Here is a 57,671-nt window from a genome sequence, read left to right on the forward strand (position 1 = left end):
GGCGATGTACTCGCTCATCTCGCCCATGAACGCCATGGTACTCGCGGTGACGCGGGCGACTCATGCGCAACTCGTACGAGAGGAGAACGTGGGTTGGCCTGCGGCGCGTGTGATCACCATCACACCCGGGGCGCCTTCAACCGATCCGGAACGTCTCATCAATACAGGATCCATTGCATGAGCGGGTGGACCAAGTACCGCAACGAGTACGCCTCCCACACCGCTCCGATCACGAGCAGAACGAGCGCAGGAAGGGCAAGTACTCCGATACGTTGCAGCCCGCGCAGGTACCCGCGGCGGCGGCTCGGTGCTCCGACGGTGCGGGGATACAGCCAAGCCCGGCCGAGCAGCCATACACCGAGGAGCAAGAGCACGTACGCTTGCAACTCGATGAGAACTGTCAGCGAGTGCGGGATGAACAGCACCCACTTCTCCGCGGTCACGGGAGCGAGCGTGATCCCGGTCTGCACCGCCCAGTAGCCGAACGTGGCGAGACCTGCGAACGGGATGACGAATGAGGGCAGCAGAATCGTCAAGAAGCTGAGACGCCAGACATTGACCCCGAAGATCACCAGCGCGAACAGCGGCGGGATTCCCACCAGGCCCCGGACGGTATCGCCGGTGCCGTCGTGCTCCAGAGCGTCCCCCTGCGCGGTATTGAGCTCGGGGAAGATGAAACCGACCACGAACCCGACGGCAACGAGCCCGTACGCGGCGATGTTGAGCCAGAGGTAGGCGCGCCTGTTCTCGCCCACGAGGCGAAACGGGCGCTGCCAGAACGGCACCCGCGCGGGATCATCCAGGACGGTCGATGCTGAGGTCATGCATCCACTCAACCGTGTCGGTGCGAGCTTTCGTAGTGACAACACATCACCAGACAAGGTGACACAGCGTCACTGTCGTGAGCGTGTCACATCGGTGAAGGTAGGGCACTATGAAGATTCTCGACCTGACGCTGAACGCGGTCATCGCCCTCACGGCAGCCGTATTTCTCGCCTACATCGGCCTGTTTTACTGGGACTATGGCATCTTCGTCACCCTTCCGGCCGAGATCACCGACTTCTTCGTCCGCAACGGGTTTCTGCAATACGTGATGCTGGCGCTGTTCCTCGCAGCCATGATCGCGAAGATCCCCGTTGGACGGGCGATCAAACAGCACGAGCGAACGAATCGGAACTGACTATCGACGCCTCCACCACCCCCACGACGTACGATGAGCGGCGGGTACGCCGTCTGGCGATGATCACCGCGGTAGCGGCCATCGGACCGCTCAGCGTCGTCGGTGTGGCCATCACGGCCCCGTCATGGTGGGAAGGCGTCATCGCCGCGACGGGATACCTGCTGACTCTCGGGATTCTCCGAGAATGGAGCCTGGAGGGATACCCCCGCCGCGCGATGTTCGCGCTGACGTTCACTGGTGTCGTGTGGGCGTGCGGAGCCCTTACCCTCACCAGCCCAGTCAGCTTCGTGCCCTTCTCGCTCGTCGGCGCGGTGCTGCTGGCTCGAACACGAGCGCGCAAGCGCTGGCTCATCGCCTTCGCCCTCGGGGTGGCTGCCATCGGCGTATGCGCGCTGATCTTCCACCCTGTGACCTGGAAGCTCGCGTTCGTATGGGTGCTGGTCCCTGCCCTCGGAACGATCTTCATTGCGGGGGTGATTCTCCTCAGCGAGAACATCTGGCTCCTCGTCCGGCGCCTCGAGCGCGCCCGCGAAACCGAAGCGGAACTCGCCGTCGCCAACGAGCGCATCCGCTTCGCCGGCGATCTGCACGACATCCAGGGCCACACTCTGCACGTCATAAAGCTGAAGGCCGCCGTCGCCGAAAAACTGCTGCGCACCGAGCCGGCGCGGTCGGAGGCCGAGCTCGCTGAGATCCGGCGGCTGACCGATGAGACGATCACGGCGACCAAAGATCTCGTCTACGCCCATCACCAACTGAACCTGCTCGCAGAAGTGGAGAATGCGAAGCGGCTCTGTGAAGCCGCCGGGATCACCGTCCGCGCACAGATCGAGGTCGGCAGCACCGCCAGCAACCCCTTGCTCGCTCACACTCTGCGAGAGGCGACGACCAACCTCCTCCGGCATGCCCGCCCCAGTTTCGTGTCGATTCGAGCGACACCCACGACAGTTTCCGTCACGAACGACGGCGTCGACACCGATCCTCGATCCCTCAGCGGGCTCGCCCGCCTTCGCGAACGACTCGAGCACACCGGCGGACTGCTCACCATCGAGAGCTCGCCACCGACGTTCACGATCCAGGCCCGCACTGACCTCGACCTGCCCGCCCGCCCGCCCGCCTGCCCGCCTGAGGATGCGCAATGACTTCGGCTGGCCGCGTCCGGATCATCCTCGTCGACGACGAGCATCTGCTGCGAACGGCCCTCGCCACCCTTCTCCCCCTCGACGGCACCGTGGAAGTCATAGCGCAAGCCGACGACGGCGCGGACGCCGTCACCGCCGTCCTCGCCCACCGCCCAGACGTGCTCGTCATCGACCTCGAGATGCCCGGCGTCGACGGGCTCGAAGCCACGGCAACCATTCTCGATCGACATCCCGGCCAGCGCGTACTCATGCTGACCCGACACGCACGACCCGGTGTCCTGCGCCGCGCCCTCAAGCTCGGAGTCCTCGGATTCATCAGCAAGTCCTCCGACCCCGATGACATCGTCCACGCCATCCACCAGGTCCACGCCGGCAAGAGATGGATAGCCCACGACGTCCTCGAAGCATCGATGACCGACGACTCTCCACTCACCGAACGCGAGGCCGATGCACTCCGAGAAACCCGCAACGGCTACGCCGTCAAAGACATCGCCCGTCGCCTGTACCTCTCATCCGGCACCGTCCGCAACTACCTCTCCAACGCCATGAGAAAGACCAACACCAATACCCGCCACGACGCCGCACGCGTAGCCAACGACCGCGGCTGGCTCTGAAACTCACGGTCTTCATACACACTCCGGAAGTACAACCCTCGACGCCCACGAGGCTGCCCAGCCGCACAAAAGCTAGGCTCGTTGCACCGGATCGTCGACCGAGTGGAGGGTTGCTGTGGAACTCCCCCGTGTTGCGGCAGCGCGCCGCGAGGCCCATCTCGCGGCGGTCGCGGCGGCCGATACGCTCACGCCCGCCGACCGCTATCAAGAGCTCTTCGTCGCCGTGCAGATGGAACGTGTCTTCGACGACGGCAAGACCTTCGTGGATGCCGTACCTCGCGGCCGCCCGCTCGACATCCTCGAGCAGTACCGTGCCGACGTCCGACGCGAGGGGTTCGACCTCGGGGCGTTCGTCGCGAAGCACTTCGCCCCTCCTGCCGCTGCGTCGAGCGAGTACATCGCCGCGCCCGGGAGGTCGCTCGCGGAACATATCGACGATCTCTGGCCGGTGCTCACGAGGGAGCCGACGTCGCATCCGCCGGCGAGTTCGGTGCTGGCACTGCCCGAGCCGTACGTCGTGCCCGGCGGCCGGTTCCGCGAGATCTACTACTGGGACTCGTACTTCACCATGCTCGGGCTCGCCGAGAGCGGCCGCTTCGACCTCGTGCGTTCGATGGTGGAGGACTTCGCGTTCCTGATCGACACCTACGGTCACGTGCCGAACGGCAACCGAACGTACTACCTCGGCCGCTCCCAACCGCCGGTGTTCGTGCTGATGGTCGAACTCCTCGCCGAGCACGGCATCGGCGAGACGGCGGAGTTCCTTCCGCAGCTGATGCTCGAACACCGCTGGTGGACCGAGGGCTCCGACCGGCTTCGACCCGGCGAGGTGCGCAACCACTGCGTGCGCCTCGAAGACGGCAGCCTGCTCAACCGGTACTGGGATCGCAGCGACGCCCCGCGTGAGGAGATGTACCTGGCCGACGTGCTCACAGCGCAGGGGTCGAGACGGCCGAGCCACGAGGTCTACCGAGAACTTCGCGCCTGTGCAGCCTCGGGCTGGGACTTCTCCTCGCGCTGGTGCGCCGACCCGAGCGACCTCTCGAGCATCCGCACCACGAAGATCGTGCCGGTCGATCTCAACGGCCTGCTGCTGCAGCTCGAGGCCGTGATCGCACGGCAGAGCGACGCGGCGGGCGATCATGGCACGGCGCAGCACTACCGCACGCTCGCCGAGCACCGTCGCACGGCGATCGACCGCTGGTTGTGGAATGACGACGCGGGCGCCTATCTCGACTTCGACTGGGAGCTGGCCGCCCCGCGTGAGCCGCTGACGACGGCCACGGTCATGCCGCTCTTCGTGGGTGCGGCAAGCCCCATGCAGGCCGATCGCGTCGCCGTTGCGCTGCGCGATCGCCTGCTCCGCCCGGGCGGCATCGGCACCAGCGAACACGAGAGCGGCGAGCAGTGGGACAAGCCGAACGGATGGGCCCCGTTGCAGTGCCTCGCGATCGCGGGCCTGCGACGATACGGGCACACCGACTTCGCGAACGAGATCACCGAGCGATGGCTGCAGACGGTGGGCGCGCTCTACCGCCGCGAGACGAAGCTCGTCGAGAAGTACACGCTCGTGCCCGACCCCGACCAGACCTTCGGCGGCGGCGGCGGCGAGTACCCGCTGCAAGACGGCTTCGGCTGGACCAACGGCGTGACGCGCCATCTGCTGCGCGGTCGTACGGTAGACGGATGATCCGCAGACGCGTGCTCGTGCACGGCATCGTGCAGGGCGTGGGGTTCCGCTTCTCCGCGCGCCGCGAGGCCGAACGACTCGGCGTCGCCGGGTGGGTGCGCAATCGACGGGGCGGCGTGGTCGAGGCCGAGGTCGAGGGCGAAGAGGCATCCGTCGCCGCGATGCTCGACTGGCTCGCGACCGGCCCGCCCGGCGCGATCGTCGAGCGCACGGATGTCTCGGCGCGCGAGCCGAGCGGTGAGCGCGGGTTCCGCATCGCCGAGTGAGCCCCCAGCAGTTCTGCACGCACTCGCCACCGAAACGGGTCGAACTCACCGAAATGGGTCGAAGTGGGGAGTTCTCCCGATGCGCCGCCGAGCGGTCGTTGATAGGTTTCGGATATGGATCGACCCATCACCCCACGGCCCAGCGGCGGTCAGCCGAGCGGCTGATGTCCGAGCGCGTGCTCGTAGTCGGCGGCGGCGTCGCCGGGTTCGGCGCGGCCCGAGCACTGTCGCTGCGCGGCGTGCCGTACACGCTGGTCGAACGTCTGGAGACGCCGCCGCCGACATCCGTTCTCGGCATCAACCTGCCGGGCAATGCGGTTCGGGCGCTCGACGCGCTCGGGGTGGGTGACGAAGCCGTGCGATCCGGTCGGCCGATCGTACGGCGGGAGTACCGAACGTCGTCCGGCCGGCTCCTGTTCGATGTCGACGAGCGTGACTTCTGGAAGGGCGTCGCCTCGTCCGTCTGCCTCCGCCGCTCGACGTTGCTCGATCTTCTTCGGGCCGGAACGGACCCGGCGACGGTGCGCTGGGGCAACCCTCTTGTCCGTGCTGAATCCGCCGGTGCCACCGTCCGAGTCCGGCTCGGCAACGGCGCGGCCGAAGCGTTCGGGTTCGTCGTCGGCGCTGACGGCGTGCACTCGACGACGCGAGGGGCGGTGACCGGCGAGGCGGGCCTGCAACCGTCCCGCATGTCGTCCGCGAGCTGGCGATTCCAAGCACCGAACCCGGGGGTGGCCTGCTGGACGGCCTGGACAGGCCGAGACGGAACATTCCTCTTGATTCCGATCGACGACAAGCATGTCTACGGCTACGCCTCGACCACTCGGCGCGGCGCCGCGATTGACAACCCCGACTGGTTGGCGAACACGTCACGGGCCTTCCCCGCTCCGGTCCGCGATGCGGTCGATGCAGCCCTGACTCATCCGGGCCGGCCCTATCATTCGCCCGTCGAGGTGGTGCGCGCGGAGCGTTGGAGCCTCGGTCGCATCGCGCTGATCGGCGACGCCGCCCACTCCATGGGGCCGGTCTGGGCGCAGGGCGCCGGCCTTGCGCTCGAGGACGCCCTGGTGCTCGCCGGGCTGCTCGCCGAGCGTTCCGATTGGACGGTCGTCGGCGCCGAGTTCGAGCGGCTCCGCCGCCCTCGCGTCGAACTCGTCGAGGCGGCGACCGAGAGATTGTCCCGTCTCGCCGGCCTTCCGATCTGGCTTCGCAACCTGGTCGGGCCCGTGCTCGGTCCGCGCACGTACCAGGAGGCCTACGGCCCCCTGCGCGCACCGCTCTCGTCGACCGTCTGAGACGCTGACGGCACGCCGGCACGCGGAGCCCCGCACCTCCGCGACATCCGAAAGACACAGAACGGGCCCGCCGCGAATGCGACGGACCCGTTCACGAGAGCGTGGCTCAGATGGCGTTGACGTCCAGCGGGATACCGGGGCCGAACGTGGTCGACACGGCGCCCTTCTGGATGTAGCGGCCCTTCGAGCTCGACGGCTTCAGACGCAGCACCTCTTCGAGGGCGGCGTTGGCGTTCTCCTCGAGCTGCTCCTTCGTGAAGGAGGCCTTGCCGACGACGAAGTGCACGTTGGCGTGCTTGTCGACGCGGAACTCGATCTTGCCGCCCTTGATGTCGGAGACGGCCTGGCCGACGTTGGGGGTCACGGTGCCGGTCTTCGGGTTCGGCATGAGACCGCGGGGGCCGAGCACCTTGCCGAGACGGCCGACCTGGCCCATGAGCTCGGGGGTCGAGACCGCCGAGTCGAACGCGGTGTAGCCACCGGCGACCTTCTCGATGAGCTCGGCGCCGCCGACCTCGTCGGCGCCCGCCGCGATCGCGGCCTCGGCCGCAGGGCCGGTCGCGAACACGATGACGCGGGCGGTCTTGCCGGTGCCGTGCGGGAGGATGACGGTGCCGCGCACCATCTGGTCTGCCTTGCGGGGGTCGACGCCGAGCTTCAGGGCGACCTCGATGGTCGAGTCGAACTTCGCCGAGCCGGTCTCCTTCGCGATGCCGACGGCCTCGCTCGGGGTGTAGAACTTGCCGTCTTCGATCTTCTCGGCCGCGGCGCGGTAGGCCTTGGACTTCTGTGCCATGTTGTTTCTCCTTGAGAGAGTGTGGTCATCTGCGCCTGGCGGGCGCTGCCACTGATGCTGAGTGTCTGGTGAGCGGATGCCGCGTGGCATCCGTCGGGCCTATTCGACCGTGATGCCCATCGAGCGAGCGGTGCCCGCGATGATCTTCGACGCTGCGTCGAGGTCGTTCGCGTTCAGGTCGACCATCTTCGACTCGGCGATCTCGCGCACCTGTGCCTGGGTCAGCTTGCCGACCTTGGTGGTGTGCGGCACGCCGGAACCCTTGGCGACGCCGGCAGCCTTCTTGATGAGCTCGGCGGCGGGCGGGGTCTTCAGGATGAAGGTGAACGAACGGTCTTCGTAGACCGTGATCTCAACGGGGATGACGTTGCCGCGCTGGGCTTCGGTCGCCGCGTTGTAGGCCTTGCAGAACTCCATGATGTTCACGCCGTGCTGACCCAGGGCCGGGCCGATGGGCGGGGCCGGGTTCGCGGCGCCGGCCTTGATCTGAAGCTTGATCAGACCGGTGACCTTCTTCTTCGGTGCCATGATTTCTCTCTTTCTGTTCGAACGCCCCGGTTGCCGGGGCACTCTCCCGCACCCCCGGCCGTTCCGGGAGGCGGTGATCTGGTGTCTTGCGTCGGAAACGCCTGAACAAGCACGTGCCTGACGCAGCACAACCCTCCGAGTGTACCGGAGGGCCGCTGCGTGCTGTCTGGGTGGTGCCTAGAGCTTGGTGACCTGGTCGAAGCTGAGCTCGACCGGGGTCTCGCGCTCGAAGAGCGAGACGAGCACGATGAGCTTGCCGCTCTCGGGCTTGATCTCGCTGATCGTGCCTGGCAGGCCCGCGAACGAGCCGTCCTTGATGGTGATCGTCTCGCCGACCTCGAAGTCGACCTCGGCGGGGATCGCACGGGCTGCGCCGGTGGCGGCGCCCGCCTTCGCGCCCTTCACTGGGGCGACATCCTTGATCTCGACGAGGCTCTTCAGCATGCCGAAGGCCTCTTCGAAGCGAAGGGGGGTCGGGTTGTGCGCGTTGCCGACGAAGCCGGTCACGCCCGGGGTGTGGCGGATGACCGACCACGAGTCCTCGTTGAGGTCCATGCGCACGAGCACGTAGCCGGGGATGCGGACGCGCGTGACCATCTTGCGCTGGCCGTTCTTGATCTCGACGACGTCTTCCATCGGCACTTCGACCTGGTAGACGTAGTCGGCCATGGCCATCGACTCACGGCGCTGTTCGATGTTCGCCTTCACGCGGCGCTCGAAGCCCGCGTAGGAGTGGATGACGTACCACTTGCCGGGGAGGAAACGAAGCTCGGCGCGGAACTCCGCGTACGGGTCGGTCTCTTCTTCGTCTTCTTCGATGACGGCTTCGGCAGCGGCCTCGGCCTCGTCGGCCGAGTCGATGTCGAGAGCGTCGTCGACCACGGCGTCGGCCTCGGGGTCGTTCGACTCGGCGATCGCGTCGAGCACCGCATCGAGATCGACCTCTTCGCCGTCGTCGACGACGTGCACGGCACGGTGCTCGGCCGCTTCGACCGCGTGCTCGTCGTGCTCGAGCACCTTGCCCGTCTGCGCCTCGTCGTCTTCGGCCGACTGCTCGGCAGCCGTGGCCCAGTCGACGTCGTCGCGCTCAGTCCTTGACACTTCTTCTCAATTCCTTTTCTCCGGTGCGCCAGCGGCGAACCGGATCCGTCGAACCCGAAGGCCCGATCAGACCCCCGGTGTTCCGAAGACGTACAGCACTGCCACGCTGAACACCTGGTCGAACACCCACACGATCGCCATCATGATGATGACGAACACGAGCACGACAGTCGTGAAACTGATGAGCTCTTTGCGGGTCGGCGTGACGACCTTCTTCAGTTCGGCGATGACCTGCCGGATGAACAGGGCGACGCGCGAAAAGGGGTTCCGACGCGATGCGCGTTCGCGCTTCGCGTTGGCGACGACGTCTTCACTCGGTTCGTCGATTACTTTGCGTGCCACCTCGTACACCTTTCATGGGCCGGCAATCGCTGCCGGCTCGCAGGGCGGACAGGACTCGAACCTGCAACCTGCGGTTTTGGAGACCGCTGCTCTACCAATTGAGCCACCGCCCTATGGATCGCCCCGGGCGACCGGGACTCTTCCACCGGTTGCCGAGCGCCACGATTCTTCACGTTTCTCACCAGGTGATGGCCCGAAAATAGGCGCAGAGAATCTTGGCTGACTTCAGCAACCTCACCAAGTGTATGCGACGCCGAAGGCAGAGTAAAGCCGAGCGGATGCCCCGGCGCGCGGCGGCAGTCCGACACATCCGTGCACCCTTCCTCCACGGCCCGATCGGCATAGATTGGGCGTATGACCATCGACCGCGCGTCGCGCCTCGTCCCCGAGCCGCGCAGCAGCGCGGACGTCACCGGGGAGCATTCGCAGTTCCGCCTCGACCTCGAGCGCATCAGGTTCTCGCCGTACTTCTCGCGCCTCTCCGCCGTCACCCAGGTGATCGCACAGCCGGGGGCCGGCCCCCTCATCCACAACCGGCTCACGCACTCGATCAAGGTCACCGCGGTCGCGCGGGCGATCGCGGTGAAGCTGTCGGATGCCGCGTCGCCGGCCCGTGACTTCGCACTCGAGCACGGCTGCGATGCCGTCGTCGTGCAGGCCGCCGCGAGCGCCCACGACCTCGGGCACCCGCCCTTCGGCCACCTCGGCGAGCGCGTGCTCGACCGCCTCTCACGCGAGACCCTCGGGCTCGTCGACGGCTTCGAGGGCAATGCGCAGAGCTACCGGATCCTCACGGCCCTCGACGTGAGCGCGGCCGCGCCGCTCGGGCTCAACCTCACGGCCGCCGTGCGTACGGCCGTCGCGAAGTATCCGTGGACGCGATACGTCGACGCGGCGTCGCTGGGCACCGGGCCGCTGCCGCGCGGGCTGCGGCGCACCGAGCAGGGCATCGAGGTCGTGAAGTACTCGGCCTACGGCATCGATGCCCTCGATCTCGAGCAGGCGCGATCCGGGCTTCCGCCCATGCAGCAGTCGCTCGAGTGCTCGATCATGGACATCGCCGACGACGTCGCCTACTCGATCCACGATGTCGACGACTTCTACCGCGCCGGCGTGCTCAGCCAGGGCGCCGTCGCGCGGGAGTTCCGCGGCTGGGCGATGACCGGGTCGAAGCTCCGCGCGCTCGACGGCGCGGCCCTCACCGCGCGCACGGCCCCGCCCGGCAGCGCCCTCGAGTCGCTGCGCCGCAAGTTCGCTCGCGACGACCCGTGGGTCGCCGACGACGACGCCTTCGCCGAGGCCGTCGCCGTCGTGGCCGACGACCTCGTCGACGGACTGCTCGCGACGCCCTTCGACGGATCGATCGCCTCGGAGCGGGCGCTCTCGTCGTTCACGAATCGCTGGATCAGCCACCTGCAGTCGTCAGTCGTGCCTGCGCCGCACGACGTCGCGCGCTCGGGCCTCGTGACCCTCGACCGCCGCGCCTGGCACGAGGTCGAGATCCTGAAGTTCGTGCACCGGCACTTCATCCTCGACCGGGCCGACATCGTCATGTACCAGCGCGGGCTCAGCCGGGTGCTCGCGCGCGCCGTCAAGGGGCTCACCGCGTGGGCGACCGACGAGCACGATCGCGACCGCGTGCCGCAGCGGCTGAAGGAACTCGTGGAGATCGCGACCGACGGATACGCGTCGCTCCGCGACGGTCGCCCCGACGGCGTCCCGATCCCCGCGGCCGGCGATGTGCGCCGTCTCGGAGTCGGCCGCGGGGTGATCGACTACGTCGCCTCGCTCTCCGACGATCAGGCCCTCGCGGTGTCGGAGGCGCTCGACGGCCGCCCCGACCGGCTCTGGGACATCGGCCAGAACCTCTGAACGAAACGGGGCCGTGCGGATGCCGCGTGGCATCTGCACGGCCCCGAAGCCGTTACTCGGTGTCAGGCCGAAGCGCCTGCGCGACGACGGTAGACGAGCACCGCACCGGCTGCGAGCAGCAGTGCACCGCCGACGAGCGGCAGGGTCGCGTCGAAGCCGGTCTCGGCGAGGGCGGGCCCGGCCGCGCCGGCACCCGTGGCGGGCGCTGCGAGGACGTTGATCTTCACGATCGCGTCGGCGTAGTTCTGCGCCTCCTCGCTGCTGCCGATCGCGTAGGTCACCGTGACCAGGTGCTCGCCGGGCGTGAGCGCGGCGAGCGTCTCAACCGACAGCGGCACGGTGAGGAGCCCGGTGTTGTCGGTCTGGTACACGCCGACGGGAACGGGAGTCGAGTACGCGTACACGTTGAAGAAGGTGAACGCCGCCCATGCGCCGGCGCCTTCCCATGCCTCGCCCATGTCGACGGAGAGCTGACCGGCAGTGCCCTGCGTGAACGTGCCGCCGTCATAGATCGTGCCCTGGTACTCGTTCTCGATGTACTCGGCGAGCGCGGTGGAGTCGGCGAAGGGAGCTGCGCCGAGCTCCGGTGCGGCCTCGGGCTGACCGAAGAGGGTCAGCTGCGAGCCCCACTTGATGCTGTACAGGTTGCCGGTCGCACCGCTATTGACGAAGACGCCGTAGCCGAGCAGCGTGATGTCGTCGGCGGCGGGGTTCGCACCCTCGATCGCGGCGAGCAGGTTCTCGAGGGTGTCGGTGGCGTTCGCGGCGTATGCGGTTCCGGCGATCGCCTTGCTCGTCGTCCACTGCTGGCCGAGGTCGGCATAGCTCTGGACCGGATCCGCCGGACGTAGGGTCGTGTACTGCTGTGCGCCGGCAGCGTCGTCGTAGAAGAGCGGGATCTGGAAGTAGGCGTTGCTCGCGCTCCACTGGATGCCGCCGGCGATCAGGTCGCGCAGGTCGCCGTTGTCGGCGTCCTCGTCGAAGCCGTTGAGGACCTGCACCTTGCCGGCGAGGTCGAGTCCCCAATCGCCGTCGGTGGCGTCGGCGAACGAACCCCCCGCTGCGGCGCCGTCGTGCCAGCCGACGTACGTCGATTCATCGGGGCGGATGTCGGCGGCCGCGACGTACTCGGCCACCTCAGGGGAATCGAAGGCCTGCGCCGGCGCGGCGCCGACGAGTGCCAGGCCACCGCCCATCGCGATGGCGGCGCCGATGGCGGCGAATCTGGTCGTACGTCGTTCGAGGGCCATGAATGGGTCCTGTTCTGTGTGGGTCTTCGCTGAGGGCACGTGAAGTGCATGCAGACATGGATCGAGCCGCGCACACGGCGCAGCTCGATTCGGATGCATATGTTCACGATGAGACTATGCGGAGGACTCTCTCCGGAAACACCCCCCGTTCGGGCGACACGGGCTCGATCCATCGCGCCGAAGGGTCGGCGATGCCCCGGGCGCGCGTGCGGCGCGGGCCCGGGGCATCCGTCGGATCACCGACTGCGACTCAGCCGCAGGAGCGTGCGTCGTAGGCCGCGGTGAGGGTCGAGGTGACCGCAGCCCCGTTGAGCGTCGCGCTCACCTCGACGGTGGCCGTTCCCGCCGGCACGCTCGCCAGGCGCGTCGTGAACGAGTGCACCGCGTTCTTGCCCGCCGCCACGCTCGCGAACGACTTCTCACCGTGCGCGGTGGTCATCTCGAGCGAGACCGGCTCGTCTTCGCGGTTCGTCGCCTTGACGGTGACGTATGCCTTCGAGCCGACGCATCGCGTCTCGGCCACGACATCGACCTGTACCTCCGGCACGACCACCGCAGGCCCCGCAACGGCGAGCTCGCCGACGGTCGCCCACGGGTTCCCGTTCACCTCGCTCGTCGCGACGAGCTTGACGTATCGCGCCGTCGTCGGTCCGAAGGGAGCGAGCTGCGCGTCCGCGTTGTCGACGAAGGTGCCGCTCACCACCGGCTCGCCCCACGCGCCGTCGACAGTCGCGACCGTCGACGAGGTGTAGACCTCGTAGTTCGCGATACGACCGTTGGCCCCGCCGGTGCCGGTGCTCGACCGGCCCGTGTACCAGACGCCGCACACCGACTGTTCGGCGCCGAGGTCGACGACGATCGAGTGAGGGTACTGCGCCTCGGTCGGCGACCACTGCGAGTGCCAGTAGGTGGCGGGGTTGCCGTCGATCGCGGCGGCCGCCGGACCGTTCGGGGCGGGCTCGCCCGACGTCTGCTGGCTCGAGACCGCGGCGATCGCGCTCGGAGTGAGCTGCTCGGTGGTGCAGATCGCGTTCGTCGCCGCCGTCGCCCGCGCCACGACCGCTCCCGCGTCGTCGACGAGTTCGAAGACGAACTCGCCCGATCCCGTCGCCGCGGATGCGTTGTGCAGGGTGAACGCCGCCTCGACGCTCGCGCCCTGCGCGAGGTCGCCGACCTCGATCGAGCCGGGCTCGGCCGACCAGCCGGCCGGCGTCGCCGCGACGCGCACCGTGGCACCGGTGACATCCGCATCGGACGTGTTCGTCGCTGTCACGGTGACGGCGGTCTCGTCGCCCGGCGCCGCCGTGATCGCGGCCGGGGTGGCGTGCATCGCGACATCGCCCGTGATCTTCCACACCGTCTTGCCCCAGTCACCGGGTGTCTGCACGACGAGCCCGTCGGCGACCGTCTTCGGCGCCGCGTGCGAGACGGGCACGTCGACCAGGCCGGCCGAGACCGAGACGAACTGCTGGCTCGCGGCGTTCGCCACGGTGTAGCCGCCGTCGACCGCGCGCAGCTGCCACTTCTGCAGCGTCGTGTTCGCGCACGCGGCGAACTGGGCGCCGATGCCGATCTCGACCGGCACGCCGAGACGCATGGTGCCGTCGCGTGAGAGGTCGAGACAGCGCCCGTCGGGCGCGGTGACGGTGTAGTACCCGTCTGCGGTGGGCGCGAACGACAACTGCGCGGCGTCGTCGCCGAGGGCGAGCGCACCGGCAGCGTCGATGACCAGTGATCCCTCGCCGTCGGCGCCGGCCACCGTGAAGGCGCCGCCGGGAAGCGGCTGACGCTCGGCGCTCTCCCACAGCGGGGTGTGCCCGATGGTGTCCATCGCCGCTCGGAACGCGTCGAACGTCGCCCACGGGCGAGTGCCCGACCACGTCGACTGCGCGACGAAGCGCAGCGGTTCGAACATGCGCGCCTCGGTGGTGTTCTCGGCCTCGGCGGGGGTTCCGGCATCCGGCCAGATGCTCATGCGTGCGCCGCGAATCTGCTCGGTGCCGCTCGTGACCGTCTGACCGTAGAAGACCTCGGGGGTCCACGCCGAGTTGTAGAGGCCGCGGCTGTTCACGCCGTAGCCGCCGCGCACCATGTAGAGCGAGTTCGAGTTGTTGACGACCTCGTGTCCCCAGTCGAGGAACTGCTGCGGCCGCACCGAGGAGCCGGCCTGGTTCCAGTGCTCGACCACGATGTCGGGGTCGACCTGCTCGAACTGGTTCGTCGTCATGACGCCGTCGTTCCAGATGCGCAGCTCCTTGCCCGTCGACTTCACGTACTCGTCGATGCGGTTGATGTACCACGCGACGACGTCGTCTTCGGTCGCCCCGGCACCGAACTTCGCCTCGGCGAACTCGCGGATCTGCGGGTAGTTGGCGTAGCCCGAGCCGAGCATGTACTCGTCGGCGCCCATGTGCCAGCTGTCGGCGGTGAAGACCTCGGCGTACTCGTCGATGAGGTCGGTGTAGAACTCGAACGACTCGTCCTTGGTGATGTCCATGCGGACTTCGTCTTTCGCCCCGGTCGTGGGATTGGTCAACTGGAGCTCGGGCAGGTTCTCGAGCCAGATCTCCATGTGGCCGGGCGAGTTGATCTCGGGGATCACCTCGATGCCGTACGCCGCCGCCTTCTCGACGAGGGTGCGGATGTCGTCTTTCGTGTAGTACGACCAGGTGTTCGTCTCGGGGTACCCGTCGACCTTGACCTTGAGTTCGAGCATCAGGGTGTTGAGCTTGAGGAACGACATCTCCTCGATCAGCCGGTCGATGAACTCGGGCGAGATGTTGATGACGCACGCGCACACCGTGACGCCGCGCTCCTCGTACTCGGGCACGTCGATGAGCGATCCGCCGGGCAGTTCGCTCTGCTGGCCGAGCATCTGCAGCACGGTCCGGGTGCCGTAGAGCACGCCTGCGGGTTCGGCTGCGGTGACGGTGATCGTGTCGTCGACCACGAGTTCGTAGCCTTCGGTGCCGAGGTCGTCGCGCGACGCATCGAGCTGCAACTCGATGTCTCCGGATGCCGCAGCGCCCGAGCCGAGCGTCGTGCCCGGGTGGTCGACCGCGAGCTCGTCACGGAACAGTTCGGCGAGCTCGTCGATGCGCTCGCTCGTGCCATCGGTGACGACCGCGGGGTCGGCGTCGACCGTGAACACGCCCTCGGCCGGGGTCCAGCCCTCGATGGAGGGGATGACGTCGGGCAGCTCGACGGCCGCCGATGCCGGTGAGGCGTTCGTCAGGGTGCCTGCGAGGAGCAGGATGGTGAGCCCCGACGCGGCCAGCGCACCGAGCGCACCGCGTCGTCTGCCATGCAATGTGGTGTCCAAGATGGACCCTTCGTTCCGGCAACGAGGTCCAATCAACGACATCGTTGTGCGAGCAATTGTTTACGCAAACATAGAGAGGTCGCGGCGTATCCGTCAACCATATGACGGGGAAATCTCGGAACAGAGCGCACGAACCGTCGCTCGACGCGAAGTCGCGCTTGATATCGAGAACATGTCGGGCGGCAACCACAACCCGTGACACATGGCGGTGAAGTCATGGCACGGGGCATCCGCTCGCTCTAGGCTGATGGGGTGACCGAGAAGCCGCGCCTGTCCGCCCGTATCGCCGCCATCGCCGAGTCTGCGACCCTCAAGGTCGATGCGAAGGCGAAGGCCCTCCAGGCCGAGGGGCGCCCGGTCATCTCGTACGCGGCGGGCGAGCCCGACTTCGCCACGCCCGAGTACATCGTCGAGGCGGCGCTCGCGGCGACGCACGACCCGAAGAACTACCGCTACACCCCGGCGGCGGGCCTTCCCGATCTGCGCGAGGCCGTCGCCGCGAAGACGCTTCGCGACTCGGGCCTCGAGGTCTCGCCCGGTCAGGTCGTCGTGACCAACGGTGGCAAGCAGGCGGTCTACCAGGCGTTCCAGGCGCTCCTCGACCCGGGCGACGAGGTGCTCGTGCCTGCGCCGTACTGGACCACCTACCCCGAGGCGATCAAGCTCGCCGGCGGTCGCCAGGTCGACGTGTTCGCGGGCGCCGACCAGGGCTACCTCGTCACGGTCGAACAGCTCGAGGCCGCCCGCACCGACCGCACGAAGGTGCTGCTCTTCGTCTCACCGTCGAACCCGACGGGCGCGGTGTACTCACCCGAGCAGACCCGTGCGATCGGCGAGTGGGCGCTCGAGCACGGCCTCTGGGTCGTCTCCGACGAGATCTACCAGAACCTGACGTACGGGCCGATCGACGGCGATGCGGATGCCCCTGCGCCGCGCGCCGCCTCCATCGTCGAAGCCGTGCCCGAGCTCGCCAACCAGACGATCCTCGTCAACGGCGTCGCGAAGACCTATGCGATGACCGGCTGGCGGCTCGGCTGGATGGTGGGGCCCGCCGACATCATCAAGGGCGCCGCGAACCTGCAGTCGCATCTCTCGTCGAACGTGTCGAACATCTCGCAGCGCGCGGCGATCGCAGCGCTGAACGGCCCCCAAGACGCCGTGGAGGAGATGCGCCGGGCCTTCGACCGTCGCCGCCGCACGATCGTCGCCGAGCTCTCGAAGATCGACGGGCTCACGGTGCCGGTGCCCGAGGGAGCGTTCTACGTCTACCCCGACGTCACGGGCCTGCTCGGCCGAACCTGGGGCGGGGTCACGCCCACGACCTCGCTCGAACTCGCCGACCTGATCCTCGACCAGGCCGAGGTGGCTGCGGTGCCCGGCGAGGCATTCGGCCCCTCGGGCTACCTGCGTCTCAGCTACGCGCTCGGCGACGCCCCGCTGCTCGAGGGTGTGCAGCGCCTGCAGCGACTCTTCGCGTAGTCCGGCCCGGCCTCACGGGTTCGCGAGCGCGGTGCGCGCCTCGACCGCCAGTTCGTCGGCGACGGCGGTCAGCAGAGCCGAGCGCAGGTTCCACTGCTGCCAGAAGAGCGGCACGTCGATCGGCGTGCCGCCGATGCGCACGAGGGCGCCGCGTTCGAGCTCGTCGGCCGCCTGGATCCCGGGCAGCATGCCCCAGCCGAGCCCGAGCTTGACCGCCGACGCGAAATCGCTCGACGCCGGCACGAAGTGCCGCGGCGGCCCGTCGGGGTCGACGCCGCATGCCGACAGGTGTGCGCGTTGCAGGTCGTCGCGTCGGTCGAAATCGACGAGCGGCGCCTCGGCGAGCGCAGCGTGCGCAGCGTGCGCAGCGGCATGTGACATGAGGCTCCAGCGCTCCGCGAACGCGGGCGTGGCCACGGCCTCGTAGCGCATCACGCCGAGGGGGCGCACGAGGCATCCGGCCACCGGGGCGGACTGCGAGGTCACCGCACCCAGCACCGTGCCCGACTCGAGCAGCCCCGCGGTGAAGTCCTGATCGTCGCGGTGCAGGTCGAACACGACGGAGCGGCGCTCCCCCACGCGGGCCAGCGCCGGAAGGAACCACGTCGCGAGCGAGTCGGCATTGACCGCGAGGGCGAGCGAGATCGGCCGAGCGGATGCCTCGTCGAGCCCGAACTCGGCGAGGGCGTCGTGTTCGAGCAGCGCGACCTGGCGCGCGAGTCGCACGATGGGTGCACCGGCCTCGGTGGCCCGGGCCGGCTTCGAGCGCACGACGAGCACGCGCCCGAGCTGCTGCTCGAGTGCCTTGACGCGCTGGGAGACCGCCGACGGCGTGATGCGCAACCGCCGTGCCGCCGCGTCGAAGGTGCCCTCGTCGATGACGACGGCGAGGGTGCGGGCGAGGTCGAACGGAATCTCCATCTGAAGCCATGCTAATGCCAATGAAGAATCTTGAGCTGGCATGAAGCCACCGCGCCGCCTACGGTCATTCTCGTGCCCCTCTCCTCCGCGCTCGCCGGCTTCGGCCTCGGCCTCTCGCTCATCGTCGCGATCGGCGCGCAGAACGTCTTCGTGATGCGCCAGGGCATCCGGCGCGAGCACGTCTTCGCGGTGACGGCCATCTGCGCGCTGAGCGACCTCGCGCTGATCATGGTCGGCGTCTCGGGCGTCGGCGTCGTGCTCGCGGCCGTGCCGTGGCTCGTCGACGTCATCCGGTGGGCGGGTGCGGCGTTCCTCGTCGCGTACGGAGTGCTCGCCGCGCGCCGCGCGCTTCGCCCGAACGGGCAGGCACTCGACGCGACCGCGCCGGAGCCCCGGCACGGCACCGACTCGGGCGCGACGACGACGCTCACCCGGCGGCACACCGGCACCGGGCTCGCGGCTGCGGTGCTGACCTGCCTCGCCCTCACCTGGCTGAACCCGCACGTCTACCTCGACACGGTGTTCCTGCTCGGCTCGGTCGCCAACACGCACGGAGACGGCCGCTGGGCCTTCGCCGCGGGAGCCGGTGTCGCGAGCCTCGTCTGGTTCTTCGGCCTCGCCTACGGCGCGCGGCTGCTCGGCGGCGTGCTCGCGAGCCCGCGCGCATGGCGGGTGCTCGATGCGGTCATCGCGGTCGTCATGGTCGGGCTCGGCGTCATGCTCGTGCTGCCGCGCTGACTCGAGGGGCCGGCCCCCCACCGACCCTCGCCCCACCGACGCTCGCCCCACCGACGCTCGCCCCACCGACCCTCGCCCCACCGACCCTCGCCCCACCGACCCTCGCCCCACCGGCTCTCGCCCAGCGACTCCCGCCCAGCGACGCTCGCGGGCCGACCATCACCCGCAGACTCTCCTGTTGATGCACGGGACGCATCAACAGGAGAGTCTGCGCATCCCCCGACCGGTGGATGGTCGAAATCGGTCCGTCGGGGGCTGCCGGCCGCGGCCGCCGCGCGGCATGCTCGGAGCATGGACAACACACACACGGATGCCGCGGTGCGGATCCGCGGGCTCCGCAAGGTCTACGGCGAGGTGACCGCCGTCGACGATCTCGATCTCGACATCGCCCACGGCGAGACGTTCGCCCTGCTCGGCCCGAACGGCGCCGGCAAGTCGACCACGGTCGAGATCCTCGAGGGCTACCGCCTCCGAACCTCGGGCGAGGTGAGCGTGCTCGGCGTCGACCCGGCGCGCGGCGGTCTCGACTGGAAGTCGCGCATCGGCATCGTGCTGCAGACGAGCGGCGAGACCGGGCTCCTCACCGTCACCGAGCTGCTGCGGCACTTCGCCTCCCTCTACCCGCACCCGCGCGACATCGACGAGGTCATCGCCGCGGTCGGGCTCGAGGCGAAGGCGAAGACCCGCATCGCCAAACTCTCGGGCGGCCAGCAGCGCCGCGTCGACGTCGCGCTCGGCATCGTCGGGCGGCCCGAACTGCTCTTCCTCGACGAACCGACGACGGGCTTCGACCCCGAGGCGCGGCGGCAGTTCTGGGGGCTCATCCGCTCGCTGAAGGCCGAGGGCACGACGATCCTGCTCACCACGCACTACCTCGACGAGGCCGCACAGCTCGCCGATCGCGCCGGCGTCATCGCCGGCGGGCGGCTCGTCGACCTCGGCTCGATCGACGAGATCGGCGGCGCGGCCGCGCGCACTCCCCTCGTGCGCTGGCGGGATGCCACAGGAGCCACGCACGAAGTGCGCACCGACGAGCCGGGGCTGCGCGTGGCATCCGTCGTCGCCGAACTCGGCCGCGAACCCGACGGCCTCGAAGTGATCCGGCCGACGCTCGAAGACATCTACCTGGGGCTCGTGCAGAGCGTGGAGCCCGAGACGACTGAAGAGGAGACGCTCGCATGAGCACCAACCTGATGACCCAGGGCACGTCGCGCATCGGCGTCGAGACGAAGACCTACTTCCGAGCCGCCGACACGCTCTTCTTCACCTTCCTCTTCCCGTTCGTGATGCTCGCGATCTTCTCGGCCGCGTTCAGCGCGCAGGGCGAGATCGGCCCCCCTGGGGCTGAGATCTCGATCGCGGCCCTGTACCTGCCGGCGATGATCTCTGCCGGCATCTTCCTGTCGGGCGTGCAGAACCTCGCCGTCGATATCGCCCTGGAGAAGTCGAACGGCACGCTGAAGCGGTTGGGCGGCACGCCCCTCTCACCCGTCGGGTACTTCGCCGGAAAGATCGGCCAGGTCTTCGTCACCGGCACGCTGCAGGCCGGGCTGCTGATCCTCGCCGGCTGGCTCGTGCTCGGCATCGCGCTGCCGACCGAGCCCGAGAAATGGCTCACCTTCGCGTGGGTGTTCGTGCTCGGCCTCACGACGTGCGCCCTGCTCGGCATCGCCCTCTCGGCGCTGCCTCGCTCGGGCAAGAGCGCCGCCGCGGTCGTGATCCCGATCGGACTGATCCTGCAGTTCATCTCGGGCGTGTACCTGCAGTGGAACATGCTGCCCGAATGGCTGCAGAACTTCGCGAGCCTGTTCCCCCTCAAGTGGATCGCCCAGGGTATGCGCTCCGTGTTCCTGCCTGAGGGCTGGGAGGCGCTCGAGCAGAACGGCTCGTGGAACCTCGCAGGTGTCGCGATCGCGCTCGGCATCTGGCTCGTCGTCGGCTTCGTGCTGTCGCGCCTCACCTTCCGGTGGATCCGGCGCGACGCGTGACCCACGTGCGAAACTCGCAGCATGCTGAACAGACGATGGTGGGATGTCGCGGCGATCGCCGTGGCATCCGTCATCGTGGCCTTCACCCTGTTCGACCCGCCGCCCTACGGACCGAACGACTGGGGCGTCTGGGCGACGACGGCCGCGTTCCTCGTCTTCTACTTCGCCTACGCGCGCACCCGACTCGGAGCCGATCGCCTCGCACCCCACATCGTCGTCTCGATCGCGTTCGCCGTGCTCGTGGGCGTCGGTGCCGCGTTCGAACCGTCGTTCGCGATCGTGCAGGTGTTCGTCTACCCGTTCATCTGGACGACCGCTCCCTCGATCCGCAGCGCGATCGTGTCGAACCTGCTCATCGCCACTGCGCTCGCGTCGGGGTACGTCGTGCATTTCGGCGCCGCCGGCGTCATCGCGGGGCTCATCAGCGCGGCGATCTCGGGCGGCTTCAGCATCGCCCTCGGGCTCTGGATCACGCGCATCGCCAGTTACGGCGAAGAGCGGGGCCGCCTGCTCGACGAACTGCAGTCGGCCCAGGGCCAGCTCGCCGCGATGCACCGCGACGCAGGAGTGACCGATGAGCGGGCGCGGCTCGCGCGCGAGATCCACGACACGATCGCGCAGAGCCTCACCGGGCTCGTCATGGTGGCCCAGCGCACGGGCACACGGCTCGAGGGCGTCGCCGGCGAGGCCGCGGCATCCGCTCGCGCCGACGTCGAGCTCATGGAGCAGATGGCGCGTGAGGCACTCACCGAGGCCCGCGGCCTCGTCGCCTCGCTCGCGCCGGTCGAGCCTGGGGCCGGGCTCGGCGACGCGCTCGCCCGGCTCGCGGCGAGCTTCGAGCGTGAGACCGGCGTCGTCGTGACGGTGTCGGCGAGCGCGACCGGTCTCAGCCGCGAGCACGAGGTCGTGCTGCTGCGTTCGGCGCAGGAGGGGCTCGCGAACGTGCGCAAGCACGCCGGGGCCCGCCATTCCGCCGTGACCGTGGAGTCCGTCGACGGCGAGGTCGTGCTCACGGTCTCCGACGACGGCGTCGGGCCGGGGGCTGCGGCGCCCGGCACCTCGGGATTCGGGCTCGCCGGCATACGAGATCGCTCCGCCCTCGTCGGCGGCTCGTTCGCGATCGAAGCAGGCGACGACGGCGGCACGGTGCTGCGCGTCGGCATTCCCCGAGCGGATGCCGGCCCGGCCCCGACCGACCCCGCACAGGAAGGCCGCACATGAGCATCCGCATCGTCGTCGCCGACGACCACCCGATCGTGCGCGCCGGCATCGTGGGCCTGCTCGAGTCCGAGCAGGGTCTCGAGGTCGTCGGCGAGGCCGCCGACGGCGCCGACGCGGTGGCGGTCGCGGCATCCGAACGCCCCGACCTCGTGCTCATGGACCTTCGGATGCCGCAACTCGACGGCGCCGCCGCGACCGCGCGCATTCTCGCCGAGGTGCCGGGCACCCGCGTGCTCGTGCTCACGACGTACGAGACCGACGACCACATCCTCGCCGCGATCGAGGCCGGTGCGAGCGGGTACCTGCTGAAGGCGGCACCGCAGGCCGAGATCGTCGCGGGCATTCGGGCCGTCGCCGCGGGCGAGACCGTGCTCGCTCCGACGATCGCCGCCAAGCTCGTCTCCCGGGTGCGGGCCGGCACGGCGGCTGCGGCATCCGCTTCGCCGACGCTCTCGCCACGCGAGGTGCAGGTGCTGCGGCTCGTCGCCGATGGGCGTTCGAATCCCGAGATCGCGCGCGAGCTCTTCATCGGCGAGGCGACCGTGAAGACGCACCTGCTGCACGTCTTCGAGAAGCTCGAGGTCGGCGACCGAACCCGCGCGGTGACCCGGGCGATGGAGCTCGGACTGCTCTGAGTTCGTCTCGACCGGCGGCTGCGGGAATCGACTGAGCGACGCACCCCCAAACCGGGGGTCAGAGGGCAAATTCAGAGCAAATCGTCAGTTTCGAGGCACCGAATCTGCGGAATCGGTTGCGCATCCTCGAACGGGGGGACTCTGAACTGTTGAGAAATCCTCGCCGCGAGTGCTTGACTGCCCCCGACATCACCCACAGTCGGGCACGACGCGTCGGTATTCGCAGTCGGCTCGACGCATTCGGCCGAACTCGACGGCCGGGGCAGGAACCCGAGATGCGCGCTCAACGACGACCCGCAAACCACAAGGCTCTCGACGAGGGGCCGCGCCACGCATCGCAAGTGCCGCGGCGCGAACGGGTCCAGCGGCGATTGCGGGTGCTCGTGACCGCTGTCGCGGCCACAGCTCTGCTCTTCGCCGGAGCACCGACGATCGCACTCGCCCAGGTCGACAACGGAATCTCGAATGCCGGGATCGTCTCGGCCGGCGAGGGCGACGGCACGCTCGCCACCGATCCGCCCGCCGCGACGGAACCGCCGGCCACAACGGAGCCGCCCGCCGAAACGGAGCCGCCCGCGAAGACGGAACCCCCGGCCACGACCGAGCCGCCCGCCGAGACCGAACCGCCCGCGAAGACCGAACCCCCGGCCACGACCGAGCCGCCCGCCGAGCAGAAGCAGACCGAGACTCCCCCGCCGACGGAGAGCCTCGTCGCGCCGCTGGCCGTCGACCCGAACGGCCCACCTGTCCCGAACGGCGCGAAGTTCGTCGTGAAGAAAGGTGGATTCAGGAACGCCGACGGGACTGTCTCGGGTCTCGCGGGGGCCACGTTCGCACTCTTCCAGGCGGCGAATACGAACACGAACACGAACGATCGTTGGAACACGACCGGGCCGGCGATCGATACGTGTGTGACCGATGCGAACGGCCTGTGCGGTCTGCTCACGGCTGCGCTCCCTTCGGGCGGGTCGAACACCCAGCGCACGTTCATCGTGCTCGAGCAGTCGGCTCCGGCCGGCGGCGACTGGACCGCAGTCACCTCGTGGGGCAACGGAATCCCGCAGGAGTACAAGTTCAAATTCGTTAACGTGAACCGCGACGGCACTCCGGCGAACCGCACCTACTACGCCCCCAACACGAGTACGAACAACACCAACCAGAACCGCACGTGGCCCGACGTCTACAAGAACCCCGATCTTCCCCCGCAGTGCGGGCTCGACATCGCCCTCGTGATGGACGTCTCCGGCTCGATCGGGAACAACATCCAGACGTACCGAGACGCGGCCAAGAACTTCGTTGACGCGCTCGCCGGCACCCCGTCGCAGATGGCACTGTTCACCTTCGCGAGCCAGTCGCCGGCGGCGAACACCAGCGGCACGAACAACGCGAACGTGCCGTTGCAGTCGTTGAACCCCGCCAACGGCGCTGGGCGCACGTTGCTCGACACACGGATTCAGGGCTTCGCCATTCCTGGGCAGAACGTGTTCTACACGAACTGGGATGCCGCCTTCCGTAACGTGATGTCGACCGGTGACGACTACGACGCCGTGCTGTTCCTGACCGACGGAGACCCGACCACCTACGGCAACGGATCAGTCACGGATACCGACTTCATGCTCCGCAACGTCGAGGAGGCCATCCACTCCGCCAACGGGGTGAAAGCCGACGAGACGCACGTCATGGCCATCGGCATCGGCGGTAGCGTCGCTACGCCTGGCGGCCAGCACCGACTCGCTCAGATCTCAGGGCCCGACGACTACTACACGACCGACTTCGACGAACTGGGCGACCTCCTTCGAGGAATCGCCGAAGAGGCATGCGCCGGAAACCTCATCGTGGCGAAGCAGTTCGTCGACTCCAATGGCGTCATAACTGAGGACGCCGTCGAGAACTGGTCCTTCACGTCGGGGGGCGAAACAAAGCAGACGAACGCCACCGGCGCTGTGAGCTTCCCGATCGACTTCGCCGGAAACCCGAACGCGCAGGCCGTGAGCGTGGTCGAGGAGGATCGCGCGGGATACTCGCTGCGCCCACAGAACGGGAACAACGCCAACTGTATGGTGCAATCCGGCCCAGGCACGGTGACCGGATACACCGACGTGGGGCAGCCGCTCGGCTTCACCGTCAATGTGGCGCCGAACCAGACGATCCTGTGCGTGGTCCAGAACACCCCATCGGCGGCGACGGTCGAGGTCGACAAGAAGTGGGTCGTCAACGGGCAAGCGTATGACCTCAACGTGATGCCGCCAGGTGTCTCCACAGGCCTCACGCTGGATCCTGCCCCGAAGAACCCGCCGGCGCAGTTCGGCGAGGTGCACACCGGCTACACCGCTGGTGGCGATGTGACAGTCGGCGAATCGACGGTACAGAAGCCGGCAGGCTGCGGCCCGGTGACGGCGGCCTTCTCGAAGGTCGCGGGCGGTGCGACGATCGACTCGACCACAGGTGAGGTCACCGGCCTCACGGCCGGCGCGAACGGATTCCTCATCACGAACACGATGACCTGTGAGGCGAACCTGACGCTGAGCAAGACCGCGGCGGGCGTTCCCACCGGCGTGGCGTGGTCGTTCGACTTCACACTCACCCCGGGCATCGGCGGCGCCGATCCGACGCCGTTCACCGTGAACGGCAGCGGCCCGTCGACCGTGCCCTTCCCCGTGGGCGCACTCACCCCCGGGCAGGCGTACACGCTCGCTGAAGCCGACGAGCCGGGCTGGGCCGAGGGCACGATCACGTGCCAGCCCGGGAACACGATCGGCGGATTCACCGCTCAACTGGGTGTCGATGTCACATGTTCGGTGACGAACACGGCTGCCGCCCCGAGCCTGAAGCTGTCGAAGACGGTGACGGGTGTCGCTGACGGCTACGGGTGGTCGTTCACGTTCGTGGTCGACCCGGCGAGCGGTCCGCCGACGCAGCACATCGTCGCCGGCACAGGCCCCGGCACTGCGAACCTCGACGTTGCCGGCATCGTGATCGGCGAAACCTACACGGTCACCGAGCTCCCCAAGGAGGGCTGGACCGAAGGCGCCGTGACCTGTGCGCCGCCAGGCACGAACAATACCTTCACCGCCGCTCCCGGCGTCGCGGTCACTTGCTCCGCCACCAACACCGCAGACCCTGCTGATCTCTCGCTGACGAAGTCGGCGACCGGCATCGCCGACGGCACCCAGTGGTCGTTCGAGTTCACCCTGACCGGCCCGGGCGGTTCGGCACAGAACGTGACGAACTCCGACCCCACGGTGACCTGGAACGGTCTGACGCCAGGTGCGGCCTACACCCTCGTCGAGACCGACAAGCCGGGCTGGGTCGAGGGCACGATCGAGTGCAACATCCCTGATGCGCAGCCCGGCACGCCCGGGTTCCAGTTCACGGCGCTGCCCGGCATGTCGCTCGACTGCACCGCGTCGAACTCCGCGAACCAGCCCGGTCTGACGCTCTCGAAGACCGTCACCGGGGTGCCCGACGACTACGCATGGAGCTTCGAGTTCACGGTCGACCCGGAAGTCGGCGGCGAAGACGAGTTCATGGTCCAAGGCGTCGGCAACACCACCGTGCCGGTGCCGGCCGGCGCGCTCGTGCCCGGAACCGTCTACACCGTGACCGAGACCGGCCAAGACGGTTGGACCGAGGGATCGGTCATCTGCACCCCGGGCGGCAACGGCAACAACTTCACCGCGCAGCCCGGCGTCGATGTCACGTGCGCGGTCACGAACACGGCGGATGCCCCGAAGTTCACGCTCTCGAAGACCGTCGAGGGAGTGCCCGACGACTACCCGTGGGCGTTCCACTTCACCGTCAGCCCTGAGATCGACGGTGAGAGCGACTTCGTGGTCGACGGCAGCGGCCCCGGCACCGTGAACCTGCCGGTTGTCGGCGCGGTGATCGGTGAGACCTACACGGTCACCGAGGTCGACCAACCCGGCTGGACCGAGGGACCGGTGACCTGTGTGCCGGGTACCGCCAACACCTTCGAAGCCGCACCGGGTTCCGACGTGACGTGCTCGGCGACCAACACCGTCGACCCGGCGAGCGTGAAGCTGACGAAGTCCGCGACCGGAATCGCCGACGGCACTCCGTGGTCGTTCGAGTTCACCCTGACCGGCCCGGGAGGTTCAGCGAAGAACGTGACCGACGCCGCACCGTCTGCGACGTGGTCGAACCTCACGCTGGGTGAGTTGTACACGCTGACCGAGACGGATGCCGATGGCTGGACCGAGGGCACGATCGTGTGCACCGGCCTCGACGACGGCAACGATAACCTGCCCGGATTCCAGTTCACGGCCACGCCGGGTCTCGCGCTCGACTGCACGGCGACGAACGCGGCCGATCAGCCCGACCTCACCTTGAAGAAGACCGCGAGCGGCGTGGCCGTCGGCGTCGACTGGACCTTCGTCTTCACCGTCGACCCCTCGATCGGTGGCGCGTCGCAATTCGAGGTGAGCGGCACCGGCCCGGCAACGAATGAGGCCGAGGTCGTCGGCCTCGTGCCGGGCACCGAGTACACCGTGACCGAGGACCCCCAAGACGGTTGGACCGAAGGCGAGGTGAGCTGCGAGCCGGGCGACGGCAACACCTTCACGGCCGCTCCCGGCGTCGACGTGGTCTGCTCCGTCACGAACCGCGCGACTCCGCCGGTCATCACGCACGACAAGACCGTCGTCTCGTCGACCGCGCAGCCCGACGGCACGTGGGATGTCGTCTACTCGGTCGTCGTGACGAACCCGAGTGCGATCGCAGCGGGCGACTACGACCTCAGCGACGCACTCCAGATTCCTGCGAGCGTGACGCCGAGCGACCAGAGCGCCCAGTGGCGGGTGCTGCCGGCCGGAGCTCTCAACCCGATCGCCGGCTGGACCGGCGCCGCGCCGAACACCACCCTGGCGACCGATCGCGCGATCGATCCATCCGCCCAGCATGAATACCTGCTTGCGGTGACCTACACGATCGCCGACGGCACCTCGTTCGCACCGGGCGGCCCGCTCGACTGCGACGCGACCTCCGCGAACCGGGCGTTCCTGAACAAGGCCACGCTGAACAGCGAGACCGACAGGTACGCCTGTGCCGAACCTGCGAAGCCGACCTTCTCGAAGGTGGCCGACGGGGCGACCCCGGTCGTCGGCAACGACGGGCAATGGGATGTCTCGTACCAGCTGACGGTGAGCAACCCGTCGAGTTCGCAGCTCTACTACGACCTGAACGATACGCCGGTCATGCCGCCGAACGTCACGCTCGTCTCGGGCCCGACGATCACCGCGTGGTCAACGCCGCCGGGCGAGACGGCGCTGCCGATCGAAAACATGGCGATCGCCCCGAACTCCGCACATGAGTTCACCGTGACGGTGCGCGTCGAGGTCTCTCCGGCCGCGACATCCGGCGACCTCACCTGTGACGGCGAACCCGGATCGGGCATCGTCAACGGCGCCGTCGTGACCTCGAGTGGTCAGACGATCCCCGATGAGGACTGCGTGAGCATTCCCCTGCCGAACATCAAGCACACCAAGACCGTGTCGAGTGTGAGCCAGAACCCCGACGGCACCTGGAACATCGAGTACACGATCACGGTGAATGACCCGGGCACCGTGCCCGGTCTGTACACGCTTCGTGACGCGACCGCGTTCGGCCCCGGCATCACCTACGACCCGGCCGACGCGAGCGTGACCGGCCCGGGCGACGTGAATGCGAACTGGAACGGCACGACCGACACACTCATCGTCGAGAACAACCCCATGGAACCGCCCTTGACGCACTACTTCACCGTGACGATCGAGAACATCTCGGTCGCCGAGGGCGTCATCGGCACGTCGCCTGCCGGCACCTGCCCGGCACCGGGCAGTGACGACGACCGCGCGTTCAACAACGTGGCGGGCCTGCTCGCGGGTGGCGTGACGACGAACGCCACGGCGTGCGAGTTCCCGACCATCCCGACACCCACGAAGTCGGGAGCGACCTCGCAGCAGCAGCCCGACAGCACGTGGAACGTGAGCTACACGATCACGGTCGACAACAGCGACGGCAAGGCGGGCTACTACGCGCTGACCGACGCGCCGCTGTGGGATGACGCGACGGTCACGATCAACTCCTGGACGGTGACGAGCGACCAGCTCGATCCCGACATCAGCGGGCCGTTCACCGACGGCGTGATCGTGCCGACGAGTGCCCAGATGCCGATCGCTGCGGGCGCGACGCACACTTACGCGGTCGTGTTCAACGTGAGCCTGCCCGGTGTGGTGCCACCCTCGGTGAAGGAGTGCGCGACCGACTTCGCACCCGGCAAGGGCTTCGTCAACGAGGTGCAGCTCTTCAGCGGCAACGACACGCGCGACGACCGCGACTGCGTTCCGATGACGGATGCCGGTGTGCCGACCGTCGTGAAGGGCGATCCCGAGACCACCCAGGGCGCCGACGGAGTCTGGACCATGAAGTACACCGTCACGGTCACGGGCAACCCGACGTACGTGACGAAGTACTCGCTCAGCGACGACCTGCAGTTCGGCGGCGCGATCGACATTCAGACGGCCGCATGGAAGCGCACGGCACCGCCGGGAGCATCGGGATCGTGGACCGACGGACAGTTCGGCACCCCGCAGACGCTCGCCACCGATCGCACGATCGACGCCGGAGCGGTGGAGACGTACGTCGTCACCGTGACGGCGCTCGTCGACCCCGCCGCGTTCGACGACCCGTCGACGAACACGTGCCAGCCGAGCGACCAGACGCCGAACGTCGGCTTCCTGAACGCGGCGACGCTGACCTCGAGCGGCATGCCGCAGACCGACACGGGCTGTGCCACTCCGGCCGAGCCGGACTTCACCAAGGTCGCGAACCAGGCGCTCACGAAGGTGGGCGACAACTGGAAGGTCACGTACACGCTGACCGCCGAGAACACGCACCCGACCCAGTCGCTCGTGTACGACCTGACCGACACGCCCGCCTTCTCGAGCGGCGTCACCGTCGTCAGCCGCACGGTGACGAGCGCGGATGCCCCGGTGAACCCCGCCTGGAACACGCTGCCGCCGACGACCCCCGTCGTGGCGAGCGACGTGGTGCTGCCGGGCGGCGACACTGACGTGTTCACGGTCGAGGTGGTCTTCTCGGTGAACGTCACCGAGGACACGAGCACCTTCAACTGCTCGGCCGAAGGAGGCGGTGATGGCCTCTTCAACACGGCCACGCTGATCTCCGGCGGCGACTACCCCGGCGACGACTGCGTCGACATCCCCGTCAAGGTCATCGTCGACAAGTACTGGGTGATCAACGGCGGTGAGCCGATCCCCGAGGGTCAGCAGCCGGAAGGCCTCGTGGCCGAACTCGAACTCACCCCGTTGCCCGACGGCAGCGCGCCCGAATGGGGCGAGGCCGAAGACGGGTATGAGGCCGGCGGCCACGTCGACATCGGCGAATCGCTGCAGGTGACCATCGACGGTTGCGAGTTCGCGCGCTCTGCCGGCCTCGGCGAGCACGCGCTGCCCGCATCGGTCAATGAGTTCGACGTGACCAACTACGTCGACTGCGCCCAGACGCTGAACCTCGAGAAGGTCGTGCACAACAACCACGGCGGCAACGGTGAAGCAGTCGACTGGACCCTCACCGCGACCGCGGAGGGTGCCGACGACCCGACCGTCAGCGGTGAAGGCACGGCGACGGGTGACGTGGACCTCGATGTGACGTACACCCTCGACGAGACCAGCACCGTCTGGAACAGCGACCAGTACAAGGTCGCCGCGACGTGGAGCTGCACCAGCCCGCAGGGCGAGGATGCGTTCACGCTCAACGCGCCGGGGGGCAAGACCGCCGAGCTCACGATCGACGAGCTCGGTGCGACCGTGGACTGCGAGATCGTGAACGAGGACATCGCGCCGACGCTCACGCTCGAGAAGTTCGTGGAGCCCGAGAACGTGCTGGCCGATCCCGAGGATTGGAACCTCTTCGCGACCGATCCCGAAGCCGAGCGCGTCGTCGAGGGCCTCGGCGGTGCGACCGGTGAGATCGAGGCCGGTGTCGTCTACACCCTCGGCGAGGAGGCAGCACCCGACTTCCCCTACGCCGAGCTGTTCTCGACGATCGGGTGGTACTGCTCCGTCGATGACGGGCCGAGCGAGGCGTCGAGCTTCGTGAACGCCGGACCGGGCGACGACGTCTACTGCTCCATCACGAACACGGCGATCCCCGTCGACCCGCTGGTCACGAAGACGCTCACGTCGATCGAGCAGGCGCCCGACGGCACATGGGATCTGGAGTACCGCGTGACGGTGCAGAACCCGAGCGAGGTTCTCCCGATCGAGTACGACCTCGACGACACGCTGTACTTCGGTGAAGGCATCGTCGTCAACGATGCCGCAGCGTCCGGCCCCGGAAACGACGACGACGCCTGGAACGGCGAGACCGAAACCGACCTCGCCATCGACCAGGTGGTCGTGCCCGAGAGCACCGACGTCTACACGATCGCCGTCAACGCGACGGTGACGGCGACGGCGTGGTCGGAAGACGGCGTCTCGTGCGACGAGAACTGGTTCACCGACGGCGGCTTCCGCAACACGGCGACGCTCTCGTGGGGCAGCGACGGCGACGTCACGGTGCTGGCCGACGGAAGCGGTTCCACCTCGGCGAGCGTCTGTGCCGAGCCGGGTCGTGCCGACGTCGTCAAGACGAGCCTCGGCACGGCGACGAAGAACAGTGACGGCACGTACACCGTGTCGTACGAGATCGTCGTCAGCAACCCGAGCGAGCACGATCTGTACTACGACCTGCGCGACGACCCGTGGTTCGCGCCGGGCACCTCGATCGTGAACCAGTCGGCGACGTTCAACGGAACGCCGATCGGCGGTTGGACGTCGGCCCAGCCGCTCGCCGAAGATCGTGTGATCGACGCGGCCGACGGGTCGCCCACGCAGCATGTCTACGTGGTGACCTTCAGGGTCGACGTCAGGAACGCGACGAACGGCATGCTCGCGAAGTGCGCGCACCCCGGCACGGGGCTGTACAACACGGCGGTGCTCGTGAACGGCACGCTCGACTCCACCTCGAGCGCGTGCGAGCCGTTCACGCCGATCGTGAAGCCGACGCCGCCGGCGCCCTCGAGCATCGCCTCGACCGGCTTCGGCAACGGTTCGCTCATCTGGATCGTCGCCGGGCTCCTCGGCATCGGGGCGCTCCTGCTGCTCCTGGCCCGGCGCCGCAGGGCCAGGTAGGGGGCGCGGCCCACACGACGAAGCTCCCCTCCGCGACATCCGAAAGATGCCTCGGCGGGGAGCTTCGTCGTGGGGCTCAGCTGACCTTGCGGCGGTAGATGACGATCGCCCAGGCGTAGGCCACCCCGAGGATTCCGACGAGCCAGGCGAGGGCGATCCAGATGTCGCTGCCGACCGGTTCGCCGGCGAACAGCGCGCGCATGCTGTTCACGATCGAGGTCGCAGGCTGGTTCTCGGCGAACCAGGCGACCGGCGCCGGCATCGTGTCGGTCGGCACGAACGCCGAGCTGATGAACGGCAGGAAGATCAGCGGGTAGCTGAACGCGCTCGCGCCGTCGACCGTCTTCGCCGAGAGCCCGGCGATCACGGCGAGCCAGGTCAGCGCGAGGGTGAACAGCGTCAGGATGCCGGCGACGGCGAGCCAGGCGCCGACGGATGCCCCGGTGCGGAACCCCATGATCAGTGCGACGCCGATCACGATGGCGATCGAGACCAGGTTCGAGACGAGGGAGGTGAGCACGTGTGCCCAGAGCACGCTCGACCTCGCGACCGGCATCGACTGGAATCGCTCGAAGATGCCGCCCTGCAGGTCGAGGAAGAGCCGGTAGGCGGTGTAGGCCACACCCGATGCGATCGTGATGAGCAGGATGCCGGGGAGCATGTAGTCGATGTACGACTCGCTGGATCCGGTGTTGATCGCGCCGCCCAGCACGTAGGTGAACAGCAGCATCATCGCGATCGGCATGACCGCGGTGGTGATGATCGTGTCGGGGCTGCGCAGGATGTGGGTCAGAGATCGGCCGGTGAGCGCTCGGGTGTCGGCCAGAACGTGGGTGGTCATGATGCCTCTTTCAGTTCGTCGCCGGTCTGCCCGACGACGGCGAGGAAGACCTCTTCGAGCGTCGGCTGCTTCTCGACGTATTCGACCGTCGCGGCCGGAAGGAGTTGCTTGAGTTCGGCGAGGGTGCCGTTCTGGATGATGGTGCCCTCGTGCAGGATCGCGATGCGATCGGCGAGCTGTTCGGCCTCGTCGAGGTACTGGGTGGTGAGCAGCACGGTCGTGCCGAGGTCAGCGAGCCTCCTGATGGTCTGCCACACCTCGATGCGCGCCTGCGGGTCGAGGCCGGTCGTCGGCTCGTCGAGGAAGATGACCGGCGGCTTGCCGATCAGGCTCATCGCGATGTCGAGCCGGCGGCGCATGCCGCCCGAGTAGGTCGCCGCCTTGCGGCCCCCGGCCTCGGTGAGCGAGAAGCCCGCGAGCAGCTCGTCGGCGATGCCGCCCGGGTTCTTCAGGTGGCGCAGCTTCGCGATGAGCACGAGGTTCTCGCGCCCGGTGAGCACTTCATCGACGGCGGCGAACTGGCCGGTCAGGCTGATCGACTCCCGCACCTCGCCGGGTTCGGCGGCGACGTCGAGGCCGGCGACCGTCGCCGTGCCCGCGTCGGCCTTCGCGAGCGTCGAGAGGATGCGGACGAGCGTCGTCTTGCCCGCGCCGTTCGAGCCGAGCAGGGCGAAGATGCTGCCCGGCGCGACCTCGAAGTCGACGCCCCGGAGCACATGCAGGTCGTCGAACGACTTCTCGATGCCCTGCACGCGGATCGCCGGCTCGCGGCTATGGGTGGATGTTGCTGTCGTGGAGTTCATTGGTGTCGATCCCTTCGTATTCGTGGTGCCCGAGCTCAGCGGGCACGCGTGATGTCGATGTCGCCCGACCGGGTGCGGGCGCGCACGGCCACGTTCCGGCCGTTCGCGTCGGGAGCGGCGTCGCCGTCGAGCTCGTTGTGTACGCGCCCGTCTTTCGAGGCCAGGTCGAGCCAGGCTGGCACGCCCGGCCGGATACCGACGTCGATCTGGCCGAAGCCGCTCTCGACCTCGATCGAGCCGCTCGAGACCTCGCGGAGTCTGATGGCGCCGTATGCGGTCTTGGCCGCCACGGAGCCCTGCGCCGTCGTGATCTCGAGGTCGCCGTAGGAGAGCCTGGCGTCGAGGTCGCCCGCGGACTCCCCGACCGTGACGGCGCCGTACGACGCCTTGAGCGTCGCGTCTCCGCCGACCGACCCGATGCGGATCTGTCCGTGGTCGGTCGTGACCTCGACGTCGCCCTCGGCCGCGCCGAGGTTCACGCTGCCGTGGCCGGCCCGCACCCACAGGTCGCCCGTGGTCTCGAGGTCGACCGCACCGGTCGATGACTTGATGCGGGTGGCCCCGAGGCGGCCGACCGCGTGCACCGCGCCGACGGCGATCTCGGCGGTGAGGCGCGACTCGGCCGGCAGTTCGACCAGCACGTCGACCGAGTCGGTCGGGCCGGGTCCGATCCAGCTGAGCCTCGGTCGCGGGCCGATGACGGTGACTCGCTTGCCGTCGAAGTCGACCTTCGTCTCGTCGACACCGCGGTGGTCGATCGCACTCGCCCGGTTGCTCGGCGAGACGGTCACGACGGTGTCGGCGCGGTCGCCGGCGACGACGTCGATGCGGCCGACCTGCAGATTGATCGCGAGGTCGATCGGGTTCGGGGTGGAGTAGGTGGGCATGCTGGCGCCTCCCTTTCTGGGTGGGGTTCTGATCGGTCTGGTTGCTGCGCGGTGGTCTGGTGTGTTGCCGGCTATCGCGCCCAGCCGGCGAAGTCGTTGCCGGTGCGCAGCGAGCGCTGCGCGGATCGTCGTTGCTTGGGTTGGAGGGCCGCCGCGACGGCGCGGACGAGCCAGGTGTTGACCGACAGCCCGTCGGCCGCCGCCGCCTCGTCGACCCTCGCCTTGAGGGCATCCGGCAGGCGGAGTGTGGTGCGTGACGTGCTCGCGTCATCGAAGTCGGCCGGAGCGGCCGGCCGCTCGTCGGTGTCGGACTCCGATGCCGACTGGGTCACGACGAACTCGACCTCTCGGCCGCGAAGCCGCAGGTCGACCGAGCCGGGGGCGAGCTCACGCGTGATCTCACCTGCGGCGGCCGACAGTGCGTCGAGCAGCACGAGCCGGGTCGCAGCGTCGAGTCCGCCGGCGATGCGCTCGGCCACGGCGCGGGCTTCGTCGGTGCTGTTCTCTGCTGCGTCGACGAGCTGCCGCTGCAGTTCGGTCACGTACTGTCCGAGTTCCATGACACCATGGTGACACCACTGTGACGTCGTGTCAAGCGATCTGACACCATTTTGGTGTCGTGGCGGGCGGTCCATTCCAGCGACTCTGGCGTTGATGCTGCTGACGCATCAGCATGCGAGTCATGGGCGGGGGCTGAGGTGCCGCGCTCCAGTCACAGCAGACGACGCGCGTTCGCCCATACCGTGAGCTCGTGCCGGCTCGAGAGCTGGAGCTTGCGAAGCGAGAGCGCGAGAAAGCGCGTTGCGGGCACGGATGCCGCGGCGCGCCGGATCACTTCGGCGGCGGGCACGGCAGAGCCGGTGCTACAACTCGACACCCACGAGCACGGGCTCGGGCCGCAGCACGATGCCGAACTCGGCCTGCACCCGGCTCTGCACGTACCTCGCGAGCGACGCGATCTCGTCGGCCGTCGCGCCGCCGCGGTTCGTGAGCGCGAGCGTGTGCTTCGACGAGATCGCCGCACGCGAGCCCGGCAGTGCGAACCCGCGACGGATGCCCGAGCGCTCGATGAGCCACGCGGCCGAGAGCTTCACGAGCGGCTCGGCGTCGACGTCTCCGAGCACTGAGACGTCATCGCCGAACGCCTCGACTTCGGCCTGATGCGCGAGGAACGCATCGAGCGGCGACTCCGACGCGAGCGAGGCGAGCGGCGTCACCTCGTCGGGCGCCTCCGGCGCGACGTACCAGCGGGGCGCCGCGGCGGGCAGCGAGCGGGCGACGTGCTCGCCCACGATCGGGTTCGTGAAGAACGATCCGGCGCTCACCGAGTCGGCGTCGTCCGGGTCGAGCACCATTCCCTTCGAGGCACGCAGCGCGAGCACGCTCTCGCGTACCGCGGCGATGGCGACTCGGTCGCCCTGCTGCACCTCGAGCGCGTCGGCGAGCTGCCCATACGCGATCGGCTGACCGAGCGACTCGCCGAGCACCGCGCGTTCGGCCGCGGTGTCGTGCAGCTCGAGTTCGACCGTCACGACGATGCCGGCGAGGCCCTGCTTCAGCACCGAGGTGCGGTAGCCGAGCTCGAGCTCGTCGGCGGTCATGCGGCGCGGCGCTTCGGCGCCCTCGTCGAGGAACTCGATCGCGACGAGGGTCGTCGAAAGTTCCTGCCCGTAGGCGCCGATGTTCTGCACGGGCGCGGCCCCTACAGATCCCGGGATGCCCGAGAGCGCCTCGATGCCCGAATATCCGTGTTCGACGGTCCACTCGACGAGGTCGTCCCACGTCTCGCCGGCCTGCACGCGCAGTCGAACGGATGCGCCGGCGTCCGCCTGCGCGGGCAACACCTCGATGCCGCGGGTGGCGACCCGGATCACGGTGCCCGCGAAGCCCTCGTCGCCCACGAGCAGGTTCGAGCCGCCGCCGAGGGCGAGCCACGCGTCATCCGTCGCCCAGGTCTCGGTTGCGAGGTCGACGAGGTCGCGCTGAGTCGTCGCGGTGACGAGCCGGCCGATCGGGCCGCCGACCTGCAGCGTCGTGAGATCGGCGAAACGGATGTCGCTGCTCATGTCAGCCGAGCGCGACGCGCACTTGCGCCTTGCCGAGCACCGTGTCGTCGCCGACCTTGACCGTGAGGTCGATGCGGGCGACGGATGCGGCCTCGTCGAGCTGGCCGACCTTGGCGACGACCGTGACGAGCGCGCCGCCCTGCGGGTCGACGATCACGGGGCGCGTGAAGCGCACCTGGTAGTCGGCGACGCGGCCGGGGTCGCCGGCCCAGTCGACGACGGGCTGCACGGCGAGGCCCATGGTGAGCATGCCGTGCGCGAGCACGCCGGGCAGGCCGACCTCTGCTGCGACATCGTCACGGTAGTGGATGGGGTTGAAGTCACCCGAGGCGCCCGCGTACCGCACGAGCGAGTCGCGGGTGAGCGGGAACGAGCGCTCGGCGACGAGGTCGCCGACGGCGAGGGCGGAGAAGTCGGGGGCGGGCATCATTCGTCACCTCGCACGACGAGGGTGGAGACCGCCGTGACGACGTGGGCGCCGTCGGCACCCGTGATGGCCGACTCTGCCGTGACCATCGAATGCGCGCCGAGGCTCTTCACGCTCGCGACCGTGAGGGTCGCGGTGAGGAGGTCGCCGGCCACGATCGGCCGGGTCGAGGTGAAGCGCTGATCGCCGTGCACGACACGCGAGAAGTCGATGCCGGCGTCGGGATCGGCCAGCAGCTGGGCGAGCGTCTGCTCTTGCACGACCACCGCGAACGTCGGCGGCGCAACGACATCGGCGTAGCCGGCGGCACGCGCGGCACCCGGGTCGAGGTTGATCGGATTCGTCGCGAACACGGCGCGGGCGAACTCCCGCACCTTCTCACGACCGACGAGATAAGGCTCGGTAGGCGGGAAGGTCCGCCCCTGAAGCTCGGGGTTCACTGGCACCCCGCCAGTCTATGCGGGGTGCATTCCCGCCCGTCGAAGCAGGACCACGCAGCAGACTCGGGCGAGCGGCGGCATCATCGTCACGAACCAACCGAAACGACATATGCCAGTTCCCCCTCATCGGTGATGACTTCACACTCATCAATGAGGCGGAACTGGCATGTCACCAGGCGGCGTCGCCGAGGCGAAGGCGGTGCGCGCTGGCCCCGCCGCCGAGGCCGTGGTTCAGCAAGAGCGCGGAATCAGCGCTTGCATGATGAAGAAGGCGTTTCGCACCGAACGCAACCAGACCGAGCGGAATCAGCTCGCGCCGAGGATCTCGGCGGCGACCTCGCGGCCGACGCGGATCGCGCCGTCGACGTGCTGGTAGCCCTTGCCGGCCATGTCGGAGCACGAGAAGTGGATCGGCCCGACGGGGGTGCGGAGGTCTGCGCCGTAGCGCGCGAGGCCGCCCATGTCGAAGCTCGCCGCGTATGCGCCGCGGGTCCACTCCTCGGAGCCCCAGTCGCTCTCGTAGTAGACGACCGGGTTCAGCGCTTCGGGTCCGTAGTAGTGCGACAACGACTCGAGGATCTTCGCCGTGCGCTCCTCGGCCGGGATGGTGAAGACGCCGTCGGCCTCCTCGTCGGAGACGAAGCCGACGAGCGTGCCGCGCGAGTCGCCGTGGTTCGTATTGTCGTACGCCTCGTGCACGAGTTCATAGGGGCTGAACGCAGTGCCGCTGAGGCCGGCGTCGCGCCAGAACGGCGTCTCGTAGACCGCGTGCACCTTGATCACGAAGCCCATCGAGAGGTGCTGGTGCATCTGGTGCTGGCGCCGCGGCAGCGGCGGGTCGTATGAGATGCGGCTGATGAGCACGGGCGGCAACGCCAGCACGAGGTGCTTCGCGTGCACCTCGAGCGAGTCGGTCACGGCGACGACGCCCGCGCCAGGGGCATCCGGGGTCCAGCGGATGGTGCGCACCGGCTGACCGGTGCGCACCGCGTCGCCCAGGCGCTCGGCGAGCCGCAGCGGCACCTGCTGGAGACCGCCGACGACGCGCTCGTCGAGGATGAAGTCGGCGTCGACGAGGTTCGAGAACGAACCGGCGGATGCCGCCATGAGCAGCGCCTGCAGCGCCGAGAACGCATGCGCGGGCTTCGTGAGCATGGCCCCGGCGATGAACATGCCGATGTTCAGCCGCGCCTCTTCGTCGTCGGTCTGCGTCTCGAGCCAGTGCGCGAACGAGATCTCGTCGAGGTCCTTCGCCCGTGGGTGCGCCCAGGGCGCCTCGGGGTCGATCTCGGCGACGAGGGCGTCGAGCTTCTCGATCAGCCCGACGATCTCGTTCTCGGTCTTCGCCGGCACCGGGAAGATGTCGCCCTCGAAGAGCCGCCGCTCGCCGTTCGCATCGATGTAGACGTTCTCGCCGTCGCGGTAGCGGGAGTACGTCTCGAGGCCGAGGTCGCCCAGGGTCTCGATGAGGGCGTCCTGGTCGGGCGAGACCCACTGGCCGCCGATCTCGAGCATCGCGCCGTCGACGTCATCGGTCCAGAGACGACCCCCGACGCGGTCGCGTGCCTCGAGCACGACGACGGACCTGCCGGCATCCTTGAGCCTGGTGGCGGCGGTGAGACCGGATGCCCCGGCGCCGACGATGACGACGTCGCAGTCGATGCGTTCCATATCCATTCCTTCACTCTTCTCAGGAGTTTTCCGGTGTTTCCTGGCGAATCAGGTCGATTCCTCCTGAGAAGAGGCCTAGTTGAGACCGACGTTCCTGAAAACGGGTGCGGGTGGGGGTGGGGGTCAGGCCACGGGGATGAGGGTGTACTTCGTGTCGAGGTACTCGTGGATGCCCTCGAGTCCGCCCTCACGGCCGATGCCCGACTGCTTGACACCGCCGAACGGCGCCGCGGCGTTGGAGACGAGGCCCGTGTTCAGGCCCATCATGCCCGTGGCGAGGCGGTCGATCATGCGGTGGCCGCGTGCCAGGTCTTGCGTGAAGACGTACGAGACGAGGCCGTATTCGGTGTTGTTGGCGAGACGCACCGCCTCGTCTTCGGTCGAGAACGTCGTGATGCCGAGCACCGGGCCGAAGATCTCCTCCTTCAGCATGCGGCTGCCCGCCGCGACGCCCGCGAGCACGGTCGGCGCGTAGAACGTGCCGTCGCCGTCGATGCGCGTTCCGCCAGTGAGGAGGGTTGCGCCGAGGCTCACGGCATCCTGCACGAGTTCGTCGGTGGAGTCGACCGCCTTCTGGTCGATGAGCGGGCCGATGGCGATGCCGTCTTCGGTGCCGCGGCCGACGCGCATCGACTGCACGCGCTCGGCGACGCGCTTCGCGAACTCATCGGCGACCGACTCGTGCACGATGAAGCGGTTGGCCGCCGTGCACGCCTGACCGATGTTGCGGAACTTCGCGGTCATCGCGCCATCGACCGCCGCGTCGAGGTCCGCGTCGTCGAAGATGACGAACGGCGCGTTGCCGCCGAGCTCCATCGAGGTGCGGAGAATGCCCTGTGCGGCCTCCTTCATGAGGCTGCGGCCGACGTCGGTCGAACCCGTGAACGAGAGCTTGCGCAGGCGCGGGTCGGCGATGATCGGGCCCGACACCTTCGACGACGTCGACGTGGCGATGACGTTCACGACGCCGGCCGGCAGACCCGCCTCTTCGAGGAGCGCCGCGAAGGCGAGGGTCGTGAGCGGCGTGAGCGCCGGGGGCTTGATCACGACCGTGCACCCCGCGGCGAGCGCGGGAGCGATCTTGCGCGTCGCCATCGCGAGCGGAAAGTTCCACGGCGTGATGAAGAACGACGGGCCGACCGGGCGCTGCGACACGACCATGCGCCCCGTGCCCTCGGGGTTCAGCCCGTACCGGCCCGAGATGCGCACGGCCTCTTCGCTGAACCAGCGCAGGAACTCGCCGCCGTAGGCGACCTCGCCCCGGGACTCGGCGAGCGGCTTGCCCATCTCGAGGGTCATGAGCAGGGCGAAGTCCTCCTTGCGCTCCTGCAGCAGATCGAAGGCGCGGCGCAACAGCTCGGCGCGAGCGCGAGGAGCGGTCGCCGCCCACGACTCCTGCGCGGCGACGGCGGCGTCGAGCGCGCGAATGCCATCGGCGACGGATGCATCGGCGATCTCCTTGATCGTCGCACCGGTCGCGGGGTCGATCACGGCGAGCGTCCTGCCGCCCTCGGCGTCGACCCACTCGCCGCCGATGAAGAGCCCGCCGTTGATCTGGTCGAGCACGGTCGCTTCCTGTGTTGCCGTCGTCATGCGGATGATCTCCGTTCGATAATTCGTGGTGTCGTGAGCGGTTCGGATGGCGCGATCAGGGGTAGAGCCCGCGCAGCTTGTGCGCTTCGGCGACGCGTTCGACGGCGAGGGCGGTCGCTGCGGTGCGAAGCGAGAGCCCCCGCGCCTCGGCGTAGCCCAGCACGTGTTGCCACGCGCTCAGCATCCGCTCCTCCAGTCTGGACTCCACCTCGTCGGCGCGCCACCAGTACGCCTGGTTCGCCTGCACCCACTCGAAGTACGAGACGATGACGCCGCCTGCGTTCGCGAGGATGTCGGGCACGACGAGCACCCCGTTGGCGCGGAGGATGCGGTCGGCGCCCGGCGTGGTCGGTCCGTTCGCGCCCTCGACGATGACGGTCGCCGCCACCGACGCCGCGTTGCCCTCGTGCAGCACGCCCTCGACGGCCGCGGGCACGAAGAGGTCGACGCCGAGCGGGATGAGCTCTGCCCCGTCGATCGCCTCGGCGCCGGCGAACCCGACGACCGAGCCGGTCGCCCGCACGTGGCCGGAGAGCGCCTCGATGTCGAGCCCGGCCGGGTTGAAGACGGCGCCGTACTGGTCGCTCACCCCGGTGACCGTGACCCCCGCCTCGGCGAGGAACCGCGCGGCATCCGCACCGACCTTGCCGAAGCCCTGCACGGCCGCGGTCGCCCGCGACGGCTCGATGCCCCGGTGCCGGAGCGCGGCGAGCGCGATGTGGGTCACCCCTCGGCTCGTCGCCGACGCCCGCCCCTGCGACCCGCCGAGCGAGATCGGCTTGCCGGTCACGATGCCGGGCACGGTGTAGCCGCTCGTCACGGAGTAGGTGTCCATGATCCAGGCCATGGTCTGCTCGTCGGTGCCGATGTCGGGCGCCGGGATGTCGCGCTCCGGCCCGATGATCGGCAGGATCTCGCTCGTGTAGCGGCGGGTCACGCGCTCGAGCTCGGCGATCGAGTGCTCGCGGGGATCGATCGCGAGCCCGCCCTTCGCGCCGCCGTACGGCACATCGAGCAGGGCGCACTTCCAGGTCATCCACATCGCGAGCGCCCGCACCTCGTCGAGGTTCACGTTCGGCGCGAAGCGCAGGCCGCCCTTGGCCGGGCCTCGCGAGAAGTTGTGCTGCACGCGGTGGCCGAGGTAGAGCCGGCTCTCGCCCGAGTCCATGCGCAGCGGCACCGCGACCGTGAGCTCGCGGCGCGGGGTGGCGAGCATCTGGTGCAGGCCGTCGCTGTAGCCGAGCAGGCCGATCGCCTCGGCCAGTTGGGCGCGCGCGTCGGTGAGGGGGGTCGCGATGTGCAGGGCATCGGCGTTCGGGCGAGCGGATGCCGCGGCATCCGTTGCGGTCGACACCGTCGTCGCCGCGAGCAGGTCGGTCATGCGTGCTTCAGTCCTTCCGCGACGACGGAGAGGCCGTCGATGAGCAGTTCGTCGGAGATGGTGAGCGGCGGCAGGAAGCGGATGACGTTGCCGTAGGTGCCGCAGGTGAGCACGACGACGCCGTTGGCGTGGGCGTAGGCGGCGACCGCGCTCGTGAGCGCGGCGTCGGGAGCGCCGGAGGCGGGGTCGACGAGCTCCATCGCGACCATTGCGCCGCGCCCGCGGACGTCGCCGACGCGGGGGTCGGCGGTGCGCAGCGCGTTGAGCCGGCCGATGAGCACGGCGCCGATCTCGCGGGCGCGATCGATGAGTCCGTCTTCCTCATAGGTCTCGATGGTGGCGAGTGCGGCCGCGCAGGCGAGCGGGTTGCCGCCGTAGGTGCCGCCGAGGCCGCCTGCCATCGCGGAGTCCATGATCTCGGCGCGGCCGGTGACCGCCGAGAGCGGAAGGCCGCCGGCGATGCCCTTCGCCGTGACGACGAGGTCGGGCACGATGCCCTCGTGCTCGCTCGCGAACCAGGCGCCCGTGCGGGCGAAGCCGGTCTGCACCTCGTCGGCGATGAAGACGACGTCGTTGGCACGGCACCACTCGACGATCGCCGGCAGGAACCCGGCGGCGGGAACGATGAAGCCGCCCTCGCCCTGGATCGGCTCGATGATGATCGCGGCGAGGTTCTCGGCGCCGACCTGCTTCTCGATGACGGAGATGGCGCGGCCCGCGGCCTCGGCGCCCGAGAGGCCGCCGTCGCGGAACGGGTAGCTGAGCGGTGCGCGGTACACCTCGGAGGCGAACGGCCCGAAGCCGCTCTTGTACGGGATGTTCTTCGCCGTCAGCCCCATCGTGAGGTTCGTGCGACCGTGGTAGGCGTGGTCGAACGCGACGACGGCCTGCTTCTTCGTGAAGTGCCGGGCGATCTTGACCGCGTTCTCGACGGCCTCGGCGCCCGAGTTGAAGAGCGCCGAGCGCTTGACGTGGGCGCCTGGGGTGAGCTCGTTGAGCTTCTCGGCGACGGCGACGTAGCCCTCGTACGGCGAGACGGTGAAGCACGTGTGGGTGAATGAGTGCAGCTGCGCGGTGACGGCCTCCACGACGCGGGGCGCCGAGTTGCCGACGCCGGTGACGGCGATGCCCGAGCCGAGGTCGATGAGCGAGTTGCCGTCGGCGTCGACGATGACGCCTCCGCCCGCTGCGACGACCGAGATCGGCAGGGTGTGGCCGACGCCCGAGGCGACGGCCTCGGCCTTGCGGGCGAGGAGCTCCTGCGAGCGCGGGCCTGGGATGGCGGTGACGAGGCGGCGCTCCTGGGTGAGCGAGGGGCCGCCGGCCGTGATGACCGGGGTGTCGACGAGAGTCATGGCTGCTCCGATGCGGGGTGACGGCGGTGGCTGATGCGGCAATGCTAGGTCGGGTCGAGCGGATGCCTCAGCGCCCGCCTGTACACTCAGGTGGCACTTCTTCGCCGCTACGTACACCCGGGAGTTCACCGTGCAGCCCACCGTGCAGACCATGCTCGACCGCCCGGAACTCGCGCTCGGGCTGCTCACCCCGGCCGCCGGACTGCCCGGGGGCGCACTCGCGACGCCGGTCGTGTGGGCGCACAGCTCTGACCTCGCCGATCCCACCCCGTTCCTCGACGCGGGCCACGTGCTCCTGACGACCGGCACGCAGTTCGGTGACGACGCCGACACCGGCTTCGCCGACGCGTACGTCGAGCGGCTCCGACAGACCGGCGTCGCCGCCCTCGGCTTCGGCACCGCGGTCATCCGCGAGGGCACGCCCGACTCGCTCGTCGAGGCCTGCATCGCACAGGGCCTGCCGCTCTTCGAGGTGCCGTACCGGGTACCCTTCATCGCGATCGCCCGCACGGTCGGCGACCTCATCGCCGAAGACGCCTACGCGCGGCAGGCCTGGGCGCTGAGCGCGCAGCGCGCGATCTCGCTCGCGGCCCTTCGGCCCGACGGACTCTCGGCCACCCTCGCCGAACTCTCCCGCCGACTCGGGGCCTGGGTGGGACTCATCGACGCGACGGGCTCCCTCGACCGCGAGGCGCCCGTCGACGGACTCGGCCAGCCGCTCCTCGGTGAGGTCGTCGGCGAGGCACGCTCGATGCTGCGCCGCGGCACGCGCGCGAGCCGCACCGTGCTCGCCGGCGAGTCGGCCGGCGCACCGCAGCGGATGACGCTGCAGACGCTCGGCGGCGGCGGCGCGCTTCGCGGGGTGCTCGCGATCGGCGACTCCCCCGAACTCGATCAGGCCGGCCGCGAGGTCGTCACCTCGGTGATCGCCCTCGCGGGCCTCGCGCTCGAGCAGAACCGCAACCTGAACCGAGCGCGCGGTCACCTCCGGTCGGGGCTGCTCCGCGGCATCCTCGCGGGTGATCTGACCCTCGCCGAGCGGGTCGCGACCGAGATGTGGGGGCCGCTTCCTTCGGCGCCCGTTCGCATCGCGGTCATGGATGCCCCGCTCGCCGGCGTCGACCGCCTGACCGAGCTGCTCGAACTGCGAGTCGACGAACGCGGCGGCCGGCTCTTCTTCGGCCGCCACGACGAGCAGTTCGTGCTGTTGCTCGAGTACACCGACGCCGGGCTCGCCGAAGAGCTCGCGACCGAGTTCGAACTGCCCGTCGGGCTCTCCGATCCGGTCGCCGCGGATGGCATCGCGCTCGCCCACGAGCAGGCGCTGCGTGCCGTCGAGCGCGCCCGCGAGACGGGGTCGGGCGTCGTGCTGTTCGACGAGATCAGCCGTCAGGGAGTGCTCGCGTTCCTCGCCCGCACCGATGCCCGCGCCGTGGCGCTCGCGATGCTCGCCCCGCTCACCGAGCACGACGCAGCAAGCGGCACCTCACTGCTCACGACGACCCGCACGTGGCTCGAGCACGGCGGCCAGTTCGACGCCACCGCTCAGGCGCTCGGGGTGCACCGGCACACGGTGCGCAGCCGCATCGCCGTCGCGGAGCGACTGCTCGGCCGCGACCTCTCGGGCTTCCACGCCCGGGCCGATCTCTGGGCGGCGCTGCTCGCCGTCGGCTGAGCGGCGCGGCGAAGCACCCGGCCCAGCCCCGCGCGCTCAGCCCCGCGCTCAGCCCCGCCCGCTCAGCCGCGCGCGCTCGCGATGCGGTCGCGGTACCAGGCGTACGAGTCCTTCGGCGTGCGCTCGCCGGTCTCGAAGTCGACGTGCACGAGACCGAACCGCTGGGTGTAGCCCTCGGCCCACTCGAAGTTGTCGGTGAGCGACCAGAGGTAGTAACCCTGCACGTCGGCGCCCTGCTCGATCGCCGCTCGCACGGCGGCGATGTGGGCGTCGAGGTAGCCGATGCGCCGTTCGTCGTGCACGGCGCCGGTGACCGCGCCGCCGACGACCTCGTCGGGGAACGATGCTCCGTTCTCGGTGATGACGATGGGCGGCAGGCGGTCGCCGTAGTCACGCGCGAACGAGACGAGCAGCTCGGTGAACGTCTCGGGCATGATCGGCCAGCCGAAGCCCGTCGTCGGCACGTTCTCGAACTCGACGGGTTCGAAGGGCAGGCCCGCCGCGGCGAGCTCTGAGCCCTCGGCCGGCTCGGCCACCCGCGTCGGGTTGTAGAAGTTGATGCCGTAGAAGTCGATCGGCGCGCCGATCAGCTCGAGGTCGCCGGGCTCGAGACCGGGCATCGCCTCGAGGCCGAAGCCCGAGAGGTCGGGGTAGGCGCCCCTGAGCACCGGGTCGGCGAAGATGCGGTTGTAGATGAGGTCGAAGGCGCCGGCCGCGAACTGGTCGGCGGGGGCATCCGATGCGGGCACCATCAGGGTGTGGTTGTTCGTGATGCCGACCTCGGCGTCGCCCCGCTCGCGGATCGCCGCGACGGCGAGCCCGTGTGCGAGCAACTGGTGGTGCGCGGTGGGCAGTGCCCCCATCATGAGCGTGTGCCCCGGCGCCTGGCTGCCGAGCGCGTAACCCTGCAGGGTCGTCATCGCAGGCTCGTTGAGCGTGATCCAGCGCTGCACGCGATCGCCGAGACGATCGACCACGAGCCCCGCGTAGTCGGCGAGCCGGTAGGCGGTGTCGCGATTCAGCCAGCCGCCGGCCGCCTCGAGCTCTTGCGGGAGGTCCCAGTGGTAGAGCGTCGGCACCGGGGCGATGCCGGCGGCGAGCAGTTCGTCGACGAGCCGGTCGTAGTAGGCGAGCCCCGCCTCGTTCGCCGGGCCCGTGCCGCCGGGCTGCACCCGCGGCCACGAGATCGAGAAGCGGTAGTCGTCGGCGCCGAGACCCGAGAGCAGCGCGACGTCGTCGCGATAGCGACGGTAGCTGTCGGCCGCGAGTTCGGCATTCGAGCCGTCGATGACCAGACCCGGCGTGCGGGTGAACACATCCCAGATCGACTCGCCGCGGCCGCCCTCGCTCGTCGACCCCTCGATCTGGAAGGCCGCCGTGGCCGCGCCCCAACGGAATCCCCGCGGGAACGTCGTCGTCTCGGGCGAGCGGTCGGGGGTGGTGGGCGCATCGGCCATGGGGAACCTCGCTGTTCATCGGCAAGTGGTGATGAGCGGATGCCGCGGCATCCGCTCGCTCGAAGTGGGACGTTTGACCCACTCTTGCCAGCTTAGGCGCGCGAGCCCGATCAGGGAAGGCCGACTCGCGAATCAGCGGTCGAGCGGCGGCGGCAGATCTGCATGGCCTGGCCACGCCAGCCCACCTGACTCGAGTTCGCCGAGCAGGCTGTTCACCCAGTCGCGCTCAGCCGCCAGCCTCGCCAACTCGAACTCGGCTTCGACGAGCAGGATGCGCGGCACACCCTCGGCTTCGGCGAGGTCGCCGGCGATCCGTGCGAGCTTCAACTCGATCGCGGCCACGCGTGCGCGCAGCGCTGCGACCGCCTCGTCGCGGCCGAGCGCACCCATGAACGAGAGCGCGGCGTAGGCCAGGGTGGCGTCCGGCTCGGGCGTGGCGAGCAGCAGCGAAACCCTCCGGCGGAGCTCGGCGCGGCCCGCGTCGGTGATGGCATAGCGCACCCGCTCCGGCCGGCCGGCGGATTGCTCCGTGCCGGCCTCCGCGACGAGACCCGCCTTCTCGAGCTTGCCGACGGCGTGGTAGAGACTGCGCGGCAACCCTCCGACGAAGTCCTTCCGGGTGTCGACCATGAATCGATGCATGTCGTAGGTGTGCCGCGGGCCCTGACTCAGCAGTGCCAGCACGGCGAGGGCCGGCAGATCACGATCGGCTCGCTGCAGTTGATCTCGTGCCGTCACGCCGTCCAGCCTATCCGGCAGTGGCGACATTCATTAGTGCATCTTGCACTAATGCGAACTGCATGCCATGCTTGACGGCATGACCGAGCCCACGATGTCCGCCCCGAGCGATACCGAAGCCGACCACATCGGCATTCTCGCCGCGCTCGACCGAATCTGCGCCGCATGGAACGCGGGTGACGCGAGTGCCTACTCATCCGAGTTCACCGACGACGCGAGCTACGTGATCTTCGCCGGCATGCATGACCTCGGCCGTGACGCCATCCGTCGCACGCACATCCCCGTGTTCGAGAAGTGGCAGCGAGGCAGCCGCATGTCCATGCGGGTGCTCGACCTTCGCCTCGTGGCACCCGGCGTCGCGATCGTGCTCACCGACGGCGGCATCGGCAAGGGCGGGCGCATCCGGCACGACAAGGTGCAGACCTTCGTGATGGTGCGAGACGGCGCGACCTGGCGGTGCGCGGCCTTCCAGAACACGAAGAAGCACCGCCTCTTCATCGCGATGAACCGGCTTGCCGATCGGCGCCCCGCCGATGTCCGGCGCTGATCCTGTCCGGCGCTGATCCTGTCCGGCGCTGACCCGCCGCCCTACCGCGCCGCCCTACCGCGCTCCTCGCCTCCGGCGTACGCTGGAGGCACCTCGAGGAGGAGGACACGATGCATGCAACCGTCGGAGAACGCCTCATCATCCACGGCAAACAGGTCGGTCAGGCCGCACGCCGCGGTGAGATCCTCGAGGTGCGCGGCGACGAGGGCGGGCCGCCCTATCTCGTGCGCTTCGACGACGGCCACGAGACCCTGCTGTACCCGGGTGCCGACTGCGAGATGGAGGGCGAGCAGCCCGCGGGCTGAGGTATCGATCTCCGCGATAGCGTGGAGGCATGTTCCACTCCTACGCGGCGATCGGTGACAGCTTCACCGAGGGCGTCGGCGACGAGTTGCCCGACGGCTCGGTGCGCGGGTGGGCCGACTTCGTGGCGATCGGCCTCGCCGAAGCGGCTCGCGAACCCATCGGGTACGCGAACCTCGCGATCCGCGGCCGCAAGCTCGGCCCGATCATCGACGAACAGCTCGACCCGGCGATCGCGCTGCGCCCAGAGCTCCTGAGCTTCAACGGCGGCGGCAACGACATGCTGCGCCCTCGCATGGACGAGCAGGCGACGGCCCTGCGCTTCCGCGACGCGATCGAGCGCATCCGCGCCGCGGGCATCCACGTGCTCATGCTGAGCGGTGCGAATCCGACCGATCACCTGCCGCTCGGAAAGGTGTTCGACGCCCGCGGCGCCCGCCTGACCGCCGCCCTCGTCGACCTCGGAGAGACGGCCGGGGTCACCTTCGTCGACAATTTCAACGATCGCCGGCTCCGCGACATCCGCTATTGGTCGCCCGACAAGCTGCACCTGAACGCCCTCGGCCATGCGCGCGTCGCGAGCAATGTGCTGACGGGGCTCGGCCTCCCGGTTCCTGCCGAGTGGGGCGTCGAGGAGGTCGCCGCAGCACCCGAGGGCCCGAAGAGCCGCAACACCGCGGCGTACTACCGGGAGTTCGTGCTGCCATGGATCGGACGGCGACTCACCGGCCGGTCGTCGGGAGACGGGCGCACGGCGAAGCGGCCGACGCTCGAGCCGGTTCCGGATGCCGGGGCCTGACGCCTGATCGACACGGGCCTGCCTCGCGGCCGGCTCAGGCGACGCCGAGCACGTCGGCGACGAACGCCCTCGTGCGGCGCGCGAGCCCGTCGATGCGCTCGAGTTCGTGGGCGCTCGGCTGCACCTCCGACGGTGCGGGCGGGCGTCCGAGGCGCACGGTCTCCTGGCAGGCGAGGTCGGCGCAGATGTAGGTGCCGATGCTGTCGCCTCGTTCGCCGGCCGCGCCCGCGCGTCGCGCGGTGAACAGCTCGACCTGGTCGGCCGGCTGCTGCGTGTGGCAGAGGTTGCAGAGGGCCGCGCGATGCCGTGAACCGGTGCGATCGGCGGCGCGAAGCACGATGCCGACCGGCCGGCCCTCGAGTTCGGTGACGAGGTATCCGCGCGACGGGGTGCGCGGGTCGCGCCAGCCGAAGGCGTCGAGCGGTGCCCACTCGGTGACGAAGAACCGCACCGGGAGCGAGAGCGCTTCGAGTTCGGCCGAGTTCGCGTTGCCGAACAGCGCGCGCACGTCGTGTTCGCCGAGCGCCTGCATGCGTCCCCCTTCGTGCGTGATCCGCCCAGTCTACGAATCGACCGCGCGGGCACGCACGCACCGGTGCACACCGGGCACGCACGCACCGGTGCACACCGGGCGCGCACGCAAAGGTCAGCTCGCGGGCTCCCCGGCCTCGGCCTTCGATGCGGGAGTTGCGGCAGTCGCGGCATCCGCTCGCTTCGGCCCACCGCCGCGCCCGCGGATCAGGAAGCCGAACGCGAGGGCCACGAAGAACATCAGCACGCCGTAGACCGCGGCGGGCAGGCTCATCTCGACGCTGCCGATGACGGTCTGCGCGATCACGATCGCGAGGGTCGAGTTGTGGATGCCGATCTCGAACGAACTCGCGATCGACTGGGGCCGCCCGACCCGGAGCATGCGCGGCACGAGGTAGCCGACGCTCAGGCTCAGCACGCAGAAGAGCACCGTGATGGCCGCGAGGGTGCCGAAGTTCTCGAGCAGCAGATCGAGGTTCGAGACGATCGCGCCCGCGATGACGATGACGAGGATCACGACGGAGGCGATGCGCACGGGCTTGTCCATGCGGTCGGCGAAGGCCGGGCGCCACCAGCGCACGAGCATGCCCGCCACGACCGGCAGCAGCACGATCGCGAACACCTCGACGGTCTTCGCCAGCTGCAGGCCGAGGGTGTCGTCACCCGGCAGGAAATACGCGATCGCGAGGTTCGTGATGAGCGGCAGCGTGAAGACGGCGAGTACCGAGTTGATGGCCGTGAGCGAGATGTTCAGGGCGACGTCGCCGCGGAACAGGTGGCTGTAGAGGTTCGCCGTCGTGCCGCCGGGCGACGCGGCGAGCAGCATCATGCCGACGGCGAGCACGGGAGGCAGTTGGAACACGAGCACGAGGCCGAGGCAGAGCGCCGGCAGCACGAGCAGCTGGCAGACGAGGGCGACGAGCACCGCCTTCGGCTGCTTCGCCACCCGCGCGAAATCGCCCGGGGTGAGTGAGAGGCCGAGCCCGAACATGATGATGCCGAGGGCGACCGGGAGTCCGATGGTGGTCAACGCTGATCCCATTCGCCAAGTGTGGCCTACCGCGGCCGGTCGTTGAGTATCGATTCGGTGACGGATGCCGCGAGCTCACGATTCGATGGCGGGCAGGCGCCGTACGAATTCGGCGGGCACGTGTCATTCACTCCGTACCCGGTCGGAGAACGAGGTGCACGGGGTTCGCACCCTCTGGAGTGAACAACAATTCATCATCGGAACCATCGGCCGAGAGGAGCCGAGCTTCGCATACGGCTGCCTCGGGTTCCGGGCAGCGGCTGTACATGATGCCGGTGCGATCGGGCGTGTACTCCGGGTAGACGTCGATTCGAGTGCCTTCAGGGTGAGTCAGCTGCTCCAACCCCGACCCGTCGGCGCGCGCGCGGTGCACACTGATCACGTCTTGAGTCTCGGCGCTCGCCTCGGCGCTCATGAACGTGATCCATTCCCCGTCTGGAGACCAGTCGGGGCGTGCTCCCAGACCCCACTCCGTGATCCTGGTGAGCTCCTCACCCTCCGCCGTCATGGTGAAGATCGACGTTCGGCCGTTCGCGTCGCGGCCCTCGACAGCGATCATCTGCCCGTCAGGGCTGAAGTCCATGAACAGGAGTTCCGCGAGCAGCCCGTCGTCGCCTCCGCCGGCGCACCCCGGGATCTCAGCGATCCGTTCGACTGATCCCGTGTCGACCTCGACCGTCCCGATCCAGCAGACCCCGTCGGGAAACGTGTCGGTCGGGCCCTCCGCCGAATCGAATCCGACCTTGGTTCCGTCCGGCGCCCACGTGGCGCCTCCCATCCCTCTGCAGGCGCCGGTACAACTGGTCAGCGCTCGGTCTTCGGATCCATCGACCCCGGTCATCCAGACGTCGGTGACCTCGTCATGAACGTGGTCGTACGCGATCCACTCGCCATCCGGTGACCAGTCAGGGTGCCAGCGATTCCCCGGGCCACCTGAGATCCTCCGGAATTCGCTGCCGTCGGGGCGGACAAGGGCAAGATCGATCTCATCCCAGAACGCCTGGTAGAGGACCCACGCCTCGCCGGCGGCGATGGGTGGGGATGCGACGGCGATGGGATCGGGCGATGCCGGTGGAGTCGCGGTCTCGTTCATCGCGCACCCCGCAAGCAGGACCGCGAGTACCGCGGAGAAGGCGATCCGCGAGGCTGTCGTGCCCCCGACGCTGTGCTCATACATCACTGCCCCCTTTGTCGGCGTCTGACTGTGCACGAGTGACGAGATCCGCAGGGGCCGATGGATCAGCGGCCGGTGGCCGCCCGGTGCCTGATCGGGCCGCTGATGCCGTTCGTTCAATGACCTTCGCTTGCGAGGCGGTGAGCCTGTCTCCTCGTCGAGGAGTGCCGAGCCGGAGGAGCGGGGTGAGGAGGCGGACCCAGCCGCGAGGCTGCATGGTGACGCGGGTGGTGATATCGCACGAGGTTGCAGTGACAGGAAGAATTGAGGTCTCGAGCGCGAATCCGAGAGAAGAGCCGGGGTGATCGAACGCAATCCGCGTCGGCGGTGAGAACTCGGTGACCGAATACTCCGTCTCGCTGACACGCCCCCGCTCGGAACGGACCATGACCGCTCGACTGCCGACGCCGACGGGGCCGTCGTCCAGCCTGCGGATCTCGAGGACTTCCGGTTCCCATTTGGGATGATTGTCGAAGACGTGTGTGCCGATGACGTCGAACGCGGCTTCAGCGCTGCGCTCGATGCGTCGGGTCTTCGTATATGTGATCATCGCGGGCCCTCCTTGATACTCGGCGGCGGCCTATCCGTCGCGTTCTATGAGCTCCTCGAATGTGAGACCGGCTGCGGCGTCGACATTCGCGGCGGCCGTCGCTGCGGTCGTTGGCAGTGGCATCAGCTGCTGGGTCAGTACCGTGAAGCTCCACGCCTTGAACTCGGCGACCTGCCAACCGCGGGTGACGACGAACGCGTTGAAGGTCGGCGCACTCTGAACGACGTCGATGATGTCCACGGCGCGCTCCACAGGGATAGCCACCGGCGTATGTTCGCTTGCCGCAGTGACGATCTTGGTGAATGCGCCGCGCCGTCGGGTGCTGATCTCGGCGATCGCGGCCGCCGCGGCAGGCTCGCTGATCGCGGCCACGCTCATGGTCTCTCCCAGGGGAGCCAAACGCTGCAGGATGTCGGTACCGTGCTCGACGACGAGTGCGATCATCCGTCGCGGGTCGGGCTCCTCGAGCACCGACATGAACCACGGCCGCTGCTCCACCGTCTCCGGCTCCGCCCGTGCTGCGCCAGCATGCGCCAGCACCTGCTGCAGCAGTTCTGCCTTGTTGTGGAACGTGAAGTAGATCGTCGGCTCAGCGACACCGCCACGCCGCGCGATCGCCGCCATCGAGGCCCCGTGATAGCCCGACTCCGCAAAGGTCGCGAACGCCGCCTCCAGCATCCGGCTCCGCGTCTGTGCAGCCTTCTGAGCCTTGGACAGCTTTCGCTCGATCGTCATGGCTACGGTTTACTATAGTGAGACTATAGAGTCAAGCTATAGTGACCAATCGACCCACCTGCATACACGTACGCCTCAACGGTGTACAGATGCCGCGAGAGCAGAGCTCAGGCGAGTGCGAAGTCCGGGCGGGGGCGGTCGTCGACGCGCGGACACCAGCCCTCTGGCGAGCGGTCGTAGGCGTGCGCCGGGCCGTCGGCGATGAGCCGGGCGAGCGCGTCGAGGAAGCGATCGACGTCGTCGGCCGAGCTGCCGGCGCCGAGGCTCGCGCGAAGACCGTTCGAGCGGGTCGCCGCGCGCTCGAAGAAGGGGTGCGCACAGAACCGGCCCGCACGCACCGAGATGCCGTGCTCGGCGCCGAGCGCCGCGGCGAGGAGACCGACGGAGCCTCGCTCGAGCTCGATCGTCGCGATGCCGAGGCGGTCGCCGAGTGCGTCGCCGGCCGTTCCGTCGAGCCCGCCGTCGTAGCCGCGGTCGAGCCCATCGCCCCGACCGCTGTCGAATCCGCTCAGCACCCGCACTCCGCGCTGCACCGCGAGCCCGTCGTGCAGCCGGCGAGTGAGGGCGTGCTCGTGGTCGCGGCGTGCGTCGTCGCCGATGCGCTCGAGTTCGGCGAGCGCGCGCGCCAGTGCCACGGCGCCCACGACGTTGGGGGTGCCGGCCTCGTGCCGTTCGACGCCGCGCTTCCAGTCGACGCCGTCGATTCGCACCGCGTCGACCGCCCCGCCGCCCGCGAGGTAGGCGGGCGCGGCGTCGAGCCAGTCGCCCCGGCCGACGAGCGCGCCGGCGCCGAACGGCGCATACGCCTTGTGGCCGGAGAACGCGAGGTAGTCGATGCCCGTCGCCACGAGATCGACCCGTCGGTGCGGCAGCAGTTGCGCGGCGTCGACCGCGATGCGTGCCCCGCGGGCGTGCGCGATCTCGGCGAGCCGGGCGATCGGCAGCACCTCGCCGGTGACGTTCGACGCACCGGTCACCGACAGCAGCGCCGCCGGCCTGCTGGCGAGCTCGGCGTCGAGCGCGTCGAGCGTCGCAGCGACCGTCGGCCGGCCTTCGACGACGCGGCGCGAGCGCCACGGCAGCAGGTTGGCGTGGTGTTCGAGGTCGAGCACCACGGTGTCGCCCGGCACGGCGCCGGCGAGCAGGTTCAGTGCGTCGGTCGTGTTGCGGGTGAAGACGACGAGATCGTCGTCGCGTGCACCGACATGCCGCGCGATCGCGAGCCGGGCGTCTTCGACGAGCGAGGTCGACAGTTGCGACGGATACCCCGAGCCGCGGTGCACGCTCGCGTAGTACGGCAGCACGCGCGTCACCTGCTGCGCCACGACCTCGAACGCCGGGGCCGACGCTGCGACGTCGAGGTTCACGTGCCGCACGACACCGCCGCCGAGCACGGGCACCTCGAGTCCCGCGTCGGCCAGCAGCGCGAGCGGGCCGGGGCCGGCCGGGCGCGGGCGAGCCGCGGCATCCGCCACCTCGGCAGCCGGCGCGCGGCGCACGGCCTCGCGCGTCGCGAACTGCTCGGTGACCGTCACGGATGCTCCTCGATTGCGGGTGTGGCGACGACGCTACGGATCGCCGGAATCGTGCTCAACCATCGCCGCAGCACAGGGTCACAGCGCGACACATTGCGACACACAGCGGTCCCGCGTCAGTATCCAGCGGTCGACGGCACGACGGATGCCACGTGCTCGCCGACCGCCGCTTGGGCACCGTCCGCCGCGTGCACGCTCACCGGCTGAGCGAGCCCGAGATGTTCGCGCAGTGTCTCGCCCTCGTACTCGGTCCGCATGATTCCCCGGCGCGCCAGCTCGGGCACGACCCGGAATGCGAACTCCTCGAACTGCTGGGGCTGCACCGCGGACAGCACGTTGAATCCGTCGACCGCCCCTGCGTCGCCCCACGCTTCGAACTCGGCGGCGATGTCGTCGGGTGTGCCGACGATCATCGAGGCGTTGACGGAGGCGGCGACGACGAGGTGGCGCAGCGTCGGCGGTCGTTCGCCGGAGGGGTTTCGCCCGGTGCGTTCGGCCACGATCTCGACGAGCTCCTGCCCGGCGGCGCTGAACTCGGCGACGAGCGGCGGCGACACGGCCCGGTCGGGCGAGAGCCCCGCGAGATCGAGGCCCACGAGTTGCGAGAGCTGCGCGAGCGAACGGTGCGGGGGAAAGCCGGCGGGCGCGCCGTCCGGCCAGTCCTCGGCGATCTGCACGAGTTCGCTGAGCTCATCGGCGATCGACTGGGCGTGCTCGCGGGTCTCCCCCACGATCGGCAGCACGGGCGCGATGACCTTGAGCGTGCGGTCGTCGCGGCCCGACTCGAAGGCGAGCGAACGCAGCTCCTCGCGGATCGCGATCGCCTGCTGACGGTCGCCGACGGCGACGAGCGCGAGGTCGGCGCTCTGCGCGGCGAACAACCGCGACCGGGGCGAGATACCGGCGTGCACGATCGGCAGGTGCCCCTGCACGGGGCGGGGCACGTTGAGCGGGCCGGCCACGCTGAGGTGCTCGCCGTGGAAGTCGGTCGGGTGCAGCTTCTGCGGGTCGAGGTACACGCCGCGCGCGGCATCCGCGACGATCGCGTCGTCGTCGAACGAGTCCCAGAGGCGGCGCAGCACGATCTCGAACTCGACCGCGCGGTCGTGCCGTGACCGGTTCAGGGCGTGGAAGTCGGCGCCGTGGTTCGCCGCGGCGCGCGGCTCGCCGCCCGTCACGAGGTTGAGCCCGGCGCGGCCCCCCGAGAGCAGGTCGGCCGAGGCCGTTGCGCGGGCGAGCGTGTACGGGTCGGAGTAGCTCGTGTTCGCGGTCGCGATGAGGCCGATGCGGCTCGTCACGCCCGCGAGGTAGGTGATCGCCGCGATCGGGTCGACGCGGGCGACGAGGTAGGGGTCCTGGAATTCGAGGTCGGGCCCCGTCGCGAGCCAGTCTCCGAAGAAGAGGTAGTCGAGGCGCGCCCCCTCCGCGACCTCGGCGGCACGCCTCAGCACGGCCGCGTCACCGCGCGGGTCGCGGTGGGCACCCGGGTAGCGCCAGCCCGAAGGGTACGCCCCGATGGCCCTGACCATCGCGCCGATGATGAGTCGTGTCATGTCGACCTCCTGACCCGACGGTAGAGAGCGCGAGCGGATGCCGCGAGGCCCGCCGTCACACGTGTCAACGCGAGGTCACGCGGCGTCACCGAAGGGGCGGCGCTCGAGCAGACTTGCATCATCGCAATGACACAACTTGTGCTACCTTGACGACACAAAGCGAATGGAGCGCCGACATGCCACAGGTCACGATCCGACCGATCCCACCGGAAGCACTCCTCGAGGTGCTGCTGCACCTCCCCCTCTTCTCCCTCGTCATCGCTGCGGTGATCGCCGCGATCGTGCTCGTGCTGCGACGCGCGCGTCCAGCGGATTCCGGCGGGCGCAACGCGCTCGGCCCGCGGGCGAACGATCCCACCAGGTCGTCGCGCTACCGACCCGAACACCTCGCGCTCGCACTCGGGGCGATCGTCGTCATCGTTGCGTACGGCGCCGAGAACATCGTGCGCGGCTACCTCGTTCAGCTCGTCAACGTCGTCGAATGGTGGCAATACGCGACGCCGGTCTTCGCCGCGATGCTCGTGATCGCCGCGGTACTCGCGCTCGTCATCCTTCGCAAGCAGGTGCCCGAACAGCCGGCGCCCTCCAACGTACGTCGCACCTGGACGACGTTCGGGCCTCGCGGGGGCATCGTCGGCGCGCTCCTCGCATCGGTCGCGCTCGTCGGGACGACCGTCGCGGCGGGACTCGCCTCATCGCCCGACGCCGATGGCCGATGGATCCACCTCGTGCTCACCGCGCCGAACGCCTCCGTCGACGCGGTGCGGCCGTGGTTCTACGGCTGGGCGTTCGGGGTGCCCGTGCTCGTCTGCACCGCTGCACTGGCGGTCGTCGTGTGGCTCACCCTTCGCAGCAACGCCGCGCGGCCGTTCCTCCGACCTGACACGATCACCGGGGAGACGATCGCCCGCGCCGAGGTCGCGAGCGGCACTGTCTCGATCGGCACAGCCGGCATGCTGCTCGCACTCGGCGGAGCGTGGCGATTCATCGCACGGTCGGGTTCGCTCGCCAATCTCGAGATCGAGGGGGTGCCGGGAACCTTCGACATCACGTGGCGATACGCCGAATTCGCCGTGGCAGGGGGCTGGCTCGCGCCCGTGGCCGAAGTCGTCGCCTTCGTGCTCCTGCTCCTCGTCGCGAGCCGTTTGCGACGGCGCCCCCGCCCTGCTTCACCTGCCTCGCCGAACCCGGCCACCCTCGCACGCGAATCGGCATCGGCCCGATGAACGGCCTGACGAACGGCCTGACAAGCTCCCCGGCGCCCCGGCCTCCGGCTGCTGAGGGCGGTCCGGCGATGGACATCTACCACCAGTTCCGCGGAATGATCGTGTCGGGGCAGCTCGGCGCCGGCGAACGACTGCCCACGGTTCGGCAGACCGCCGCCGATCTCGGGGTCGCCCCTGGCACCGCCGCGAAGGCGTACAAGTTGCTCGAACTCGGGGGGTTCGTCGTCACCCGCACGGCGGCGGGCACTCGGGTCGCCGAGTCGGCGGCGGTGCTTCCCGGCACGGTCGTCCGGCGGCTCCGCGATCTCGCCGCCGAGGCCGAAGCGTCCGGCAGCAGCCTCGACGATGTCGTGAACGCGCTCCGGGCAGTCTGGCGCTCCTGACCCGGCTCGACGGCTCGCCGCGATTTCGAGGAGATCGGCGATTCCGAGGATGGTCGGGCCCCGATCCGTCCTCGGAATCGCCGATCTCCTCGCGACGTACAATCAGATCACCGCGCAATCCGCGCCCCCGCCCACCCCCTGGAGGCCACTGCTTCGTGACGAGACCCGACCGCGATCGAACCCCTGACCGGCAGCACGACGGAAACGCATTCGCGAAGAGGGAGACGACGCCCGCCCCGCCGATGCGTCTCTCCGATGCGTCAGAACTCGTGCTCGTGGCATCCGCCGGTCGGCCGCCCCGTTTCGATCGCGACGATCTCGTGCTGCGCAAGGGCCAGTACGCGCTGCGCAACGGCCACATGACCCCGCAGGAGTCGATGGCCGAAGACCTGCTCGAGCT

The 57,671-nt window shown here is 69.2% G+C and carries 51 protein-coding genes and 1 tRNA gene (2 of these 52 cut by a window edge); 21 read left to right on the top strand and 31 right to left on the bottom strand.

Annotation, left to right across the window (positions count from 1 at the left end; genetic code table 11):
• Both FHG54_RS15790 and FHG54_RS15795 read right to left on the bottom strand, forming a co-directional pair.
• A protein-coding gene (locus tag FHG54_RS15790) for an iron chaperone (protein WP_139418115.1) crosses the window boundary here: on the bottom strand, positions 1 to 27 show its 5' end (the start). It extends 330 nt beyond the left edge of the window; 27 of the gene's 357 nt are visible here — the first part of the coding sequence; the start codon lies at positions 25 to 27; its stop codon lies off the left edge, out of view.
• Positions 28 to 158: 131 nt separating this feature from the next.
• Entirely contained in the window at positions 159 to 881 is a 723-nt protein-coding gene (locus FHG54_RS15795; protein WP_210415442.1) for a stage II sporulation protein M, read from the bottom strand.
• Between the two features lie 53 nt (positions 882 to 934).
• Here FHG54_RS15795 and FHG54_RS16435 point away from each other — a divergent pair, with 53 nt between their 5' ends.
• The 6 genes from FHG54_RS16435 (at position 935) to FHG54_RS15820 (ending at position 6,187) form a co-directional block, all read left to right on the top strand.
• Positions 935 to 1,180 carry a hypothetical protein gene (locus tag FHG54_RS16435; RefSeq protein WP_168197210.1) on the top strand — a complete coding sequence of 82 codons (246 nt, stop codon included), beginning with the start codon at positions 935 to 937 and terminating at the stop codon, positions 1,178 to 1,180.
• Positions 1,181 to 1,239: 59 nt separating this feature from the next.
• Positions 1,240 to 2,322: a sensor histidine kinase gene (locus FHG54_RS15800; protein WP_168197211.1), complete on the top strand. Its 1,083-nt coding sequence runs from the start codon at positions 1,240 to 1,242 to the stop codon at positions 2,320 to 2,322.
• Positions 2,319 to 2,936 carry a response regulator transcription factor gene (locus tag FHG54_RS15805; protein ID WP_139418119.1) on the top strand — a complete coding sequence of 206 codons (618 nt, stop codon included), beginning with the start codon at positions 2,319 to 2,321 and terminating at the stop codon, positions 2,934 to 2,936. The genes FHG54_RS15800 and FHG54_RS15805 overlap by 4 nt, the downstream gene beginning before the upstream one ends.
• Before the next feature lie 115 nt (positions 2,937 to 3,051).
• Complete coding sequence (gene treF / locus FHG54_RS15810) at positions 3,052 to 4,626, top strand: alpha,alpha-trehalase TreF (RefSeq protein WP_139418121.1); 1,575 nt, start codon at positions 3,052 to 3,054, stop codon at positions 4,624 to 4,626.
• The gene (locus FHG54_RS15815; RefSeq protein WP_139418123.1) at positions 4,623 to 4,892 is read left to right on the top strand and encodes an acylphosphatase; all 270 of its coding nucleotides are present in this window, start codon (positions 4,623 to 4,625) and stop codon (positions 4,890 to 4,892) included. The genes treF and FHG54_RS15815 overlap by 4 nt, the downstream gene beginning before the upstream one ends.
• Entirely contained in the window at positions 4,889 to 6,187 is a 1,299-nt protein-coding gene (locus tag FHG54_RS15820; protein ID WP_210415443.1) for an FAD-dependent monooxygenase, read from the top strand. Before FHG54_RS15815 ends, FHG54_RS15820 begins: the two co-directional genes overlap by 4 nt.
• A 106-nt stretch (positions 6,188 to 6,293) precedes the next feature.
• Here the strand turns inward: FHG54_RS15820 and rplA are convergent, their stop codons facing one another.
• The 5 genes from rplA to FHG54_RS15845 form a co-directional block, all read right to left on the bottom strand.
• Complete coding sequence (gene rplA, locus FHG54_RS15825; protein ID WP_139418125.1) at positions 6,294 to 6,983, bottom strand: 50S ribosomal protein L1; 690 nt, start codon at positions 6,981 to 6,983, stop codon at positions 6,294 to 6,296.
• Positions 6,984 to 7,082: 99 nt separating this feature from the next.
• Positions 7,083 to 7,511, bottom strand: a complete 429-nt coding sequence (gene rplK / locus FHG54_RS15830; protein ID WP_022891467.1) for a 50S ribosomal protein L11 — start codon at positions 7,509 to 7,511, stop codon at positions 7,083 to 7,085.
• Positions 7,512 to 7,688: 177 nt separating this feature from the next.
• Positions 7,689 to 8,612, bottom strand: a complete 924-nt coding sequence (gene nusG / locus FHG54_RS15835; RefSeq protein ID WP_139418127.1) for a transcription termination/antitermination protein NusG — start codon at positions 8,610 to 8,612, stop codon at positions 7,689 to 7,691.
• A gap of 66 nt (positions 8,613 to 8,678) precedes the next feature.
• Complete coding sequence (gene secE, locus FHG54_RS15840; RefSeq protein ID WP_139418128.1) at positions 8,679 to 8,954, bottom strand: preprotein translocase subunit SecE; 276 nt, start codon at positions 8,952 to 8,954, stop codon at positions 8,679 to 8,681.
• Positions 8,955 to 8,994: 40 nt separating this feature from the next.
• Positions 8,995 to 9,067, bottom strand: a tRNA-Trp gene (locus FHG54_RS15845).
• Positions 9,068 to 9,308: 241 nt separating this feature from the next.
• Between FHG54_RS15845 and dgt the strand changes: the two genes are divergently transcribed.
• Complete coding sequence (gene dgt, locus FHG54_RS15850; RefSeq protein ID WP_139418129.1) at positions 9,309 to 10,826, top strand: dGTP triphosphohydrolase; 1,518 nt, start codon at positions 9,309 to 9,311, stop codon at positions 10,824 to 10,826.
• Positions 10,827 to 10,888: 62 nt separating this feature from the next.
• Here the strand turns inward: dgt and FHG54_RS15855 are convergent, their stop codons facing one another.
• Both FHG54_RS15855 and FHG54_RS15860 read right to left on the bottom strand, forming a co-directional pair.
• Positions 10,889 to 12,076: an LPXTG cell wall anchor domain-containing protein gene (locus FHG54_RS15855; RefSeq protein ID WP_168197212.1), complete on the bottom strand. Its 1,188-nt coding sequence runs from the start codon at positions 12,074 to 12,076 to the stop codon at positions 10,889 to 10,891.
• A 250-nt stretch (positions 12,077 to 12,326) separates the two neighbouring features.
• Positions 12,327 to 15,398, bottom strand: coding sequence for a family 20 glycosylhydrolase (locus FHG54_RS15860; RefSeq protein ID WP_168197213.1), 3,072 nt, complete (start codon positions 15,396 to 15,398; stop codon positions 12,327 to 12,329).
• Positions 15,399 to 15,650: 252 nt separating this feature from the next.
• On the opposite strand from FHG54_RS15860, the gene FHG54_RS15865 reads away from it, so the two are divergent.
• Positions 15,651 to 16,877 carry a pyridoxal phosphate-dependent aminotransferase gene (locus FHG54_RS15865; protein WP_139418134.1) on the top strand — a complete coding sequence of 409 codons (1,227 nt, stop codon included), beginning with the start codon at positions 15,651 to 15,653 and terminating at the stop codon, positions 16,875 to 16,877.
• A 12-nt stretch (positions 16,878 to 16,889) separates the two neighbouring features.
• On the opposite strand, the gene FHG54_RS15870 is transcribed toward FHG54_RS15865, so the two are convergent.
• Entirely contained in the window at positions 16,890 to 17,798 is a 909-nt protein-coding gene (locus tag FHG54_RS15870; RefSeq protein WP_139418136.1) for a LysR family transcriptional regulator ArgP, read from the bottom strand.
• Positions 17,799 to 17,870: 72 nt separating this feature from the next.
• Here FHG54_RS15870 and FHG54_RS15875 point away from each other — a divergent pair, with 72 nt between their 5' ends.
• The 6 genes from FHG54_RS15875 to FHG54_RS15905 all read left to right on the top strand — a co-directional run bounded on the left by FHG54_RS15875 (position 17,871) and on the right by FHG54_RS15905 (position 31,571).
• Positions 17,871 to 18,536 carry a LysE/ArgO family amino acid transporter gene (locus tag FHG54_RS15875; RefSeq protein ID WP_420837419.1) on the top strand — a complete coding sequence of 222 codons (666 nt, stop codon included), beginning with the start codon at positions 17,871 to 17,873 and terminating at the stop codon, positions 18,534 to 18,536.
• A 291-nt stretch (positions 18,537 to 18,827) separates the two neighbouring features.
• Positions 18,828 to 19,718: an ABC transporter ATP-binding protein gene (locus tag FHG54_RS15885; protein WP_139418139.1), complete on the top strand. Its 891-nt coding sequence runs from the start codon at positions 18,828 to 18,830 to the stop codon at positions 19,716 to 19,718.
• Complete coding sequence (locus tag FHG54_RS15890) at positions 19,715 to 20,524, top strand: ABC transporter permease (protein ID WP_232333649.1); 810 nt, start codon at positions 19,715 to 19,717, stop codon at positions 20,522 to 20,524. Before FHG54_RS15885 ends, FHG54_RS15890 begins: the two co-directional genes overlap by 4 nt.
• Before the next feature lie 21 nt (positions 20,525 to 20,545).
• Entirely contained in the window at positions 20,546 to 21,745 is a 1,200-nt protein-coding gene (locus FHG54_RS15895; protein WP_139418141.1) for a sensor histidine kinase, read from the top strand.
• A complete protein-coding gene (locus FHG54_RS15900; RefSeq protein WP_139418142.1) occupies positions 21,742 to 22,380 on the top strand; it encodes a response regulator in 639 nt (212 codons plus the stop codon). Before FHG54_RS15895 ends, FHG54_RS15900 begins: the two co-directional genes overlap by 4 nt.
• Before the next feature lie 116 nt (positions 22,381 to 22,496).
• On the top strand, positions 22,497 to 31,571 hold the full coding sequence (locus tag FHG54_RS15905) for a vWA domain-containing protein (protein ID WP_139418144.1): 9,075 nt from the start codon (positions 22,497 to 22,499) through the stop codon (positions 31,569 to 31,571).
• Between the two features lie 76 nt (positions 31,572 to 31,647).
• Here the strand turns inward: FHG54_RS15905 and FHG54_RS15910 are convergent, their stop codons facing one another.
• The 12 genes from FHG54_RS15910 to gabT all read right to left on the bottom strand — a co-directional run bounded on the left by FHG54_RS15910 (position 31,648) and on the right by gabT (position 43,035).
• A complete protein-coding gene (locus FHG54_RS15910; RefSeq protein ID WP_139418146.1) occupies positions 31,648 to 32,412 on the bottom strand; it encodes an ABC transporter permease in 765 nt (254 codons plus the stop codon).
• Positions 32,409 to 33,215, bottom strand: coding sequence for an ABC transporter ATP-binding protein (locus FHG54_RS15915; RefSeq protein WP_139418147.1), 807 nt, complete (start codon positions 33,213 to 33,215; stop codon positions 32,409 to 32,411). Before FHG54_RS15915 ends, FHG54_RS15910 begins: the two co-directional genes overlap by 4 nt.
• 35 nt (positions 33,216 to 33,250) lie before the next feature.
• Entirely contained in the window at positions 33,251 to 34,102 is an 852-nt protein-coding gene (locus tag FHG54_RS15920) for a DUF4097 family beta strand repeat-containing protein (protein WP_139418149.1), read from the bottom strand.
• Positions 34,103 to 34,173: 71 nt separating this feature from the next.
• The gene (locus FHG54_RS15925) at positions 34,174 to 34,662 is read right to left on the bottom strand and encodes a type II toxin-antitoxin system HicB family antitoxin (RefSeq protein WP_139418151.1); all 489 of its coding nucleotides are present in this window, start codon (positions 34,660 to 34,662) and stop codon (positions 34,174 to 34,176) included.
• A gap of 152 nt (positions 34,663 to 34,814) precedes the next feature.
• Positions 34,815 to 34,952: a hypothetical protein gene (locus FHG54_RS16440; RefSeq protein ID WP_168197037.1), complete on the bottom strand. Its 138-nt coding sequence runs from the start codon at positions 34,950 to 34,952 to the stop codon at positions 34,815 to 34,817.
• A 13-nt stretch (positions 34,953 to 34,965) separates the two neighbouring features.
• Positions 34,966 to 36,168, bottom strand: coding sequence for a UDP-N-acetylmuramate dehydrogenase (locus FHG54_RS15935; RefSeq protein WP_139418153.1), 1,203 nt, complete (start codon positions 36,166 to 36,168; stop codon positions 34,966 to 34,968).
• Between the two features lies 1 nt (position 36,169).
• Positions 36,170 to 36,595: a MaoC family dehydratase gene (locus FHG54_RS15940; RefSeq protein WP_139418154.1), complete on the bottom strand. Its 426-nt coding sequence runs from the start codon at positions 36,593 to 36,595 to the stop codon at positions 36,170 to 36,172.
• Positions 36,595 to 37,041 carry an FAS1-like dehydratase domain-containing protein gene (locus tag FHG54_RS15945; protein ID WP_139418156.1) on the bottom strand — a complete coding sequence of 149 codons (447 nt, stop codon included), beginning with the start codon at positions 37,039 to 37,041 and terminating at the stop codon, positions 36,595 to 36,597. The genes FHG54_RS15940 and FHG54_RS15945 overlap by 1 nt, the downstream gene beginning before the upstream one ends.
• A 300-nt stretch (positions 37,042 to 37,341) precedes the next feature.
• Positions 37,342 to 38,706, bottom strand: a complete 1,365-nt coding sequence (locus tag FHG54_RS15950) for a flavin monoamine oxidase family protein (protein WP_139418158.1) — start codon at positions 38,704 to 38,706, stop codon at positions 37,342 to 37,344.
• A gap of 123 nt (positions 38,707 to 38,829) precedes the next feature.
• Positions 38,830 to 40,299, bottom strand: coding sequence for an NAD-dependent succinate-semialdehyde dehydrogenase (locus FHG54_RS15955; RefSeq protein WP_139418159.1), 1,470 nt, complete (start codon positions 40,297 to 40,299; stop codon positions 38,830 to 38,832).
• Between the two features lie 55 nt (positions 40,300 to 40,354).
• Positions 40,355 to 41,680, bottom strand: coding sequence for a Glu/Leu/Phe/Val family dehydrogenase (locus FHG54_RS15960; RefSeq protein WP_139418160.1), 1,326 nt, complete (start codon positions 41,678 to 41,680; stop codon positions 40,355 to 40,357).
• Positions 41,677 to 43,035 carry a 4-aminobutyrate--2-oxoglutarate transaminase gene (gabT, locus tag FHG54_RS15965; RefSeq protein ID WP_139418161.1) on the bottom strand — a complete coding sequence of 453 codons (1,359 nt, stop codon included), beginning with the start codon at positions 43,033 to 43,035 and terminating at the stop codon, positions 41,677 to 41,679. Before gabT ends, FHG54_RS15960 begins: the two co-directional genes overlap by 4 nt.
• 130 nt (positions 43,036 to 43,165) lie before the next feature.
• Between gabT and FHG54_RS15970 the strand changes: the two genes are divergently transcribed.
• The gene (locus FHG54_RS15970) at positions 43,166 to 44,710 is read left to right on the top strand and encodes a PucR family transcriptional regulator (protein WP_338025686.1); all 1,545 of its coding nucleotides are present in this window, start codon (positions 43,166 to 43,168) and stop codon (positions 44,708 to 44,710) included.
• Positions 44,711 to 44,772: 62 nt separating this feature from the next.
• On the opposite strand, the gene FHG54_RS15975 is transcribed toward FHG54_RS15970, so the two are convergent.
• The gene (locus FHG54_RS15975; RefSeq protein WP_139418162.1) at positions 44,773 to 46,167 is read right to left on the bottom strand and encodes a GH1 family beta-glucosidase; all 1,395 of its coding nucleotides are present in this window, start codon (positions 46,165 to 46,167) and stop codon (positions 44,773 to 44,775) included.
• 132 nt (positions 46,168 to 46,299) lie between these two features.
• The gene (locus FHG54_RS15980; protein WP_198169736.1) at positions 46,300 to 46,905 is read right to left on the bottom strand and encodes a PadR family transcriptional regulator; all 606 of its coding nucleotides are present in this window, start codon (positions 46,903 to 46,905) and stop codon (positions 46,300 to 46,302) included.
• 79 nt (positions 46,906 to 46,984) lie between these two features.
• On the opposite strand from FHG54_RS15980, the gene FHG54_RS15985 reads away from it, so the two are divergent.
• From FHG54_RS15985 to FHG54_RS15995, 3 genes are all read left to right on the top strand, one after another.
• Positions 46,985 to 47,452 carry an SgcJ/EcaC family oxidoreductase gene (locus FHG54_RS15985; RefSeq protein ID WP_139418164.1) on the top strand — a complete coding sequence of 156 codons (468 nt, stop codon included), beginning with the start codon at positions 46,985 to 46,987 and terminating at the stop codon, positions 47,450 to 47,452.
• 110 nt (positions 47,453 to 47,562) lie between these two features.
• Complete coding sequence (locus FHG54_RS15990) at positions 47,563 to 47,757, top strand: DUF1918 domain-containing protein (RefSeq protein ID WP_139418165.1); 195 nt, start codon at positions 47,563 to 47,565, stop codon at positions 47,755 to 47,757.
• Between the two features lie 29 nt (positions 47,758 to 47,786).
• Complete coding sequence (locus FHG54_RS15995) at positions 47,787 to 48,554, top strand: SGNH/GDSL hydrolase family protein (RefSeq protein WP_139418166.1); 768 nt, start codon at positions 47,787 to 47,789, stop codon at positions 48,552 to 48,554.
• A gap of 34 nt (positions 48,555 to 48,588) precedes the next feature.
• Here FHG54_RS15995 and FHG54_RS16000 read toward each other — a convergent pair whose 3' ends face one another.
• The 7 genes from FHG54_RS16000 to FHG54_RS16030 form a co-directional block, all read right to left on the bottom strand.
• The gene (locus FHG54_RS16000) at positions 48,589 to 49,086 is read right to left on the bottom strand and encodes an FBP domain-containing protein (RefSeq protein ID WP_139418167.1); all 498 of its coding nucleotides are present in this window, start codon (positions 49,084 to 49,086) and stop codon (positions 48,589 to 48,591) included.
• A gap of 114 nt (positions 49,087 to 49,200) precedes the next feature.
• On the bottom strand, positions 49,201 to 50,127 hold the full coding sequence (locus FHG54_RS16005) for a bile acid:sodium symporter family protein (RefSeq protein WP_139418168.1): 927 nt from the start codon (positions 50,125 to 50,127) through the stop codon (positions 49,201 to 49,203).
• Positions 50,128 to 50,242: 115 nt separating this feature from the next.
• Positions 50,243 to 51,292 carry a TolB family protein gene (locus FHG54_RS16010; protein WP_139418169.1) on the bottom strand — a complete coding sequence of 350 codons (1,050 nt, stop codon included), beginning with the start codon at positions 51,290 to 51,292 and terminating at the stop codon, positions 50,243 to 50,245.
• Positions 51,285 to 51,839: an SRPBCC family protein gene (locus FHG54_RS16015; RefSeq protein WP_139418170.1), complete on the bottom strand. Its 555-nt coding sequence runs from the start codon at positions 51,837 to 51,839 to the stop codon at positions 51,285 to 51,287. The genes FHG54_RS16010 and FHG54_RS16015 overlap by 8 nt, the downstream gene beginning before the upstream one ends.
• 30 nt (positions 51,840 to 51,869) lie before the next feature.
• The gene (locus FHG54_RS16020; RefSeq protein ID WP_139418171.1) at positions 51,870 to 52,574 is read right to left on the bottom strand and encodes a TetR/AcrR family transcriptional regulator; all 705 of its coding nucleotides are present in this window, start codon (positions 52,572 to 52,574) and stop codon (positions 51,870 to 51,872) included.
• A gap of 107 nt (positions 52,575 to 52,681) precedes the next feature.
• Entirely contained in the window at positions 52,682 to 54,109 is a 1,428-nt protein-coding gene (locus FHG54_RS16025; RefSeq protein WP_210415444.1) for an aminotransferase class V-fold PLP-dependent enzyme, read from the bottom strand.
• A gap of 116 nt (positions 54,110 to 54,225) precedes the next feature.
• Positions 54,226 to 55,662 (bottom strand): NtaA/DmoA family FMN-dependent monooxygenase, encoded by a 1,437-nt coding sequence (locus tag FHG54_RS16030; protein WP_139418172.1) that lies wholly within the window; start codon positions 55,660 to 55,662, stop codon positions 54,226 to 54,228.
• A 176-nt stretch (positions 55,663 to 55,838) separates the two neighbouring features.
• On the opposite strand from FHG54_RS16030, the gene FHG54_RS16035 reads away from it, so the two are divergent.
• The 3 genes from FHG54_RS16035 to FHG54_RS16045 form a co-directional block, all read left to right on the top strand.
• Entirely contained in the window at positions 55,839 to 56,888 is a 1,050-nt protein-coding gene (locus FHG54_RS16035; RefSeq protein WP_139418173.1) for a hypothetical protein, read from the top strand.
• A gap of 68 nt (positions 56,889 to 56,956) precedes the next feature.
• The gene (locus FHG54_RS16040; RefSeq protein ID WP_233437808.1) at positions 56,957 to 57,271 is read left to right on the top strand and encodes a GntR family transcriptional regulator; all 315 of its coding nucleotides are present in this window, start codon (positions 56,957 to 56,959) and stop codon (positions 57,269 to 57,271) included.
• 242 nt (positions 57,272 to 57,513) lie between these two features.
• Positions 57,514 to 57,671: the start of a stealth family protein gene (locus tag FHG54_RS16045; RefSeq protein WP_139418175.1), read on the top strand. The gene runs 1,432 nt beyond the window's last position; the window shows 158 of its 1,590 coding nt (coding positions 1-158); the start codon lies at positions 57,514 to 57,516; its stop codon lies off the right edge, out of view.

Source organism: Agromyces laixinhei (genome assembly GCF_006337065.1).
In the GTDB taxonomy this organism is placed as follows: Bacteria; Actinomycetota; Actinomycetes; order Actinomycetales; family Microbacteriaceae; genus Agromyces; species Agromyces laixinhei.

Coding starts and splice junctions, on each gene's coding strand:
- FHG54_RS16435 (WP_168197210.1), top strand. CDS start 935: ATGAAGATTCTCGACCTGACGCTGAACGCGGTCATCGCCCTCACGGCA.
- FHG54_RS15800 (WP_168197211.1), top strand. CDS start 1,240: ATGATCACCGCGGTAGCGGCCATCGGACCGCTCAGCGTCGTCGGTGTG.
- FHG54_RS15805 (WP_139418119.1), top strand. CDS start 2,319: ATGACTTCGGCTGGCCGCGTCCGGATCATCCTCGTCGACGACGAGCAT.
- FHG54_RS15815 (WP_139418123.1), top strand. CDS start 4,623: ATGATCCGCAGACGCGTGCTCGTGCACGGCATCGTGCAGGGCGTGGGG.
- rplA (WP_139418125.1), bottom strand. CDS start 6,983: ATGGCACAGAAGTCCAAGGCCTACCGCGCCGCGGCCGAGAAGATCGAA.
- rplK (WP_022891467.1), bottom strand. CDS start 7,511: ATGGCACCGAAGAAGAAGGTCACCGGTCTGATCAAGCTTCAGATCAAG.
- dgt (WP_139418129.1), top strand. CDS start 9,309: ATGACCATCGACCGCGCGTCGCGCCTCGTCCCCGAGCCGCGCAGCAGC.
- FHG54_RS15855 (WP_168197212.1), bottom strand. CDS start 12,076: ATGGCCCTCGAACGACGTACGACCAGATTCGCCGCCATCGGCGCCGCC.
- FHG54_RS15870 (WP_139418136.1), bottom strand. CDS start 17,798: ATGGAGATTCCGTTCGACCTCGCCCGCACCCTCGCCGTCGTCATCGAC.
- FHG54_RS15885 (WP_139418139.1), top strand. CDS start 18,828: ATGGACAACACACACACGGATGCCGCGGTGCGGATCCGCGGGCTCCGC.
- FHG54_RS15890 (WP_232333649.1), top strand. CDS start 19,715: ATGAGCACCAACCTGATGACCCAGGGCACGTCGCGCATCGGCGTCGAG.
- FHG54_RS15895 (WP_139418141.1), top strand. CDS start 20,546: ATGCTGAACAGACGATGGTGGGATGTCGCGGCGATCGCCGTGGCATCC.
- FHG54_RS15900 (WP_139418142.1), top strand. CDS start 21,742: ATGAGCATCCGCATCGTCGTCGCCGACGACCACCCGATCGTGCGCGCC.
- FHG54_RS15910 (WP_139418146.1), bottom strand. CDS start 32,412: ATGACCACCCACGTTCTGGCCGACACCCGAGCGCTCACCGGCCGATCT.
- FHG54_RS15915 (WP_139418147.1), bottom strand. CDS start 33,215: ATGAACTCCACGACAGCAACATCCACCCATAGCCGCGAGCCGGCGATC.
- FHG54_RS15920 (WP_139418149.1), bottom strand. CDS start 34,102: ATGCCCACCTACTCCACCCCGAACCCGATCGACCTCGCGATCAATCTG.
- FHG54_RS15925 (WP_139418151.1), bottom strand. CDS start 34,662: ATGGAACTCGGACAGTACGTGACCGAACTGCAGCGGCAGCTCGTCGAC.
- FHG54_RS15935 (WP_139418153.1), bottom strand. CDS start 36,168: ATGAGCAGCGACATCCGTTTCGCCGATCTCACGACGCTGCAGGTCGGC.
- FHG54_RS15940 (WP_139418154.1), bottom strand. CDS start 36,595: ATGCCCGCCCCCGACTTCTCCGCCCTCGCCGTCGGCGACCTCGTCGCC.
- FHG54_RS15950 (WP_139418158.1), bottom strand. CDS start 38,706: ATGGAACGCATCGACTGCGACGTCGTCATCGTCGGCGCCGGGGCATCC.
- FHG54_RS15955 (WP_139418159.1), bottom strand. CDS start 40,299: ATGACGACGGCAACACAGGAAGCGACCGTGCTCGACCAGATCAACGGC.
- FHG54_RS15960 (WP_139418160.1), bottom strand. CDS start 41,680: ATGACCGACCTGCTCGCGGCGACGACGGTGTCGACCGCAACGGATGCC.
- gabT (WP_139418161.1), bottom strand. CDS start 43,035: ATGACTCTCGTCGACACCCCGGTCATCACGGCCGGCGGCCCCTCGCTC.
- FHG54_RS15975 (WP_139418162.1), bottom strand. CDS start 46,167: ATGGCCGATGCGCCCACCACCCCCGACCGCTCGCCCGAGACGACGACG.
- FHG54_RS15985 (WP_139418164.1), top strand. CDS start 46,985: ATGACCGAGCCCACGATGTCCGCCCCGAGCGATACCGAAGCCGACCAC.
- FHG54_RS15990 (WP_139418165.1), top strand. CDS start 47,563: ATGCATGCAACCGTCGGAGAACGCCTCATCATCCACGGCAAACAGGTC.
- FHG54_RS15995 (WP_139418166.1), top strand. CDS start 47,787: ATGTTCCACTCCTACGCGGCGATCGGTGACAGCTTCACCGAGGGCGTC.
- FHG54_RS16000 (WP_139418167.1), bottom strand. CDS start 49,086: ATGCAGGCGCTCGGCGAACACGACGTGCGCGCGCTGTTCGGCAACGCG.
- FHG54_RS16005 (WP_139418168.1), bottom strand. CDS start 50,127: ATGGGATCAGCGTTGACCACCATCGGACTCCCGGTCGCCCTCGGCATC.
- FHG54_RS16010 (WP_139418169.1), bottom strand. CDS start 51,292: ATGTATGAGCACAGCGTCGGGGGCACGACAGCCTCGCGGATCGCCTTC.
- FHG54_RS16015 (WP_139418170.1), bottom strand. CDS start 51,839: ATGATCACATATACGAAGACCCGACGCATCGAGCGCAGCGCTGAAGCC.
- FHG54_RS16020 (WP_139418171.1), bottom strand. CDS start 52,574: ATGACGATCGAGCGAAAGCTGTCCAAGGCTCAGAAGGCTGCACAGACG.
- FHG54_RS16030 (WP_139418172.1), bottom strand. CDS start 55,662: ATGACACGACTCATCATCGGCGCGATGGTCAGGGCCATCGGGGCGTAC.
- FHG54_RS16035 (WP_139418173.1), top strand. CDS start 55,839: ATGCCACAGGTCACGATCCGACCGATCCCACCGGAAGCACTCCTCGAG.
- FHG54_RS16040 (WP_233437808.1), top strand. CDS start 56,957: ATGGACATCTACCACCAGTTCCGCGGAATGATCGTGTCGGGGCAGCTC.